The organism is Nakamurella leprariae (assembly GCF_016918035.1).
Lineage (GTDB): Bacteria > Actinomycetota > Actinomycetes > Mycobacteriales > Nakamurellaceae > Nakamurella > Nakamurella leprariae.
The window spans coordinates 1-57,671 of the sequence record NZ_JAERWK010000029.1; the positions used below are offsets into that span (position 1 = coordinate 1).

Genomic DNA, 57,671 nt, shown 5'->3' on the forward strand with positions numbered 1-57,671 from the left:
CAGCGGTCATCGCGTCGATCTCCTGGTGGGCTGTGAGAGGTCTCCACAAGATCACGCGATGGCCGCCCTTTCGTGGACGCCCCGCTGGTCACCAGGGTCGTCGCACACCACCCTGGTGGACGCCACTGGGTAAACGGATAGGGATCTTCGAAGCGAGTCCCACGCGCACGACAGCTACGGCCCTCACCCTGGACAGGGGTGAGGGCCGTTCTGCTGTACCTCGGGGCTACGCGTCACCGGTCCGAGGTCACCAGGGGCCGGTCGGTAGCACCCGCATCCGCGACCACCGAACTAGTGCCAAAGCCAGAGCCAGACTCGGCCGTCGCGACTTCGATCAGCAATGCTAGGTGCTGGTCGAAGTCGACGGGACGTTCCGACCGCCGCACAAGATCACCGGCCGCGCGGAGCGCCTCGCTGGCCAGTAGCCACGCCCGTGCCCGAGAGGTCAAGAACTCTTCGTTGTGCTGCTGTAGAAGCTGGTGTGCCCTTTGGAACGAGACGCCGAGGGTTTCGCCGATGTCCCGTACCGTTAGGCCGGCTTGCTTCAGGGACTGGGCTGCCGCAGCCCGCTCAGCAGCAGCAGCGGCGTTTGCCTGCTGCGTAAGTTCCAACAGGTGTTGGGCCGCCTCAAAGTGGTCAGCCGCAGCCGCCGGCATCTGGATTTCGACCCGGACGTCATCAATGACCGCGTCTGGGTCCATCACCACCACGAGGTCTCGAACCATTGGTTCCACTTCTCGCAAGGAACGAGCCTGGGTCACACGCTCAACCTCCGGCACCCAGACCGACCAGTACTTTCCATCTCGCTGAACCTGGGCGTGGTACACGCTCACTTCCGCCACCAATCCTTCCCGAGCTCGGGGGCGCACTCTTTGTAGATCTCACGCGTGGTGACCTCACCGACCTCGGTGTGCCGAGGCACTGGGATGGTCAGTTCGCCTAGCCTGTACACGGTGTGGTTGCTGCCCTCGCGGGCCACGACCCATGGGACGCCCGCCTCCTTCGCCGCGTCGGCGATCTTCTTCACGAGGTCCCGGCGCCTGGTCATCACTGTAGTCTAGGTCCCGCTTGACGGACAAGTCAAGTGCGGACTAGACGGATGCCGCATCCGCTACACGAGCAGGAACTCGACCCGTCGAGCACCGTCATGCCCGGGACCCTCGCCGTCGTCATAGCCTCGGGGAACGCCGTGCTCCGCCAGCCACCGGAACGCGCGCGTCCAGTCCCGCTTGTGCCGGCTGATCCAGCCGTGCCAGGCGTCCCAGACCTCAACCCCGTCGTCGTCGCCGGGTGCCGGCCACTCGATGTATCCAGTCCGTTCATCTGCACGGCCATCGGTCGAAATAGCCGCGAGGTATGAGCCGAACTGCCGATCCGCCGTCACGTTTTCCAAGCCGGCCACGGGGCATGCGGTAATTGCGGACATGCTGCGCCTCCTGAATAAAGGCAAGTACCTGGAAACGGTGAACGTCGGCCCTAGCACGTCAGATCAACCCTTTACAGCCCATTCCTGGGCCGAGCGTCCGACCTGTTGAACGGCTCTCCGCCTGACGCTGGCGACAAGTCTCGGCCTGCACACAGCGTGCACCACGGAGATCAGCCGCCGCAAAGTCACCTGACAGGGTGACTGTGGTTGACATGGATAGGTTATCGTGCGATGTGCCACTGAGAGACAGCGTCTCAGGGACGCTGACCAGGGCATCACCCCGGGGTTAGCCACTCGACAGAAGGCAGGGGTGGGGGTCACCCCATGACCGGATCATTGGGCACGACCGGCCGTAACAGCAGTTCAAATCCCTCCCGGGTTCAGAAGTCGATGAACTGACCCCACTGACGGCCTCTCCGACCGTCCTTGCACCCAATTTGTTGGCCCAACCGGGTGATATTTGTAGTCCAATCGGGTGGACTCTCGGCGTCAGTGCATTGAGATGGCCGATTTACCACCCCCAGTAGTTACTTCGATAGGGGTTCAACGTTCTGGCCATGCGCTAAAACTGGCCATTTGCGCCCCTGCTGGACGTGCTGAGAGCGACGATCACCCGTCCCGCGGCTGATCGTGCGTCCGGGCGCCGCCGATCGGTCTCGGGACCGTTGGTTGGGGGCACAGGGTCCCCCCGGGGGCACCCCGGTCTACAGCGACTTGGGTCTCGCATCGTGAGATACGACATCCTTGACCAGCGACTTGCGCCAGACGAACCCAAGCTCAACATCGACGTTGACACGACCGGAGTACACGCCAACGAAGAGCGTCCTTGGCTTGGTGTACGTCACCTCGGCCATCGGGCCGTCGGGCGATCGACGAACGTTGTTCAAGGTCGACTGATGTATCACTACGGGTGAGCCTGATTGCCCTTCCCGAGTCTTTGCGTCGATAAGGAAGCGGGGCAAGCGGCCGTGGTTCAGGTCAGGTTCGGTGGCGATCGTCCCTTGCGTCCAGACGGGAAGCTCGCCGGCCCCTGCGAGGCCGCAAGGGTAGCCGACGATGCTCAACCGGTCGGTGACCCGGAGGCCAACCTCAATGTCAGACTCAAGACCAAGCGCAAGGTTGGCGAGCGGAGCCAGCAACTCGACTGTCCCCAGGCGTAGAGCTGCCACATCCGCGGTCCGCCCCAGCGTCGGGTGCTCACGCCAGGTCGGCGTGGTGCCGTCTTCAGCAACCAGGGGCAGCCTGAAGGCCTTCACATTGAAGCCGGCCAAGTCCACCGGCATGTGCAGGGTCAGCGCGACCGGCGTCGCGCCGCTGTGATGGATGTGCTTCCCGTCGTAAACCGATCGACCAGCAAAGACGTGCCAATTCGAGACTAGATCGAGATGGCCGTCTATGACGAGTAGAAATCCTGTCGCCGTCCCCAGTTCCGCCCCGGTCACCGAGTGCATCGTGAGTCGCCGTGACGCCAGCGACGCATGCGCAACAGCAGGCGGCGTCGGTTCGTCGGGCGTCACCGTCACCCAAGACCCGCTTCAAATTTCCCCGCCCTGGCGTCCGCCTCGGAGATCCGCATCGACCCTCGGTGCGAGATCTCGACCGAGTAGAAGCCTGCCCCTCCGGGTACATCCTCGACCAGGAACAGGTACACGCACCCGTACTCGTCGTTCTCCACGCCCCGACCGAGCTCGCCCAGGGCGACAACCTTGCCGCCGCTGTCGCTGACAGTGATCTGCGTCCCCGCTCCGATGTCGTCGTAGCCACGTATTCCAACGCAGCCATCTCCGAGGTCCACGAAGCCTTCGAAGTCCTGCAGGGCAAACCTGCCACGCAGGTCGAAGGTTTCCGAGTCCGCATCGACGGCGACAGCCGCATCGATGCCCTGCTCGCGGTAGTTGGCCGGCAAGGGCGTCCCCGGAACGACCGAGCCGCATCCGGGGATGAGCGCAAGCACGGCGGCACCCATCAGTGACCTTCGTACACCGGTCATCCCTCGCATACCGAGAGTATGCGGCCGACTACAGGTAGCCGCCCATCGCTGTAACGCAACTGCGACCCTCTGCGGCAACGCGGGCACGATCAACGCCAGCTCCGCGCGGCTGACGGAGCAAAAAGGTCGAGACCTGGCAGTCCAGACTCTCCACTTTGAGACGGCCGACACGCCGTCTGAGGTGGGGCGAGAGGGGCTCGAACCCTCGACCTGACGGATTATGAGTCCGCTGCTCTGACCGACTGAGCTACCGCCCCGCCGGGCACCGTACCGGACCTGCGCCCGCCGTCAGGCCCCGACGGGACCGCCCTCAGCCGGCCGCCGTGGTCGACGCCGGGGTGGATGGCGCGGAGGCCGCCGGGTCGGCGATCGGGACGGTGATGGTGTCGGTGACCAGGCGCTGGTGGTGGCCGAGGTCGCCGTCGTTGCGGACCAGCAGCGTCCAACTGAAGGTGATGCGGTTGGCGTACACCCCGGCGGTGCGCAACGCCTCATCGGTGAGCGGCTGGTCCCCGGCCAGGTAGGTCCAACGGTCGACCAGCGGCTGGCTGTACCCGAGCACCGACACCGCCGCCGCATACGGGTAGTACTGCGAGAGCGCGAAGCCCTGCCCGGGTGCGGTCTCGGTCCAGGTGTCCACGACCAGGCCGTCCAGCCCCGGCATCGTTGCGGCCAGCGCCGTGGTCACCGTGACCGCCGCCATGGTCACCTGGGCCGGCTGGCCCTCGCCGGCGATCGGCACCAGGTTGAGCACCGAGTTGACCACCTTGGGCGGCAGGGTCTGCCACTGGGTCACGTCCGCGTCCGTCCAGGTGTCGGCCTTGACGGTGAACGGCTCGCCGGCCACCCCGATGTCGTGATGGGCGCTGCCGCCGCCGAGGTCGTCGGTCACCGGCGGCACCGCCGCGGCGGCGGACAGCGGCGTCGCCGACGTCGTCGGCGTCGTCGGCGCGTCACCCGCCGGTGGCCCGCTGCAGCCGGCCGCGGTGAGCGCGACCACCGCCACCACCGCCGACGTCACCAACGCGTGCCTGAGCAGCGATCGGCCCATCGTTCGTCCCCCCGGACTCGGTCGTTCCGAACGGCACGACCGGCCCGCCGAAAGCGCCGCCCACCCGTCCCATTCCGCCTGACCGGGACGATACGCTGCCGACCATGTCTTCCCGCAGGTGGACGAATGCGCGCCGTGACGGCGGTCGACCGCCCCGGACGCGTCGCCGGGTGACGGCCCTGGTGGCCGGCGCGGCGCTCGTGACCACGGCAGCCGTTGTGACACCAGCGTTCTCGGGAGGGACCTCGAGTTCGACCGCCGACGCCGCCACCCCGGACGGGTGGCTGCACACTGACGGTGCGCGCATTGTCACTCAGTCAGGTGATGATTTCCGGATCCGTGCCGTCAATTGGTTCGGGCTCGAGACCTCGAATTGCGCTCCGCACGGTCTGTGGCAGATCTCCCTGGATCAGGGACTCGAGCAGATCGCCTCGTTCGGCTTCAACACCATCCGGCTGCCGTTCTCCAACGAGTGCCTTCACTCGACCGCGCCGGCGTCCGGCATCGACGCCACCCGCAATCCCGAGCTCGTCGGCCGGACCGGCCAGCAGGTGATGGACGCCGTCGTCGCTGCCGCCCAGCAGTCCGGCCTGCGGATCATCCTGGACCGGCACCGTCCGGACTCCGGCTCGCAGTCCGAACTCTGGTACACCGACCGGTACCCGGAGTCGGTGTGGATCGAGGACTGGCAGCAGCTGGCGCAGCGGTACGCGGGCGACCCCACCGTCATCGGCGTCGACCTGCACAACGAGCCGCACGGCCCGGCCTGCTGGGGCTGCGGGGACCCGGCCGTCGACTGGGCCGCCGCGGCCACCCGGGCCGGGAACGCGGTGCTGGCCGTCAACTCCGAGCTGCTGATCCTCGTCGAAGGGGTGCAGCAGCAGGCTGCGGCCGGGAACACCTGGTGGGGCGGCGGTCTCGCTGATGCCGCCGACCACCCGATCATCCTCGACGTGGCCGACCGGGTCGTCTACGCCCCGCACGACTACCCGGCCAGCATCTCCGGCCAGCCCTGGTTCTCAGACCCGGCCTACCCGGCCAACCTGCCGGCCGTGTGGGACCGCAACTGGGGTCACCTGGCCCAGCAGGACATCGCCCCGGTGCTGCTCGGGGAATTCGGCACCCGGCTGCAGACCGACTCCGACCGGGCCTGGCTGACCACCCTGGTCGACTACCTGCAGCAGCGCGAGCTGAGCTTCGCCTACTGGTCGTTCAACCCGAACAGCGGCGACACCGGCGGTCTGGTCGGCGACGACTGGACCACCCCGGAGGCAGCCAAGCTGGCCGCGCTCGCCCCGCTGCTGGCACCCACGGGCGCCCCGGCCACGCCTGACCCGACCACGCCAGACCCGCCCACGCCGACCCCGTCCACGCCTGACCCGACCACGTCGACCAGCCCGACGACCCCTCCCACGATGCCGGCACCCGCGGCTCCGACCACTCCGACCACCCAGCCACCCACCGACACCAGCCCGGTGACGGTCGACTGGCAGCGCTCCTCCGCCTGGCCGGACGGCTACGTGGCCAACCTGGTGGTCCGGCCCACCGCGGGCGCGGTCAGCGGGTGGCAGGTCAGCTGGGCCGACCCTGCCGCTGTCTCGGTGGTGAACGCCTGGGGCATGCAGTGCCAGGTGGCCGGCGGACGGATGACCTGCACCGGATCGGACTGGGCGAGGGCGATCCCGGACGGCGGCGCCGTCCACGTCGGCCTCCAGGTGCAGGTCGACGGCGCCGCCCCGGACCGCCCGGTGCTGACCACCAGCTGACCGTCAGCGACTGGCCACCCGCTGCGCCACCGCCTCGCCGATCGCCGCGACGTCGGCGAGCGCCGCCGGCGGCCCCTCGGCCGCCAGCACACCCATCGGGTTCAGCACCACCTCGTCCACGCCGACGTCATCGGAGGCCAGCACGGTGATCCCGGATCCGATCCGGCTGCGCCATCGGCGTGGGCCGGGACGTCCGGGAGACCGGGGGCACTCGGTGGGGCGCCGCGCAGCACCCGTGCCGCCCTGGCCTGGATCAGCAGGGCGGCCCGCTGGGTGGCCAGGACCATCACCACGCCGGAGCGGGATCGCAGCAGCCGGGCCAGGCGTGCCCGGACCAGTTCGCGGACGCCGGCGGCGACGCGGTCCTGCCAACCGCCGATCCGGGGCGCGAGGGCCTCGGCCGGGACCGGCCGGTCGGGGGACAGTTCGGCCAGCACACCCAGCGCATCGGTCGAGAGGCTCGCCGTCGTCACCTGGGGTGCCGCACCGGTGGTGGCATCGGGCTGGACCGGCGCGGCGGCGACCCGGCCGGGATCGTCACCGCGCGGTCCGCATGCCATGCCGCTCACCACCCCCTCGGCGGGCCGGTCCGCCGGAGGAGATCGGCGGCCCGGATCGTCGGCCAGTCTCCCCGGTGCCGATCACCCACCGCAGCGGGGTGCCGCGGTCGGTGACCGGCCGGGTCCCGGTGGCACGGACCACCCGGCGGAGTGGGCTATCCTGGTCCAGCTCACCGAGCCGGCCGGATCACCAGGACGGACCGCGGCGAGCGAAGTGCAGTCCTCCGTAGCTCAATTGGCAGAGCATCCGACTGTTAATCGGACGGTTGTTGGTTCGAGTCCAACCGGGGGAGCCAGCGCGGCAGGTTCCTCGCCGCCCCACTCCCGCGTCGACCGGTGTCACCGGCCCGAGTTTCGAGGAGGCCGGCACCATGGTGCGCATCGTCATCGGCATCGCCATCGGGTACGTGCTCGGCTCTCGCGCCGGCCGAGAACGCTACGAGCAGATCAAGCGGTGGACGTCCGCGGCCATCGACCACCCCGCCGTGCAGGGGGCCGGTGGCTTCGTGCAGGCCAAGGTCTCCGAGCTGATCGGCCGCCCGACCAGCTGAGCACGGCTCACCCCTCGAACTTCCTGAGCTCCTTGGTCTTCGGCCGGCGCACCTCCACGCCACCCCAGAAGGCGAAGCCGTTGATCCGCACCACCGGAGCGCCGGGGCTTCCCTCGCACCGTGCCTTGTCGTCGAAGCCGCCCATGATGCCGACGCCGTTGACCAGCACCGTGGTGTCCGGGTTGACGATGATCTCGATGCCGCCCATCACGGCCACCGCGGTGATGGTGATCTCCCGCTCGGCGTAGCGGGCCCTGGTCAGGTCCAGTTCGATGCCACCCCAGAACGCCACTGCGGTGAACTGCCGGGGCACCACCCACGGTCCCTTGCGCTCCGCGCCCGACATGACCGCGATGGCCACCGAGGACGTCGGATAGCCACCGACCAGATGGGCCGGGGACGCCGGTCGGACCCCCGGGACGACGGTGGGCGCGACCGGCTTGACGAGGGTGACCGGCGCGGGCAGGTCCCGGGTGAGCGGCTCGAGCTCCCCCAACGTCTTGGACGAGTAGACCGCGTCCAGCCGTTCCTGCAGTTCGTCGACGGTCAGCCGTCCCTCGGCCATCGCGGTGTGCAGGGCCTGCGCCACCCGCTCGCGGTCGTCGTGGGACGCGCGCAGCCGGGTGGGGTCGGAGGTGGGGACCAAGTCGTCGGACACCCGGCCGATGCTATCGAGCGAGGCGCGACGGCGCGGTTCCCCCACCCGGCCGCGTGCCGCCCGGGTCCCGCCGGATCGAGGCGGCGTGCACGGCGAGGGCGGCGGCGCCACCGAGCATCGGCCACACCGGTCAGGGATGGACGGCACCAGCGCGCTTGACGCTGTCAAGCACAGGTGACGGTGCGGGCGCGGTACCCGGTACCGGAGTTCAGTCGGCGGCGCCCTTGGCGCGTTCCTCCAGCAGCCGCCGGTACTTCGACATCTCCAGCAGGTCGCGGATGATCCGGTCCCGGAGGTCGGTGTCGCCGCCCGCCTCGGCCCGCTGCAGCCGGGACCGCAGCTGCTGTTCCTGCTGGACCGCCCACCGCACGCCCATCCGGGCCACGATCGCCCCGGCGTAGCTGGCGTCCGACTCCTCGGCCACGTGACGCGGCGGTTCCACGGCCAGTTCGGCGACCAGGGCCCGGGGCCCGCCCTCGGGCAACCGGCCCTGGACGGCCTGGATCCAGTCCGCCGTCTCGGCGGCCGCGTCCGGCCCACCGCAGGCCTGCACCGCCCGGTAGAGCGCCAGGTAGGCCGGGTGCTGGAACGACGTGTCGTGGACCAGCGACCAGCCGCTGGCCACCAGTTCGGGACGCTGCAGGGCCAGCTTCAGCACCTCGCGGTCCGGCTCGGTCGACCGGTCCCGGGGATCGGGGCGACGCCACGCCGGGGCCGCTTCCCCCTCCAGGACCTGCTCGCCGTCGGGTGCCGGCGGGCCGGGATCCCCGGCGCCGGCGGGCCGCTCGGGACCGGCTCCGGGTCGGTCGCTGCTCGCTCCCGCGTCGCTCCGAGCGGGGTCGGGACGGTCCGGCCGGGGGCTGCCGTGTTGGTTGCCGGCCGTTCCGTCCCGGCCCGCCTGCGCGGCCCGGCGGACCAGGGCCAGGATGCGTTCCGGTTCGGTGCCGAGCTGGTTGGCGAGTCGGCGCACGTACTGGTCGCGCAGGGCGGTCCGGCGGATGCGGGCCACCAGGGGGACGGCCGCATCGGTGGCCGCCACCCGGCCCTCCGGGCTGTCCAGGTCGTAGCGCTCCAGGACGGTGCTGATGGCGAAGTCGTACAACCGCCGCTTGCCGGCCAGCAGCGTGCGCAACGCCTCGTCGCCCGCCTGCTGGCGGAGCTCGCACGGATCGAGCCCGTCGGGGGCGACGCACACCCAGGTGTCGGCGGCGAAGCGCTGGTCGGAGTCGAACGCCTTGAGCGCCGCCTTCCGCCCGGCCGCGTCACCGTCGAACGTGTAGATCACGTCGCCGGGGCCGGCGGCGTCGGCCTCGCTGTCGCCCAGGTACCGGCGCAGCATCTTGATGTGGTCGTCGCCGAAGGCCGTCCCGCAGGAGGCGACCGCGGTGGTGATCCCGGCCAGATGCATGGCCATGACGTCGGTGTAACCCTCGACCACCACCGCCTGCCGCTGCCGGTCGATCTGCTTCTTGGCCAGGTCCAGCCCGAACAGGAGGTGTGACTTGCGGTAGATCGGCGTTTCGGCGGTGTTCAGGTACTTGGCCTGGATCGGGTCGTCGTCGAAGATCCGGCGCGCCCCGAACCCGACGACATCACCGGTACTGTCCCTGATCTGCCACAACAGCCGGCGGTGGAACTGGTCGATCGGGCCGCGGCGACCGGGTTTGACCAGGCCTGCCCGGGTCAGCTCGTCGACCGAGAAGCCCTGTCGGGCCAGTGCTTTCAGCATCGCGTCCCAGCCGCCGGGGGCGTACCCACAGCCGAAGTGCCGGGCTGCGTCGAGGTCGAAGCCGCGTTCGGTCAGGTAGTCCCGGGCCGGCTGCGCCTCGGCGCTGGTCAGCTGCTCGGCGTAGAACTCGGCCGCCGCGCGGTTGGCAGCCAGCAGGCGGGACCGACTGCCGGCCGCCTCGCGGGTCGATGTGCCACCCTCGACCAGGGTCAGCGTGATGCCGGCCCGGTCGGCGAGTCTGCGGACGACGTCGATGAAGTCGAGGTGCTCGATCTTGGCCACGAAGGCGAAGACGTCGCCGCCCTCCTGGCAGCCGAAGCAGTAGAACGCCCCACGGGCCGGCCGGACGTTGAACGACGGCGTCTTCTCGTCGTGGAACGGGCAGAGGCCCTTGAGGTTGCCGCCGCCGGCGCGGCGCAGCGCCACGTACTCGCCGATGACTTGGTCGATGGGGTTGGCGTCGCGGACGCGTTCCTTGTCCGCCTCCGAGATCCGCCCCGCCACGAGCGGAGTCTACGGCGGACCGGCGACACTCCCCCGCGGCGCCGAGCGTGTGGATCAGTGGCCGCCGGGTCGGGCCCGGATCAGCGGCAGAACCGGCGGTGCCGGACGACCGCCTGCGCGTCGGTCAGCAACGACACCTGGTCGAGCACCACGCGCAGCCAGTCGGCGTCGGACCCGGCCGCCGCCGCCGCGGGCCGGAACGCCGGGTCGAGCGCCTCCGGACCCCGCCGCACCAGCTCGCCGACCAGCTCGGCGAGCAGCTCCTGTTCGTGCCGCTGGGCGGCCAGGCGCCGCGGATCGGCCATCACGTACCGCACCGCCATCGCCTTGAGCACGGCCACCTCGGCGCGCAGCCGCCGCGGCACCACCAGGTCCGCGTCGTACCGGGTGAGCGGGTCCGGCCCGGTGATCTCCCGAGTGGCCAGGATCGGGCCGGTGGCGAGCCGGCCGGTCAGTTCGCTGGTCATCTGCTTCACCGCGGCGGCGGCGACCGTCGCGTCCGGCGTCCCGCGGCCCGCGGCCATGCTCGCAGCGAGCGCGGCCCGGACCACCGGCAGGTCCAGCAGGTCGGCGAGCACCGTGGCCAGGTCGTCGGCGGACTCGGCGGAGAAGCCGGTGGCAGCCGCCTCGGCCAGCGCGGCCCGCTCCTGCGGATCCCGCAGCGCGGCCAGGTCGATCCGCCCGGCGGTGATGCCGTCCTCGACGTCGTGCACCGAGTACGCCACGTCGTCGGCCCAGTCCATGACCTGGGACTCCAGGGACCGGGCGGTCGGTGCCGGAACCCCTCGGCGCACCCAGGCGAACAGCTCCCGGTCCACCTCGTAGACGCCGAACTTGCCGCCGCCGGGCGGCCGGACCCACGGGTACTTGATCACCGAGTCCAGCCCGGCCCGGGTCAGGTTGAGGCCCCCGGGTCGCCCGGCGTCGTCGACCACCTTGGGTTCCAGCCGGGCCAGCAACCGCAGGTTCTGCGCGTTGGCCTCGAACCCGCCGGCGTCGCCGGCTACCGCGTCCAGGGCCGCCTCGCCGTTGTGGCCGAACGGCGGGTGCCCGATGTCATGGGCCAGACCGGCCAGATCGACCAGGTCGGGATCGCAGCCGAGCTGGGCGCCGATCTCGCGGGCCAGCTGGGCGACCTCGAGGGAATGGGTGAGCCGGGTCCGCGGCACCAGGTCGACGTCCTCGTCGGACAGGTCTCGGCCGCCGGCCTGGTCGGCCGGTCCGACCAGGCCGGTGCCGATGAGCTCGAGCCCACCGGGCGCCACCACCTGGGTCTTGCCGGCCAGCCGCCGGAACGACCCCGAGTGCAGTACCCGGGCCCGGTCGCGGGCGAAGGCGCTGCGCCCGCCGACGGCCGCGGCACCGGGCAGCAGTGCGCTCTTGGCCGGCTCCTCGATCCGCCGGGCCAGATCGGCAGGCGTGTACCCGGACGAGGTCACAGCACCGGGGTACCGGCGCCCGAGGAGGCGCCGGTCAGCAGGTAGTACAGCGACCCGAGGGTCTCCCGCACCAGGTACCGCACCTGCACGCCGTCCTGCACCGACGGGCCCTGGGACACCGACGAGACCGAGACGTCCCAGCCCAGGTCCTGCGCCATCCGCTCGGCTCGGGCCGCGTGGTACGGGTCGGTCACCAGCGTCACCGAGTCCCAGCCGCGTTCGGCGAGCACGGGAGCCGCCGCCCGCAGACTCAGCAGCGTGTCGCCGCCGGTGCCCACGGCGACCAGCGCCGCCGGGTCGATGCCCAGGTCGGCCAGGTACTCGCGGCCGGCCGCGCCCTCGGTGGTGGCGTCGCCGGCCTGACCACCGCCGACGGTGACGACGGCGGGGGCGACCCCCTCGTCGTACAGGGTCTTGGCGTGGTCCAGCCGGGCCTGGAACACCGGCGACGGGTCGCCGTTGTACTGCGCGGCGCCCAGCACCAGGATCGCGTCGGTGCGGCCGCGCTCGTCCTGACCGGCCACGATCTGCGTGTGCACGGCCACGCCCACGACCACCAGCACACCGACCAGGACCGTGCCGAGCACGAACCGCACGACCGTCCGGCCGAACCTGCCCACGCGTCCTCCGCTCGTCCCCGCCCGGGTCCCGCCGCCCGATGATGCCAGCCGTCGGCCCGGTCGGCGGTGGCCGACCACCCGAGCGGCCACCCGGCTAGCGTGGCGATCATGTCTGACGCCGGACGCCCGCGACGGGTTGCGCTCGCCGTGCTGACCGTGGCCACCGTGCTGGCCACGGCGGCCTGCTCGGGGTCGGTGCCCGGGGCCGGCCGGCCGGCCACCCACGGACCGACGTCGCCCGCCCCGGCGTCCACCTCCACCCCGACGATCACCACGCCGACCTCGGAGCCGGGACCGTCTCCCAGCGACTCGCCCGCTCCTCCCGGACCGGTGGACGGGGTGGCCGGCGCCAAGGGGTTCGGCGACCCGTACTACCCGGAGGCCGGCAACGGCGGCTACCAGGTCGATCACTACGACGTGGTGCTGTCCTGGGACCCGTCGACCGACCGGCTGGCGGCGACCACCACGCTGACCGGATCCGTCACCGCCACCGAGCGGCTCGGCCGGTTCAACCTGGACCTGGAGCCCAACCTCGAGGTCTCGTCGGTGCTGGTGGGCGACCGGAGCGCCGAGTTCGTCCAGGACGAGGCGGAGCTGGTCATCACCCCGGCCACCGCGCTCGAGCCCGGCAGTCCGCTGACCGTCGCCGTCGAGTACGCCGGCGAGCCGGGCGAGATCACCTCGCGCGACGGCGGTCTGGCCGACGGTGGCTGGTACCGGACGCCGACCGGCGGCGCCGTCGTGGTGGGTCAGCCGGCCTCGGCCACCGCCTGGTTCCCGGTCAACGACCATCCCGGGGATCCGGCCACCTTCGCGGTGACGGCGACCGTGCCCGAGGGCTGGAACGTCATCGGCAACGGGCTGCCGGTCACCGAGGGCCTGCCCACCCCGCCCACCGGCAGCGCGGTGTTCCGCTGGGAACTCGACCGCCCGGTGGCCAGCTACCTGACCACGCTGTACATCGACCGGTTCACCACCGACGAGACCACGCTGGCCGACGGGACGCCGGTCATCAACGCGTACGCGCCCGGGCTGCAGCGGCAGCTGCACCCGGTGACCGAGCTGACGCCGCAGATCCTGGAGGTCCTGAGCCGGCACTTCGGGCCCTACCCGTTCGACGCGGCCGGCGGCATCTTCCCGCAGCTCTCGCTCGGATTCGCGCTGGAGACGGCCAGCCGGCCGGTCTACACCGGCGCCGTCGACCCCGACCTGCTGGTGCACGAACTCGCGCACCAGTGGTACGGCGACGACGTGACCATCGCGCAGTGGCGGGACATCTGCCTCAACGAGTGCATCGCCTCGTACGCGCCGTGGCTGTGGGCGCAGGACACCGAGAACCTCGACCTGGATGAGCAGTGGCGCGCGCAGATGGCCCAGGTCGTCGACCAGCCGGCGTTCTGGCGGTCGCCGCTGGTGGACATGGGTGCCGGCAACGAGTTCACCCGGGTCTACGACCGCGGCCCGCTGGCCGTGCACGCGCTGCGGGCCGAGCTGGGCGAGGAGACCTTCGCCGCCCTGCTCACCGGGTGGGTGCAGCAGTACAGCGGCCGCAACGCCTCCTGGGAGGACTTCGAGGACTTCGTCTCGGAGCTGGCCGGACGGGACCTGCGGCCGTTCATCGACGCGTGGTTCCGCGGGACCGAGGTGCCGTCGGAGCAGTTCCGGTACCCGGGTGCGCTCGGTCGCTGACCCGGTCGGATCCGGTTCGAGCGCAATGAGAGGACACCCGTCCAGACTGGCGCGTCGGCCGCATCGACGTCATCAGCCGGGTGATCGTGGGCGCCGCGCACTGTGTTTCAACTGCAGCGCCGGCGGCATCCCGCACCTGCCGCACGTCCGGATCAGCCCGATGGGCGCCTGCGAGGCGCTGCACGGATCGCCGCCGACCTCTGCGCGTGCCACAACGTCGCGTGGTCCGTGACGTGTGAGCACGGGTTGTCGACGCCGACCGCCCGAGGTGTCGGTCAGGCGTGCCAGGTCGACGTACCCGGCAACAGGTGCTCGTCCGCCCACAACAACCGCAGCCAGCGGTCGTCGAACGCCGGCAGCACGTCGAGCACCGGGGTGATGTCGTCGAGCCGGACCTCCGGGATCCGCAGGCCCAGCACGGCACCGGCCATCGCCACGTCCACGTCGCCGCTGGTGGACCACCTCCCACCCCGGAGGGCCCGCGGCTGGACGAGCAGGTCGTCCCCCACCCACTCCAACCCGGCGCCGGCGTCCCGGATATTGGCGGTCACCGCAGTGACCACCGGATCGCTGCGGTCGAGTCCGGACACCGCCGAGGGCGTCTCGGCCATCGCGGCCAGCACCAGGGTCAGCGGCAGCAGCCGCGGCGCGTCGGTCAGGTCGAAGCGCCCACCGCGCAGGTCCCCAGAGGTCGACCGGCTGGTGGCGGTCAGCCCCTCGACCGACCGCACCACGTACACGCCCATGTCGGCCAGCACGAAGCGGATCCGGTCGTCGATGGACGGTCCGTCGGCGGTCGTCGGCGACGTCCGTGGCCAGTCGAGCACCACCACCGTCCCGGTGGAGACCGCTGCCGCGGCCAGGAACGCCGCAGCCACCACCGCGTCGAACGGCCGCCCGGCGTCGTCGGTGCGGCCGGAGTCCACCGGGCAGCCCGACGCGATCTCCACGACGACCCGGCCGCGGACCGGGATCTCGGCCAGTGGAGCCCGCCAGGGCTGGGCGGTGGTCGCCGGGACCGTCATGTCTGCTCACCTTCTCGTACGAGTGCACGGACCATCGCCGCGCCGACCACCGGCTCGTCGTCCGACCGCAGGGCGGACGCCTCGAGGTGACCACTGCCGGGCGGTGCCGGCCGGTACCGCTCCTTGACCACGTGCAGGTGCACCCAGCTCTCCAGCGACGCCACCTGCGGGAACTGCCGGACCGCGTCGACCAACTGCACGCCCTGCAGCGTGGTGCCGGCGTGCACGGTGGCCAGCATGTCGAACCGACCGGTGGTGGTGGCCAGGAACCGGGTGGTCGGCGTGGCGGCGAGCGCGTCGATCACCGGCCGCACCCGACCGGAGACCTGGATGCCGAGTCCGATGGCCAGGCTCGCCCCACCGAACTCCGAGGACGCCAGCGCACCGACCTTGATGATCTGCTCGTCCAGCAGGCGGCGCGTGCGCGACCGTACCGTGCCCGACGACAGCCCGGTGCGCCGGCTCATCTCCGACAGCGACATCCGCCCGTCGTCCAGCAGCAGTTCGAGCAACATGAGATCGATGGCGTCGACGTCCTTCTCGGAGCCGGGCGCCGGCCTGAGCACGTCTAACTCGAGACTCGAGTACGTCAAGGTCGTCACACCGGCGACGCCGTCGGTCGACCGGACGCGCTCCAGCGCCACGGCCAGTTCGGCCGGCCCCGGCGCGCGCACCTCGGCCACCAGGTCGGACGACCCGCTGATCAGCGACACGAACGGGGTGTCGTCGTGCCGGGCCAACGCGGCCGCCACCTCGGTCACCGGGCGGGACACCCGTACCGACAGGTGGGCGACGGCGTGCAGGCCCATCACCGATGGGTGCACCACCCCGACCACCTGCACGGCGCCCGAGTCGAGCAGCACCCGCAGCCGACCGGCCACCGCCGACCGCGAGATGCCCAACGCCGCGGCCAGTTCCTGCTGGCGGGCGCGTCCGTTGCGGCGCAACTGGGCCAGCAACGCGTGGTCGACGGCGTCCACGGCACTCCCTTCCTCCGCGTCGCCACAGCAGGACGAAACGCAATGTTCACAACGACCGGTCGGCTCGCTCGCGCTGACAGAACTGTGGCTGGCCAGCCGCTCGAGTGCGATTTCGCGAACTGTATGCGCCCGATCGCCGACAGAACGGTCAAGAAACATGCTCGTTACAGACAGACTGCATTGTGGTCGTGTCGGGGTGCGACCTAGCGTTCCGCCTCGAACCCGCCGCTCGCCGGCGGCGCCGAGATCACCTCGGCTCGACCGGATCCGCCCGGTCGTGACCGCTCCTGGAGGTCCTCCTCATGACCCGCTCCCGTTCGACCGCACTGTTCGCCGCGGTCACCACCGCCGCCCTGCTCGCGCTCACCGCCTGCGGGTCGAGCAACGACGCCGGCAGCTCGTCCTCGTCCTCGTCCTCGTCCTCGTCCTCGTCCTCGTCGGCCGGATCGTCGTCGGCCGGGTCCTCCGCCGCCGGTGCGGCACCCGCCGGACTGATCAACGACGGCGAGATGAGTCTGTGCATCGACCCGGAGTACCCGCCCATGGAGTACTACGAGAACGGGACCAGCGGTGACCCGATCGGCTTCGACGCCGACGCCGCCCGCGCGCTGGCCGAGCTGTGGGGTGTCGAGCTGACCTTCGAGGTCACCACCTTCGACGGCCTCATGCCGGCGCTGCAGGCCAAACGCTGCGACGTGCTGTGGTCCGCGCTGTACATGAGCGAGGCCCGGCTCGAGGTGGCCGATGCGACGGCGTTCTTCAACACCGGGCCGGGCCTCATCGTGCCGACCGGTTCGAGCATCGCCACCTCCGACGACCTGTCGGGGAAGACCGTGGCCGTGCAGGGGGGCGGCGCCAACGAGCAGACCCTGGTGACCCTCTCGGAGCAGTTCGAGGGCGAGAGCAAGCCGGGCATCACCATCCAGCCGTACCCGAAGACCGCCGAGACCGTCGCCGCGGTGACCAACGGCAAGGCGGACGCGCTCATCGAGACCGATGTGGCCGCCGCCGACATGGTGTCCAAGTCCGCCGGCAAGCTCGAGGTCGTGCCCGGCGTCTTCCCGGCCGACACCCAGTTCGGTGTCTTCACCGTCAAGGGCTCCGAACTGTCCCCGGCCGTGGCCGAGGGCGTCAGCACCCTGATCGAGAACGGCACCCTGGCCGAGCTGGCCACCAAGTACGGCCTGGACCCGGAGTCGCTGCCCGCCGCCTGATCCGTCATCGGGTCCGCGCCGGGACGACCACTGCCCGGTCCGGCGCCGACCCCGACGGTGACCGGATCACCACCCCGCAGCACCATCCGGCCGCCCGGCTCGCCCGCCGGCGACCGCGACACCGTGAGGAAGTTCCATGGAATTCGACGGCACCATCTTCTGGGACGCCCTGACGTCGCAGGAGTACCTGGACGGCGCCGTGCTGTCCATCGGCCTCGCCGCCGCCTCGCAGGTGCTGGCGGTGATCATCGGGTTCGTGGTCGCGCTCGGCCGCATCTCCAAGCACCGCGCCCCGCGGGCGGTCGCCGGCCTGTACGTCTGGTTCTTCCGGGCCATCCCCACCCTGCTGGTGCTGCTGCTCGTGTGGAACGCCGGGCCGCAGCTGTTCCCCGCCCTGCGGGAGGACTGGTTCTCGCCGTTCCTGGCCGGGCTGATCGGCCTGTCCATCGTCGAGGCCGCCTACATGGCCGAGATCATCCGGGCGGCCCTGCTGAGCATCGACGACGGCCAGGCGGTCGCCGCCCGCGCGCTCGGTCTGACGCCGCTGCAGGTGCTGCGCAAGGTGCTGGTGCCGCAGGCGATCAAGGTGGCGCTGCCGCCGACCGGCAACGAGTTCATCGCGATGATCAAGTACACCTCGCTGGCCTCGGTGATCTCGCTGCGCGAGCTGCTCACCACCGCGCAGGTCGGTGTGTCGGTGACCTTCCGCTACGCGGAGTACTACGTCGCCGCCCTCGTCTACTACCTGGTCATCGTCAGCCTGGTGATGCTGCTGCAGTCGTGGATCGAGCGCCGGTACCGGTGGACCTCCACCGTCCCGACCCGCCGGTTCCTGCCGCCCTCGTGGTCGCGCCGCTCCCCCGGAGCGCCCGGCTCCACCGGAACGCCCAACGCCGCACAGGAAGCCCTCAAGGTATGAGCACCGCGAACGCTGAGCAGCCCGCCGCCACCACCGGCCGGCACGCGCACCAGCTCCCCCTGCTGCGGGTCCAGGACCTGCACAAGCGGTACGGCGCCACCGAGGTGCTCAAGGGCGTCGACTTCACGGTCGACCGCGGCGAGGTCAAGGCCCTGCTGGGTCCGTCCGGCTCCGGGAAGTCGACCATCCTGCGGCTGATGGCGCTGCTGGAGGCGCCCGACGCCGGCGAGATCATCCTGGACGGCAAGCGTCTCGGAGTATCCGTGTCTGGAGGCCGGGTCAGTCATCTGCGGGAGCGCGACCTGGCCCGGCAGCGCACCGACATCGGCATGGTGTTCCAGCGGTTCAACCTGTTCAACCATCTGGACGCGCTGCACAACGTCATGCTGGGCCTGACCCAGGTGCGCAAGGTGTCGCGCTCCGAGGCGCGGGACCGGGCCCACGCCATGCTGACCCGGGTCGGCCTGGCCCAGCGGGCCGGGCACTTCCCGAGCGAGCTGTCGGGCGGCCAGCAGCAACGGGTGGCCATCGCGCGCGCCCTGGTCATGGACCCCAAGGTCATGCTGTTCGACGAGCCGACCTCCGCGCTGGACCCCGAGCTGGTCGGTGAAGTGTTGGCCGTGATGGAGCAGCTCGCGGGCGAGGGCATGACCATGGTCGTCGTCACCCACGAGGTGCGGTTCGCCCGCCGGGTGGCCGACGAGGTGGCACTCTTCGATTCCGGCCAGATCGTCGAGCAGGCCGCTCCCGACGAGTTCTTCGACCGGCCGCAGCACGAGCGCACCCGGCGGTTCCTGGAGCACGTGCACTGAGCCCGGCTCACGCGACCGCCGCACCCACCCTCGAGCCACAGAGCCGGAGTTCCTCCTCCATGGCGTCATCCGCCCCCCTCGCCGTGTACACCGACGTCGACGACCTGGATCCCACCCCCGGCGTCCAGGCTCTGCAGGACGCCGGGTTCCGGGTGCGGGTCCTCGAGACCCGCGACGAGCAGACCATCCTGGACGCCGCGGCGGACGCCACCGCCCTGCTGGTCGGCTACGCACCGATCCCGGCGTCGCTGCTGGCCCGGCTGCCGCAGCTGCGGATCATCGCGCTGCTCTCCCGCGGCCACGACAACGTCGACGCGGACGCGGCCACCGACCGGGGCGTCTGGGTCACCAATCTGGACGACCTGTCCTCCGACGAGGTCGCCGACCACACCTGGGCCCTGGCCGCAGCGCTGCTGCGCGACCTGCCCTTCCATGCCGCCGCCGCCCGGCGGGGCGACTGGCTGGCCCGCCGGACGCCGGCGCCGCGACGGCTGTCCACCGTGGCCGTCGGCGTGCTGGGGCTGGGCCGGATCGGCCGCAAGGTGGCCGCCCGGGCCGTCGGGCAGGTGGCCGAGGTCCTGGGCCACGACCCGTGGCTCCCCGAGGACGTCGAGATCCCGGGCGTGCGACGGGTGTCGCTGCCCGAGCTGCAGGCACGATCCGACCTGATCACCCTGCACCTCCCGCTGTCCGACGGTTCCCAGGCGCTGGTGGACGCGGGCTTCCTGGCCGCGATGCGCCCCGGGAGCCTGCTGGTGAACACCTCCCGCGGCGGGCTCGTCGACCCGGTGGCGCTCGCCGCCGCGCTGGACGACGGCCGGCTGGCCGGCGCGGCCCTCGACGTGCTCGACGTCGAACCGCCCCCGGCGGACCACCCGCTGCTGCACCGCGACGACGTGCTGATCACCCCGCACATCGCCTACCTGTCCGACGTCACCCGACGCAGCTACATCACCGAACAGGCGGCCAACGTGCTGACCTGGGCCCGCACCGGCCGCCCGAACTCCCCGGTCAACGCACCGGAACCCCCAGGAGCCGACCGATGACCAGCACCACCCTCCGCACCTTCGGCGAGGCCGCCCTCGACCTCGTGGCCGACACCCTCGGCACCGACACCGTCTTCGGCATCCCCGGCGTGCACACGATCGAGCTGTACCGCGGCGTGCACCGCCGCGGGCTGCGCTCCGTGGTGCCGCGCCACGAACAGGGCGCCGGCTTCATGGCCGACGGCTACACCCGCGTGACCGGCAACGCGGGCGTCTGCCTACTGGTCACCGGCCCCGGCCTGATCAACGCGCTCACCCCGGTCGCCCAGGCCTGGCACGACTCCCAGCCGATGCTGGTGATCGCCGCCACCACGGCCACCGCCGATCTGGGCCGGGGCCGCGGTCCGCTGCACGACGTGGGCGACCAGGCCGCCCTGGCCGCGCCGATCACCTCGATCAGCGAGACGGTCACCGACCCGGACCACTTCGCCGAACTGCTCGCCGATGCCGCGGCCGGCTGGCGCACCGGCCGGCCGCGTCCGGTGCACCTCGCGCTGCCCATCGACCTGCTGTCCCGGCGTACCGGCCCGATCAGCCCGGTCACCCGGCCGGCCGATCCCCTGCCGATCCCCGTGGAGGACATCACCGCGGCGGCCGCGCGCCTGGCCGGCGCCCGTGCCCCGGTGCTGCTGGTCGGGGGTGGCGCGCTCGGCGCCGCGGACGGGATCCGGACATTGGCAGAACGTGTCGACGCCCCGGTGATCACCACCGGGAACGCCAAGGGCGTGCTGCCCGAGGACCACCCGCTCGCCGTCGGCTTCCTGCTGCCGTTCCCCGGGCCGCTGCAGATGTTGGCCGACGCCGACGTGGTGCTGGCCGTGGGCACCGAGTTCAGCGAGGTCGACCGCATCTACACCGGGGCCGACCTCACGATCAACGGCACCCTGCTGCGCGTCGACATCGACCCCGACCAACTGCACACCCCGTTCCCGGCCACCGTCGGCCTGGCCGGCGACGCGACCGCCGTGCTCAGCCAGCTGCTGGCGGCAATCCCGGCCGGAACGCGAGACGTGCTCGCGGACGGCGCGTCCCGGGCCGCCGCCGCCCGCGACGTGCAGTTCACCGCGCAGACCGACGGCCACCGTCCGTGGGTCGACGCCCTGGGCGGTGCCCTGACGTCCGAGACGGTGGTGGCGCTGGACTCCACCCAGCTCGCCTACAGCGCCATCCACCTGCTGCCCGCCCGGCACCCACGCACCTGGTTGGCGCCGTACGGCCTGGGCACTCTGGGCCCGGCCCTGCCCATGGCCATCGGCGCCGGCATCGGCCGTCCCGACGCCCCGGTCGTCGCGGTGGCCGGGGACGGCGGGCTGCTGTTCACCATCGCCGAGCTGGCCACCGCCGTCGACGTCGGCCGTCCGCTGACCCTGGTGGTGTGGGACAACGCCGGGTACGGCGAGATCCGCGACTCGTTCGACCGGGCCGGCGCCCCCCGCGTCGGCACCGAGACCACCGCTCACGACCTGGTCACCATCGCCCGCGGGTTCGGCGCCGCCGCCACCCGGGTGAGCGACCCCGACGCCTTCGCCCGCGAGCTGGCCGACGCCGCCGACCGCCCGGGGGTGTCCGTCGTGGTGGCCACCGATCCCGCCGGACCGACCGGCCTGTCCCGTCCTGGAGCCTGACATGACCGACCCCCGCCCGTACGTGCCGCCGGCCGTGCCCCGGGTGCAGCACTCGCCCACCGAGCCGCTCGGCCCGGTGAACTCCGCGATCACCCCCCGCTACGCCGGGTTCGCCACCTTCGCCCGACTGCCCCGCATCGACGAGGTGCCGGCGGCCGACATCGCCGTGCTGGGCGTGCCGTTCGACACCGGCGTGTCCTACCGGCCCGGCGCCCGGTTCGGCCCGGCCGCGATCCGCGAGACCAGCCGGCTGCTGCGGCCGTACCACCCGGCCCTGGACACCTCGCCGTTCCGCGAAGCCCAGGTCGTCGACGCCGGTGACCTGGCCGTGAATCCGTTCGATATCGGCGCCGCACTGGAGACCGTGGACGAGAACCTGTCCGCCATGCTGGCGGCGGGCATCACCCCGCTGATGATCGGCGGCGACCACACCATCGCGCTCCCGGCGTTGCGGGCCATGCACCGGGCGCACGGCCCCGTCGCCGTGCTGCACTTCGACGCCCACCTGGACACCTGGGACACCTACTTCGGCGCCGACTACACCCACGGCACGCCGTTCCGTCGCGCCTCCGAGGAGGGGCTGCTCGACCTGGACGCGCTCAGCCACGTCGGCACCCGCGGGCCGCTGTACGGGGCCGAGGACCTCACCGAGGACCGCCGGCTCGGCTTCGGCATCGTCACCTCGGCCGAGGTCGGCAAGCGGGGCATCGACGAGGTGGTCGCCGCGCTGCGCGAACGGATCGGCGACCGGCCCCTGTACGTCTCGATCGACATCGACGTGCTGGACCCGGCCCACGCCCCGGGCACCGGCACACCCGAGGCTGGCGGGATGACCAGTCGGGAGCTGCTCGAGATGCTCCGCGGCCTGGACGGTCTCAACCTGGTCGGGGCCGATGTCGTCGAAGTGGCACCCGCGTACGACCACGCCGACATCACCTCGGTCGCCGCCTGCCACGTCGGGTACGACCTGCTCACCCTGATGGCCCGGCGGCACGCGCGGAGCCGGGCCGAGGCGGCTGTGACCCGGAACGGCGCGACCGCGCTCACCGGCGTGTGATCGGCCCGGAGCCCCGGCGGTGGCGCAGCGGTCGTTTGCGCGTCACCGCCGGACCGGATGCTCCCGGTGCCCCGGCTCAGGAAGCCGCGGCCACCGCCGGGTCGTCGACCCGCCGGACGCCGGGCTGCACGATGCGCTTGAGGCCGCCGGTCGCCCCCTCGCCGGTGAGCGCCTGCTCGGCCTGCTCGATGCCGTAGACGTGGGTGACCAGCGAGTCCAGTTCCACCGCCCCGGAGACCAGCAGCCCCCGGGCGATCGGCCAGGTGTTGGTGTACCGGAAGACGCCGGTGACCTTCAGTTCCCGCATCGCGACCTCCGGTACGGACAACGGGATCTCGTCGGCGCTGCCGACCAGGACGACGGTGCCACCGGACCGCGTCGAGCGGATGCCGTTGGTGATGGCCGTGGTGGCGCCGGACGCGTCGATGAAGACGTGGGCGCCGAGGTCCTCGGTCGACTCGGTGGCCGGATCGATCACCCGCGCCCCGTACTTCGCGGCCAGCGCCCGTCGCCCGGCGTCGATGTCGGCGACCACGACGTCGACCGCACCGAACGCCCGTGCCACCTGGGCCGCGATCACGCCGATCGGCCCGCCGCCGGCGATGAGCACCGTGTCGCCGACGCCGATGCCGCCCTTCTGCGCCGCCGCGATGCCGACCGACAGCGGTTCCATGAGGGCCGCAGCGTGGTCGCTGATCTGTTCCGGGATCTCGTAGGCGAAGTCGTCGGGGACGACGACGTACTCGCAGAAGGCCCCGTCGACCGGCGGAGTGGCCCAGAACTCGATCCGCGGACACAGGTTGTAGGCCCCGGAGCGGCAGAACTCGCACACCCGACACGGCCGCTGCGGCTCGACCGCCACCCGCTGCCCGATCCGGGCCGGGTCGACGTCCGACCCGACCGCCACCACGGTGCCGCCGGCCTCGTGGCCCAGCACGAGTGGCGCCCGCACCACGTACGGGCCGATCCGGCCGTGCTCGTAGTAGTGCACGTCGGAGCCGCACACCCCGACGCTGGCCACCCGGACCAGGACCTCGTCCGGCGCCGGGACCGGCACCGGACGTTCCTCCAGGACGACGTCGTGCACCGCGCGCAGCACGCTGGCGGTCATCGTGCTGGGGATCGACGTGCTGGCCTCTGTCGTGCTGGGGATCGTCACCGACTCGCTCATCGCTGCTCCTGACCTGGACGGGACCCGGCGCGATCCTCCCGCACTCAGGCCAGGTCGTCCTGGTAGCGCTCCTTGACCAACCGGAGGTGCGTCCAGGTCGTCGACGGGCCCGCCCCGGGCAGCGACCGCACCCGGTCCAGCTGGTCGGCCAGACCGCCGAGCGACTCCGCCCGCACCGTGGCGATGAGCGGCCAGCGGCCCAGCGCCGTGGCCAGGTAGGTGACCGAGTCCACCCGTCGCAACTGCTCGATCAACGGCTCGACCGGACCGTGGGCGGCCATGGCCACCCCGGCCTGGACCAGCCCGGCGGCGACCGGCCGCGGCCGCACCCCGATGTGCAGCACGCCGGTGTCCAGCAGCCGCAGCACCCGGGTCCGCGTCGCGCCCACCGACAGGCCGACGCCTTCGGCCAGGCTCGAGTAGGACAGCCGGCCGTCCCGCTGCAGCTCGGCCAGCAGCCGGCGATCGAGCGCATCGACCGGCTCGGTCGGCGCCCCGGACGCCACCGTGTCGTCCCCGGTCGGCGTGGCCGCCACGCTGGCGTCCTTGAGGATCTCCAGGTACGGGCTGGACTCGGCGCTGAGCACCCCCGGCGCCGCGGCGATCCGGGCGACCGTTCCGGCCAGCGCGGCGCGGGTCCGCGTCCGCACTTCCGCGACCAGCGCCGTCTCGCCCGCCGTCACGGACACGAACGGCACCGCGTCCAGGGCGGCCACCGCCGCGGCCACCGGACCGACCGGGCCGGTGGCGGCCACCCGGACCAGGGCGTACTCGGTCAGCCCGAACACCGCCGGATGCACGATGCCCAGCACGTCGACCACCTCGGCCAACAGCCGCTGCGTGCGGGTCCGCACCGTCCCGCGCGGCAACCCCGTCGTCCGGGCCAGCGCCTCGACGCCCGCTCGACCGTCCTGGGCCAGCGCGCCCAGCAACGCCTCGTCCGCGGCGTCCAGCGGCGGTCCGGTCACGGCCCCTCCCATATTTCCGGCAGATCACATCTGTCGTCCGTGCGGTCGTTGGCGATCGTATCGTTCGGTCCGGCGGTAGTCTTCGGATGAAACGTCTGCCGAAGACCCAGTCGGCTGCAAGATCCGTCTGACGGCCGCATGGCCCGCCGCGCCGCGCCCGTCCTGATCATCGCCCGGGAGTTCCATGTCCGCCCCCTCCCCCGACGGCTCGCCGCTGCGGCTGCTCACCTACCAGTCGCTGTGGGCCATGGAGGACCTGCCCTTCCGCGGCGAGCGCCAGTGGACGCTGGCCGAGCGGGTGGAGCGCATCGCCGGCGCCGGGTTCGACGGGCTGGCCGTCGATCTGGGCGCCAAGCAGAAGCCGGCGAGCACCGAACTGGCCGCCCTGCTGCCCGGGACCGGGTTGCGCACCGCCGTCTTCGCCTTCCTGGACGGCGACGCCGCCCTGGGAGATGCCATCGACTACGCCGAGGCGATCGGTGCGCGTGACATGGTCGTCTGTGGGCAGGTCTTCGACTTCGACCTGGACCGGCTGGCGGCGGTCGTGCACCGCTGGTCCGAGCGGTGCAGCGCGGCGGGCATCCGCATGCAGCTCGAGACCCACCGCAACACCATGACCAACGACCTGCGGACCACCGTGCGCCTGCTCGAGCGGCTGGACCCGGCGGTGCCACTGGCCATCGATCTGTCCCACCACGTCTGCGGGTGCGAGCTGCCCGACGGCCACCACCCGGAGACCGAGGCGCTGGTCGACCGGCTGCTGCACCGGGCCGGCTCCCTGCAGGGCCGGGTCGCCACCCGCTGCCAGGTCCAGGTGCCGATCGACTTCCCCGCGCACGCCGACGCCGTCGCGCGGTTCCGCGACTGGTGGACGCGCGGGTTCGCTGCCATCCGGCAGCGCCGGGCCGCCCGGGCCGACGTCCCCGACGAGGTCATCTTCTGCTGCGAGCTCGGCACCCGGCCCTACGCGATCGTCGGCGCCGACGGCCAGGAGCTGTCCGACCGCTGGGCCGAGGCGCTCACCCTCCGCCAGTGGGCCCGGCAGGCGTTCACCGAGTCCGAGCGACTGCACGCCGCCGGAGCCAGCGAGACGACCGCCGACCCATCGTCCTCCCTTCCCATCTCGTCGCCCGCTCCCGTGGAGATCCCGTCATGACCCTCACCCCCACCGCGCCCGCCACGCCCGAGGCTCCGTTCCAGGCGCCGGCCACCACCACCAACGGCTCCGGCAACACCGTCACCTCTGGGCCGCTGGACGGCCGGCCGGTCGGCCGCGCGATGATCCCGGCCCGCGCCTACACCGGCCAGGCCGAGTTCGACGCGGAACAGCAGTCGATCTTCTCCTCCGGCTGGGTCTGGGCCGGGTTCGCGCACTGGGTGGCCAACCCCGGCGACGTGAAGCCGCTGACGGTGGGCGGCTCCCCGCTGCTGATGATCCGAGGCGAGGACGGGGAGCTGCGCGTCTTCCACAACTCCTGCCGGCACCGCGGCATGGCCCTCACCGAGGAGCCCATCCAGGTCACCCAACGGATCCAGTGCGCTTACCACTGCTGGTCGTACCACCTGGACGGCTCGCTGGCCGTCGCGCCGTACTTCAAGCGCGAGCGACGCACCAACCCGGACAAGGACATCCAGGCGCAACTGAGCCTGCTGCCGGTGGTCAGCGAGGTGTGGGCCGGCATGGTGTTCGTCAACCTGGCCGCCGATCCGTCCGACCCCGACCGCCGATCGCTGGCCGACCTGGTCGCCCCGCTGCAGCAGCGCTGGAGCCACATCGACTTCGACCGCATCCACCTGGCCCAGGAGCGCGACTTCGACATCGACGCCAACTGGAAACTGGTCGTGGAGAACTTCCTCGACTGGTACCACCTGCCGTTCATCCACCCGCAGGTCGGCAGCGTCGCGGCGTCCCTCGACATCGACGACGTCGTCATGGAGCGGGACATCGTCGGCGGGTGCTACCCGCGCGGCGCGGCCGGCAAGGCCAAGAAGACCGAACAGCAGCTGCCGTGGCTGGGTGACGTCCCCGAGGCGATGCTGGAGCGGCAGGACATCTTCTGCGTCTTCCCCAACGCCCTGCTGTTCCTGGAGGCCGACTGGTTCCAGGTCATCGGCTTCGACCCGATCGCGCCGGACCACACCGTCGAGCACATGGCCATCTTCGTCGACCGGGCGGCCGCGAACGAGGACTTCGGGCCGGCCATCAAGCGGCTCTGCGAGGTGCTGTACGAGGTCAACGAGCAGGACATGCCGATCCTGCACAAGCTGCAGACCGGTCGCCGCTCGCCCGGGTCGGACCGCACCTACCTGGTGCCGCAGTGGGACCAGGTGACCGCGTTCTTCCAGCAGCGGGTGGCCGAGAAGGCCGGCTACTGATGACCGTCACCGACGTCACCCACGAGGCCGCGGCCGGACGCCGACGCGGCGGGCCGGTGCCGACCCAGCGGCTGCGGATCGCCCAGGTGCGCTGGGAGGCCGAGGAAGTCGTCTCGGTGACGGTCGCCGCACCGGACGGCGAGCCGCTGCCGGCCTGGTCCCCCGGCGCGCACATCGACCTGCACCTCCCGGTCGACGACTCCACCGAGCCGCTCATCCGCTCCTACTCGCTGTGCGGCGACCCGGCCGCCGGTGAGTGGACCGTCGCGGTCCGGCTGGACGCCGCGAGCCGCGGCGGGTCCCGGCACGTACACGAACGTCTCCGGGTCGGCGACATGCTCACCGTGGTCGGGCCGCGCCAGCTGTTCGAGCTGGAGCCCGCCGCCGAGTACGTGTTCGTGGCCGGTGGCATCGGCATCACCCCGTTGCTGCCGATGATCGAGCAGGCCGACGCCGAGGGCCGTCCGTGGCGGCTGGTCTACGCCGGCAGCCGGCGCGATTCCATGCCGTTCCGGCGGCGGTTGCACCGGCACGGGGACCGGATCGAGCTGTACCCGTCCGCCGAGCGCCGGGTCGACCTGGCCGCGCTGCTGACCGATCTCGCTCCGGGCACGCTGGTCTACTGCTGCGGTCCGGAGCGGATGCTCGCCGCGGTCAGCGATGCCGTGGCCGGGACGATCGCCGCCGAGTCGCTGCGCACCGAGCGGTTCCGGCCCCGCGAGATCGTCACGGTGACCACGGACGCCGACGGCGCCACGACCGACACCGACCACGGGGCCGACACCGGCGCCGCGGTCGGCGGGTTCGAGGTGGAACTGGGCACCGGCGGGCAGGTGCTGCCCGTGCCGGCCGACACGTCGCTGCTGGACGTCCTGCTCGGCGCCGGGTGCGACATCATGTGGTCCTGTCGCGAAGGCACCTGCGGCAGCTGCGAGACCGGCGTGCTGGCGGGCGTTCCCGAGCACCGGGACAGCGTGCTGACCCCGGACGAGCAGGAGGCGAACGACGTGATGTTCCCGTGCATCTCCCGCTCGCGGACGTCGCGGCTGACGCTGGACCTGTGAGCCGCACCGAAGGACCCCGGAGCCGCACCGGCTCCGGGGTCCTTCGCGGTCGGCGCGGTGCCCCGGACCGATCAGCCGACGGACGCGGTGGCCCGGGCGATCCGCGCCCCGGCCCCCGGTGCGGCGTCGGCGAACACGGACTCGAGCACGTCCATGGCGTCGTGCACGAGCGCGTCACTGATGGTCAGGGGCGGCAGGAACCGCAGCACGTTGCCCCAGGTCCCGCAGGTCAGCACGATGACGCCCTGCCGGTGGGCGGCCGCGGCGACCTCCCGGGCCAGCGCCGGGTCCGGCTCGAGCGTCCCGAGCCGGACCAGTTCCACGGCGATCATGGCGCCCCGGCCCCGCACCTGTCCGATCCGTGGGTCCACCGAGGCCAGCGCCGTGAGCCGGTCGACCAGCAGCGCGCCGATCTCCTGCGCGCGCTCGACGAGCCCGTCCGTCTCGATGGTGTCGATGGCGGCCAGCGCGGCGGCACAGGCCAGCGGATTGCCGCCATAGGTGCCGCCGAGGCCGCCGACGTGCACGGCGTCCATCAGCTCGGCGCGACCGGTCACCGCCGACAACGGCAGTCCAGCGGCGATGCCCTTGGCCGTCACGATCAGATCGGGAACCACACCCTCGTGCTCACACGCGAACATGGCCCCGGTGCGGGCGAAACCGGTCTGCACCTCGTCGGCGATGAACACCACGCCGTGGTCCCGGCACCATTGCGCGAGCGCGGCCAGGAAGCCGGGCGCCGGGACGATGAAACCGCCCTCGCCCTGGATCGGCTCGATCACCAGGGCCGCGAGATTGTCGGAACCGACCCGCTTGTCGATGAGGTCGATGGCGCGAGCCGCGGCAGCTGCGCCGTCGGGAGTGCCGTCGATCCCGCCGTCGCGCAGCGGGTAGGACATGGGCGCCCGGTACACCTCGGACGCGAACGGCCCGAAGCCGTGCTTGTACGGCAGGTTCTTCGCAGTGAGCGCCATGGTCAGGTTGGTGCGGCCGTGGTAGGCGTGGTCGAACGCGACGACAGCGGTCCGCCCGGTGGCCGACCGAGCGATCTTGATCGCGTTCTCCACCGCCTCGGCGCCCGAGTTGAACAGCACGGTGCGCTTGTCGTGGTCGCCCGGGGTGAGGCGGTTCAGTGCCTCGGCGACCGCCAGGTACGGCTCGTACGGGGTGACCATGAAGCAGGTGTGCGTGAACGACTCGAGTTGCTCGCGGACGGCGGCGACCACCCGCGGCGCACTCGCCCCGACCGTGGTGACCGCGATGCCCGACCCGAGGTCGATGAGCCGGTTGCCGTCCACGTCCACGACGATGCCGCCGCCGGCCTCGACCGCCCACACCGGCATGGTGCTGCCGACACCGGCCGGCACCGCGGCCCGGCGGCGCTCGGTGAGCGCCACCGAACGGGGACCCGGGACCGCGGTCCGCAGCAGCCGGGACTGGTCGATCGACATGCGTGCTCCTGCAGGGACTCAGCGGTGGGGCGTCCGGCGCGACGGGTGGTCGGGCCGACGCCGGGGACATCCGGGACGGGACCGGGTGCGACCGCTGCCCTTCCGGTGGCCGGCGCCTCCGGCGCGACGGCGACCGGATCGCGCTGTCGGCACGCCCGGGACGTGCTGAGTATCGATTCGAGCAGCCTTCGGCGTCCAAGACCGATCCGGCATCGCCCCCATGCCGAGGTGGGGTGAGCCATGGTCGACCTGCGGGCCCTGCGGACCTTCGTCACGGTGGCCGACCTCGGCACGGTGAGCGCGGCGGCCGACGAGCTGCGCATCGCGCAACCGGCGCTGTCCCGTCAGATCGTCGCGTTGGAGCGTGATCTCGGTACCTCGCTCTTCGAGCGATCCCCGGGACGGGTCCGGCTGTCGGCCGCGGGCCGGTCGCTGCTGCCCGCCGCGCGTGACCTGCTGGTGCGGGCCGGGCAGTTCCGCGACCGGGCCGCGTCGGAGGCGGCCGGACGCCTGACCCGGCTGACGCTGGCCGCACCGGCGACGACGCTGGCCGACGTGGTGGCACCGTTCGTGGCCACCTTCGCCCCGGAGGACCCGGTGCCCACCGTGCTCGAGTCGTCCGCGGTCCCGTCGCCCGACGGGCTCACCGCGCTGGACCGGGGCGCCGACCTCGTCATCGGCCCGGTCCCGCCACGTCCGCCCGCGCAGGGCCGGGCGGTGGCCGTGCTCCCGGTGTGGGCCGATGTCCCGTCCACCCACCCGGTACTCGCCGGATCGGTCACCGGACCGGGACGGGTGCTCGGGCTGGCGGTGACGCGCCTGCTGGCCCATCCGCTGATCACGGTCCCGCCCGGGTTCACCGCTCGGACCGTCCTGGACGTCGAGATCCAGCGTTCGCAGCACGATCTCGACAACACGGAGGCTGCCGTCGAGAGGCCGACGGTGCTGGAGGCGTCGAGCGGGACGGTGGCGCAGGCCCTGGCCGCCGCCGGCCGGGGGGTCGCCGTGGTCACCGACGACCCGCGCTACGGCCTGACCCGCCGGGCCGTCCTCGACCGCGACGGCCGACCGTTGCGGTTCCGGCTGTTCGCATCCTGGCCGCACGACCACCCGGCCCGCGCCGACCTGGCCGCGATGGTCGACCGGCTGGCCGCCTTCCTCGTGCAGCGGTACGGGCCGGACACCGACCCAGCCGCTGCCCGCTGAGCCGGGCTCAGCCCGTGAAGCCGTGCTTGTGCATGACGTGCTTGATCCGGGTGTAGTCCTCGAACCCGTACATCGACAGGTCCTTGCCGTAGCCGGAGTGCTTGAAGCCGCCGTGCGGCATCTCCGCCACCAACGGGATGTGGGTGTTGATCCAGACGCAGCCGGCGTCGATCCGCGCGGCCATCCGGCCGGCCACATCCACGTTGCCCGTCCAGACCGACGACGCCAGCCCGTAGTCGGTGCCGTTGGCCAGCCGGACCGCGTCCTCCTCGTCGGCCGCCCGCTGCACGGTGATCACCGGGCCGAAGACCTCGCGCTGCACGATCTCGTCGTCCTGGGAGACCCCGGCCACGACGGTCGGGGCGAAGAAGTACCCCGGCCGGTCCAGCGGCGCCCCGCCCGTGGTGATCTCGGCCCGCTGCCCCGCCCGGGCGACCAGGTCGGTGATCCGGGTCAGCTGCGCCTCGTTGTTGATGGCGCCGTAGAGGACGTCGGCGTCGTCCGGGTCGCCGGTCCGGGTGGCTGCGGCCCGCGCGGTCAGCGCGGCGACGAACTCGTCGTGGATGCCCGGCAGGGCGATGACCCGGCAGGCCGCGGTGCAGTCCTGGCCGGCGTTGAAGAACCCGCCGGCGGCGATGCCCTCGACGGCCGCCTCCAGATCGGCGTCGTCGAAGACCACGACCGGTGCCTTGCCGCCCAGCTCCAGGTGCGGTCGGGTCAGGTTGCCGGCCGCGGCGGTGGCCACCGCGATGCCGGCGCCGACCGACCCGGTGATGGACACCAGCGCCGGCGTGCGGTGCGCGACCAGGGCGGCACCGGTGTCCCGGTCACCGCACACCACGTTGACCACGCCCGGCGGGAAGAACTCCTGGGCCGCCCTGGCCATCCACACGGTGCTGGCCGGAGTCGTGTCGGACGGTTTCAGCACCACGCTGCACCCGGCGGCCAGCGCGGGCGCCAGCTTCCAGATCGCCATCATCATCGGGTAGTTCCATGGTGCGACCTGGCCGACGACGCCGACCGGCTCCCGGCGGATGGAGCTGGTGTGCCCACGCAGGTACTCCCCCGACGCCCGGCCCTCGAGCACCCGGGCCGCCCCGGCGAAGAACCGGAGCTGGTCGACCATCGGCCCGATCTCCTCGGACAGGGTCAGCGCGGTCGGCTTGCCGGTGTCCCGCACCTCGACCGCGGTCAGCTCCTCGCCGTGCCGCTCGATGTGGTCGGCGAACCGGAGCAGGGCCAACTGCCGCTCGCCCGGCGTCGACCAGCGCCAGGACCCGAACGCCTCCGCGGCCGCCGCGTAGGCCCGGTCGACGTCCTCGCTCCCGGACAGTGGCGCCGTCCCGTACACGGCACCGGTGGCCGGGTCGACGATGTCGCTGGTGGCGCCCGAGGCGCTGTTCACCTCCACCCCACCGATGACGTTGCGCAACGCCACCGGCCCGGACTGCGGGCGGGACTCGGCAGTCCTGGCGACGGCGGTGCTGGAGGCGGAGCGGTCGGTCGGGCTGGCGGTCACGGGGGCTCCTCGGCGGTCGCTGGTGGTGGCAGCGGGCAGTTCGGCGGCCGACCGGATCCGGGCCCGTTCGCGGACCCGGTCGACCCGGGGGCTCAGCTGCCGGCCAGCCGCGCGGCCAGGAAGCCGTGCACCTGGTCGAGCGCCACCCGCTGCTGCGACATGGTGTCGCGGTCGCGGATGGTCACGGCCTGGTCGGTGGCGGTGTCGAAGTCGACGGTGAGGCAGAACGGAGTGCCGATCTCGTCCTGACGACGGTAGCGGCGACCGATCTGGCCGGCATCGTCGAACTCGACGTTCCAGCTGCGACGCAGCTCGGCGGCCAGATCGCGGGCCACCGGCGACAGATCGGCGTTCCGGCTGAGCGGCAGTACGGCCGCCTTCACCGGGGCCAGTCGCGGATCCAGTCGCAGCACGGTGCGCTTGTCGACCCCGCCCTTGGTGTTGGGCGCCTCGTCCTCGGCGTACGCCTCCAGCAGGAACGCCATCATCGGCCGGCCGACACCCGCCGCGGGCTCGATCACGTACGGCGTCCAGCGCTCACCGGTCTCCTGGTCGAAGTACGACAGGTCGACGCCCGAGTGCTCGGAGTGGGTCTTCAGGTCGAAGTCGGTCCGGTTGGCGATGCCCTCGAGCTCGCCCCACTCGCTGCCCTGGAAGTGGAAGCGGTACTCGATGTCGACGGTCCGCTTCGAGTAGTGGGACAGCTTCTCCTTGGGGTGGTCGTACTGGCGCAGGTTGTCCCGCGCGATCCCGAGGTCGACGTACCACTGCGTGCGCAGGTCGATCCAGTACTGGTGCCACTCCTCGTCGGTGCCCGGCTTGACGAAGAACTCCATCTCCATCTGCTCGAACTCGCGGGTCCGGAAGATGAAGTTGCCCGGGGTGATCTCGTTGCGGAACGACTTGCCGATCTGGCCGATGCCGAACGGCGGCTTCTTGCGGGCCGAGGCGGCGACGTTGTTGTAGTTCACGAAGATGCCCTGGGCCGTCTCGGGCCGGAGGTAGTGCAGCCCGGACTCGTCCTCGACCGGGCCGAGGAAGGTCTTGAGCAGCCCGTTGAACTCCTTGGGCTCGGTCCAGGCCCCCTTGGTGCCACAGTTCGGGCACGGGATCTCGGCCAGCCCCTGCTCGGCCACCCGACCCTTGCGCTCGGCGAACTCCTCCTCGAGATGGTCGGCCCGGAAGCGCTTGTGGCACGACGTGCACTCCACCAGCGGGTCGGTGAACGCGTTGACGTGGCCGGAGGCGACCCAGACCTGCCGGGGCAGGATCACCGAGGAGTCCAGGCCGACGATGTCCTCGCGGGAGCGGATCATGGTGTTCCACCACTGCCGCTTGATGTTGTCCTTGAGCTCGACCCCGAGCGGGCCGTAGTCCCAGGCCGAACGGGTGCCGCCGTAGATCTCGCCGGACGGGAAGACGAACCCGCGCCGCTTGGCCAGCGACACCACCGACTCGATGCGCTGCACACCGGCCTTGGCCGCCTGGGCCTGCTGCTTGGCGGAGGACTGGGACGGCTGATCGCTGACCACTGCGGGCAACTCCTGGCGTCGGGCCGCGGCATCCGCGGCCGCGGCCGGCGTGGCCCCCGGGAAGGGGGCGCGGCACCGGCCGTGTCGTCGTCCGCGGTGGATCCCGCGGCCGCTGCGAGCCTAGCCACCGCCGGGACCGCCGCCGACCGTCCCCGCTCGTCCCGCCGGCCGATCCGGCCTCGACCGGGCGGGGCGCCGGTCGAGGACCCTTCGATCGGGTGACGGCTGGCACGGTCCGCACGGTCAGAGCGCTGCCGCGTGCACCTGCACGCTGGATCCGGCCGGGCCGCGGACCACCCGGATCTGATCGGGGATCCGCTGCCGCAACTCGTCGACGTGCGACACGAGCCCCACCACCCGGCCGCCGGCCCGCAGCTCGTCGAGGGTGTCCATGACCTGGTCGAGCGTGCCCGCGTCGAGCGACCCGAAACCCTCGTCGATGAACAGCGTGTCGAGCAGACGGCCTCCCGACTCCGCGGCCACCACGTCGGCCAGCCCGAGCGCCAGCGCCAGCGAGGCCACGAAGGTCTCACCGCCGGACAGCGTCTTGGCCGAGCGCAACTGACCGGACCAGCTGTCCCGCACGGCCACCGTCAGGCCCGTCCGGCGGGAGCGACTGTCCCGCTCGGTGGTCGACTCGAAGCTGTAGCGCCCACCGGTCATGTCGCTGAACCGGGCGCTGGCGGACACCACGACGTGCCGCAGTTTGGCCGCCACCGCATAGGTCCGCAGCGAGATGCCGCGGTGGTTCTGGCCGCGCCCGAGCACCACGTCGGTGAGTGCGCTCAGCTCGGCGTCCGCCTCGAGCACCGGCAGCCGCTCCTGCCACACGGCCTGCAACGCGCGCGCCGCCTCGTCGAGTCGGTGCCGCCTCTCGCGGGCCAGCCGGGCCGATCCCGACGCCGCCTCCAGAGCCCGGTCGGCTCGTTCGGCGGACGACTGGGCCTCGCGGGCCACGGTCGCCGGATCGGGCCGATCGGGACCGTCCTCGGCGGCGGCCGCGACGGCCGCCAGCTCTGGATCGGCCAACTGCTCACGGACCACCGCGGTGTCCTGCTCCACCTGGCTGATGCGCCCGCGGAGGACGTCGACGTCCACGGCGGCGGCCCGGCGAGCGGCGTCCACATCGGCCAGCCCGCTGTGCCGCAGCGCCTCTTCGACGGCCCGCTCGGCCTCAATCCACCCGGCCCGGGCCGTGCGCGCGGTGGCGCTGGCGCCCGCGGCGGCCTCACCCGCACCGGCCCGGGCCAGCAGCGCGGCCCGACGCGCGGGCACGTCCGGGAAGCCGGCGCGGCCCGCCTCGAGCCGTTCGGTCCGACCGGCGATCCGGACGCGGAGCTCGGCCATGCGGGCGTCCTCCGCGCTGAGCCGCGCGGTGAGCGCGCGGTGCCGGTCCCGGACGGTGCCGGCCCGCTGCTGGGCGAGCTCGAGGGCGTCCCGCTCGGCCGCCGCGGACCCGGCCAGCTGCCGGAGCTCCGCGACCTCGGCCAGCACGTCGGCGAGTGCGGCCGCCGCCGCGGCTGCCTCCGCGCCGTCGGCGGACCGCCTGGCCTCCTCCAGCGCCAGTCGGGCCTGCGCGGCCGCCGCCGACGCCGCCTCCCGCCGCCCCGCCGCCTGGCGTTCGCGTTCGGCGGCCGCGGTGATGACAGCGGGCGTGACCGCGTCGGAGGCGGCCGGAGCCGGCGCCGGGTGGTCGCAGCCACCGCACACCGGACAGGCCTCGCCGGCCGTCAGCCCGCGGGCCAGTTCGGACGCCATGCCGGCGATGCGCCGTTCCTGCAGGTCGTGCCGGGCGTCGACGGCGCGGTGGTGCGCGTCGACCGCCGCCACGGCCGCGGCCTCGGCTGACGCGCAGTGCTCGAGCAGTTCCGGCACGGCGGTGGCGGCCGCCGCCGCACGACGGCGGCCGGCCGCGCGTTCGGTGGCGTCCGGCAGCCGGGCCGCTGCCTGATCGGCCGCCGCGACCCGAGCGGCGGCCGCGGTGATCGACGCCGGCAGCGCCGCCGCGGCGGCGTCCACCTGGTCCAGCTCCGCGGCCAGCGTCACCCGTCGACTGTCGGCGTCGGTGAGCGCGGCGAGGTCCCGCTGCTGCTGCTCGGCCTCGGCGGCCAGCGCGGCCAGCGCGCCGGCCTGTTCCCGATCACCGGCCGCTGCCGCGCGCAGCGCAGTCGGGTCCGGGTCGTCGAGGTCGAGCCGCGTCGGATTCCACTCGACCAACGCCTCCTCCGGCTCGGCCGGACCGGAGGGATCGGGGAAGAGCAGCTGCCCGGAGGCGTCGGCCTCGTCCCACCCGTCCGGCCAGCCGTCCGCCCCGGACCGGGTGCCCGCCGGCACCAGCGCGGCCACCGATCGCAGCGGCGCCCCGACCTCGTCCACCCGGGTCAGCCACTGCCGGACGGCCGCGTCCCGGGCCGCCACGGCGGAGGCCGCCGCCGCGCCGGCCGCCGCCGCGGCGTCCAGAGCGCGCACCACCGGCGCCGCCTTGCCCGCCGCGTCCACCTCGGCCCGCCACCCGTCGAGCCGGTCACCGGCCTCGGCCAGGACGGCCGCCCGGCGCTGCAACTCGGCACGGCGAGCGACCAGCTCGGCGATCCGTCGCGCCTCGGCCGACCGCCGGCCGGCCATCCGCTGCCGCGCCCGGGCCGACCTGAACGCGTCGGCCGTGGACTCGGCGACGTCGGCGGCCCGGTCCCGCAGTGCGGCCAGCCACTGCTCGTCCGGCTGGTCCGGCACCGGGCCGGCAGCCGCTTCCGCGACCCGGGCCACTGTCTGCGCCACGGCGTCGTCGAGGTCGCGCAACCGGGCGCCGGACTCCCGTCGAGCGGTCGCGAACCAGTCCTCGACGCTGCCGAACCGGCCGGTGTCGAACAGTCGCTCCAGCAATGCCGCGCGCTCGTCGGTGTCGGACCGCAGGAACCGGGCGAACTGGCCCTGCGGCAGCAGGACGACCTGGAAGAACTGCTCGGCCGTCATGCCCACCAGATCGGCGATGGCCGCACCGACCTCGTCGGCCCGGGTCAACCCGTCCGTCGGGCCGCCGGCTGGTCCGCCGTCCAGCCAGCGCAGCACGACCTTGTGCTTCTCGGTCGTGGTGCCGGTGCCGCGGCTCTTGGGCCGCTCGTACTCCGGGGTGCGGACCAGCACGATGCGCTGATCGGCCACTGTGAGCTCCAACCGGACCTCGGTGCGCAGGCCCGGGTCGGCCTGGTCGCAGCGGAACCGCCGGGCCTCCTGCCGACTGCCCGGGACCCGACCGAAGAGGGCGAACGCGACGGCGTCCAGCACCGTGGTCTTCCCGGCGCCGGTGTCACCACAGAGCAGGAACAGTCCGTCCGCCCCGACCGCATCGAGATCGACCTCGATCCGGCCGGGGAACGGCCCGAACGCCTGGAGTTCGAGGCGGTGCAGTCTCACTGGGCCACCCCGCTCATCCCGCCGCCTCGGCCTGCCGGTGCCCGGCCAGTGCACCGTCGATCAGGAACCGCTCGTGGCGGCTGGCCCGGCTGCCCCGGCACTCGGACAGGAAGTCGTCGATGAGCTCGTCGTCCGCGCTCATCGCGCCGGACGCCGGCGCGCGGTCCCGCAGCGACCGGGGGTCGTCCTGCTCGGGCTGCCAGCTCAACTTGACGGCGTACGGGAACCGACGTTGCAGCTGCCGCATCGGGTCCACCGGCCGCACCGGATCGGTCAGCTCCACCTCGAGGTAGTGGTCGGCGAGATCGGCATGCGCGACCAGGATGTCGTCGAGCCGCCCCCGGACGCTGGCCAGCGGGCGCGCGACGGGGAGGTCGATCGCCTCGGCGCGCATCGCGCCGTCGGCGTCGAGATCGACCAGCCAGGCCGACTTGCGATGGCTCCGCTCCGAGAACGAGTACGGCAACGGCGAACCCGAGTACCGGATGCGCTCGCGCACAGTCTGACGGCCGTGCAGGTGACCCAGGGCGACGTAGTCGAAGCCCTCGAACACGTCCGCCGACACGGACTCCACCCCGCCGACGGCGATGCTGCGCTCCGAGCCCGCGGCGCTCCCACCGGTGACGAACGCATGTGCCATCACCACCGACCGGGTCCCCGCCGGCCGCGCGGCGAGATCGGCCCGGATGTCGTCCGTGGCCCGGGCCAGCACCGCCTGGTGGGACGCCGGACCATCCAGACCCCAGGCCGAGCGGGCGATCTCGGGCTCGAGATAGGGCACCGGATAACAGGCGACCGGACCGTCGGCGTCGTGCAGCAGGACCGGCTCGGCCACCCGGGTCGGGCTGGTCCGCAGGTGGAGGCCACCAGCGGCCAGGAACCCCCCGAACGCGCCCAGCCGAGTCGCCGAGTCGTGGTTGCCCGAGGTGGCCACGATGACCGCTCCGGCGGCGCGGATGTCCTCCAGCGCCCGGGTGACCGTCTGCACAGCCTCGGGCGACGGGATGGCCCGGTCGTACAGGTCTCCCGAGATGAGGACCGCGTCCACCCCGTGGGTGCGGACCGTGTCGGCCAGGCCGCCCAGCACCGATGCCTGGTCGGCGAGCAGCGGACGACCGTGGAACGTCCGGCCGACGTGCCAGTCCGAGGTGTGCAGCAACCGCATGCCCGACACGCTAGGAGTGGGGTCCGACAACCGGCCTCCGCCACGCCCTGGGCACTCGCGGCGACCGCGGCGCTCACGAGGCCACCAGGGCCGAGATCCGCGGCCCGGACGGGGTGTCGACCACGGTGAGCGTGCGGCTCTGTGCGTCGCGCGCGACCAGGTCCTGCACCACCTGCCCCCGGCCGTCCACCACTCGGGCCGCGGACATCGCATCGGTGACCCGGAGCCGGACCGCCGGGTTGTCCGTTCCGTCCGCCTCGACACCGTCCTGGACGACCTCGACCGCGAGCACGGTGTGCTCGCCGCCCTGGACCTGAAGGCCCGACTCGACGAGCCGGGTGATCGTGGCCGCGTCCTCGAGACGGGCCGGGCTCTCGGAGCTGTAGACCTGCGACAGCAGGGTGAGATCCCGCTCACGCAGCGCCTGGTCGCGCTGCTGGGTCCAGGTCGCGACGACCGTCCCCCAGTCGGCCGGGCCGGGGATGGCCGCCGTCGAGGGATCCGACGGCTCGGGCGGCACTGGCGGCACGGGCGGCACGGACGGCAGCGCCTGGATCGGCGCCTCCGTCGGCGCCGGTGGCGCGGACGCATCGACCGAGGGACCCGACCGCCCGAGGCCGGGCAGCACCCCGAGGACACCGAACACCACCGCCGCGGCGACCAGGAGGCTGACCAGGGCCACCCCCACGACCCGGCGTCGCGACGGGGGTGCCGGGACGCCGGGATCTCGCACGTCGGACCGGCGGTCGCGAGGACGTCCGCCACGGGCCTCCGGGTCGCCGCGACGGGGTGCGTCGCGGGTCCGTCCGGCCGCCCGGATCGCGGCGACCACAGGATCGACGGGCTCGGCGCCGCTCGGCGGACGTCGCCCCGCGACCATCGCGGCCAACCGGGCCGCCGGTGCCGGCGACCCGTCGTCCTGGCGCTCACCCCGCAATCCAGCGGGTCGGTCCGGCGGTTCCCGGCGTTCCGGCCGGTCGCCGGAGGCGGCCGGCTCGGGATCGAGCGGCACGGGCATCCTCAGCAGCATCGGCAGCGGCTCCGGGGCCGCGGCATCGTGCAGCAGCATCACCACCGACGCGGCCGACGGCCGCATCTCGGGCTCGACCGAGAGCAGCGAGCGCACCACCCGGACGAACGCGGGCGGACCGCAGTCGTCCGGCACCTCGGGCCACTCGACGTCCGGATCGCCGAACGGCGAGCGACGGCCGGGCGGCCCCGTCACACCCCAGGCGGTGGCGGACTCGTCGCGCTCCGCCGGTCGGGGCTGCGGCACCCCGGTGAGGCAGGCCAGCGCCAGCAGGCCCAGGTCGAGCAGGTCGGCCGCCGGGCGGCCACCCGGCGCGTCGTCAGCCCGCTCATCGAGGCCGTGTTCGAGGCCGTCGGGTCCGTCGTCCCGCACCGCCCCCAGGTCGGCCAGCAGCGGCCGGCCGTCCGCCTCGAGCAGGACGGACGCGGCACCGATCGAGCCGTGCACGATGCCGTGGCGATGGGCGGCGGCCACCGCGTCGGCCACGGGCAGCACCACGGTGACCACCTGTCCGGCGGACAGCGGACCGACCCGCCGCAGCAGGGCCGCCACGGTGCCGCCCTCCGCCCAGGACGAGACGAGCACCGCGCGGTCGTCGTCGACCCGGGTGTCCAGCAGCCTCGGCAGGTGTTCGTGACCGACCCGCCGTAGCACCGCAGCCTCCCGGTCCAGGACCGTCCGGTCGACCGCCGCGACCTCCTTGATCGCCACCGGCGTCCCCGTGCGCAGGTCCTCGCCACGCCAGAGTCCGGCCGGGCCGGTCCGCGCGAGGGGGTGCACCGCCCGCCAGGGGCCCACGGTGAACCCGGCCGGGCAGGTCGCCGGCGCGTCGCGTGAGCTCCGATGGCGTCCGGACGAGGTGTCTCCGCTCATGCCGCAGCACCGTAGGGACGGTCGGGTGCCGACGATCACTTGTCCACAATCGGCAGCTCAGCGCCGTGATCGCCGATCAGTGGCGGGCTCGGGAGGCGGTGTCGGGCCGGCGGCGTACCGTGCTCCCATGGCTCAGCTGCTCGCCGGGGACGCCCCGCTGACCTTCGTCGACGCCGGTCTGGTCGACTACCGCCGCGCGTGGGACTGGCAGAAGGAACTGGCCGATCGGCGTGCCGATCGGGTCGGGGACGACACCGTGCTGTTGTTGCAGCACCCGGACGTCTACACCGCGGGCAGCCGGACCCAGCCGGAGGACCGCCCGGTCGACGGCACCCCGGTGATCGATGTCGACCGGGGCGGCCGGATCACCTGGCACGGCCCCGGCCAGCTGGTCGGCTACCCCGTGGTCGCGCTGGCCGAGCCCGTCGACGTGATCCGGTACGTCCGCCTCCTCGAGTCGGTGCTCATCCGGGTCTGCACCGACCTCGGCCTGGCCACCGAACGCGTGGCCGGGCGCAGCGGCGTCTGGCTCCCGGCCTCGGCCGGCCGGCCGGACCGCAAGATCGCGGCGATCGGGGTCAGGGTGGCGCGAGGCGTGGCGCAGCACGGATTCGCGCTGAACTGCGATCCCGACCTGGCTGCCTTCGGCCGGATCGTGCCGTGCGGGATCACCGACGCCGGCGTGACCTCGCTGAGCGCAGAGCTCGGCCGCGACGTGACGGTGGACGAGGTGGTGCCCGTGGCGCGCCGCCGTCTCGAGGAAGGTCTGCGCGGAGTGCTGGAGGCCGATCCTCCACCGACGCCGGTGCCGGATCCGGTGGTGACACCGGCCGCCGGGGTCCGCTGGGTGCTGGACGACGCGTTGGTGCGGCGATGACCGGCCCGGCCGACCGTCCCACGGTCACCGCGACGACGACCGGAACGCCCATCCTCGTGACGGACGGAGGCGATACGGTGAACCTCAGCTCGCCGGACGGTGCCGTCCAGGACGGTTGGTACGTCCCCGGCGAAGTCCGATCACCCAGCAGCGAGGAGCAGCCGATGAGTGCCCCGTCCCGGTCCCGAAGCGCCGCCCAGGATCTGGCCAACAAGGCCTCCGACGTCGCCGAGAAGGTCGGGGACGCGGTCGCCGGCGTCTCCACCGAGGTGGGGACGCGGGCAGCCGCCTTCGCGTCCGACGCCGCCGAGCGCGCGGAGAAGCTGGCCGCCGACGCGGCCCACGCCGCCGCCCCGATCGTGCAGAAGGCCGGTGAGTCGCTCCAGGGCTCCGCCGAGCGCCTGTCCCGCAAAGCCCGCAAGGCCGCCGAGCGCGCCCAGCGGGAAGCCGCGGCTCAGGCCAAGGTCCTGGCCAAGCAGGCGAAGAAGGCCAAGCAGCAGGCCAAGGCCGGCGCCGGCGATGCGCAGCACAAGGCCGGCGCCACGCTCGCCCACCTGAGCACGCTGGCGCAGCACAAGGCGGCCGACACCGCCGCGACGCTCGCCGCGTCCGCCGCGGCCGGCAGTCGCACGGTCGGCAAGAAGCTGGACACCACCGCCGTGAAGACCGGCAAGAAGCTCGACCAGGCCGCGACCCGGACCAGCAAGAAGCTCGACAAGGCCGCCGCGAAGGCCAGCAAGAAGAGTGGCAAGTCCGGCCACCCGGTGCGCAACCTGGTGATCGTGGCCGCGATCGTCGCCGCGGTGGCGGCTGCGGTGAAGCTGCTGCGCCAGCCGCAGACCAGCCCGCCGGACACCCGTCCCGCCCCCACCACCAAGCCGACCAGCGTGGGCGAGAAGATCTCCGCCGCCGCCGATCAGGCGAAGGACACCGCCACCACGGCTGCGGCCAACCTCTCGGAGAAGGCCTCGGAGGTGGCAGACAAGGCGACCGCCGTCGCGTCGAAGGCGGCCGCCACCGTGTCGACCGCCGTGTCGGACGCCACCGAGAAGGTCGGTGCGGTCGCCGACGACGCGGTCGCCGCGGCCAAGGGCAAGGCGGAGGATGTGGCGGCCGCCGCCAAGGACGCCACGGACAAGGCGGCCGGCGCGGTCAAGGAGACCACCGACAAGGCGGCCACCGCGGTCAAGGACTCGACGGACAAGGCCGCTGCCGCCGCGAAGGCGTCCGCGGACCAGGGTGCCGCGAAGGCGGGCGCCAAGGCTGATCAGGCCGCCGGCGCGGTCAAGGACGCGGCCGACAAGGGCGCCACCCGGACCGGCGCGGCAGCCGACAAGGCCTCCGGCGCGGTCAAGGACGCGGCCGACAAGGGCGCCACCCGGACCGGCGCGGCAGCCGACAAGGCGTCCGGCACGGTCAAGGACGCGGCCGACAAGGCCAAGGGCGGCACCGGAGACGGTTCGGGACAGGCATGACCATCGCACCGGAGGGTCGTCGGCTGTTGCGCCTGGAAGTGCGCAACACCCAGACGCCCATCGAGTCGAAGCCGCCGTGGATCAAGACCCGGATGCGGACCGGGCCGGAGTTCCAGGCCCTGAGTGGACTGGTCAAGCGGGAGAACCTGCACACCGTCTGCCAGGAGGCGGGTTGCCCCAACATCTACGAGTGCTGGGAGGACCGCGAGGCCACCTTCCTCATCGGAGGCGACCAGTGCACGCGGCGGTGCGACTTCTGCCTGATCGACACGGGCAAGCCGGGTGCGCTCGACCGCGATGAACCGAGGCGGGTGGCCGAGTCGATCGCGACGATGGACCTCCGGTACGCGACGATCACCGGCGTCACGCGGGACGACCTGGAGGACGAGGGCGCCTGGCTGTACGCCGAGACGATCCGGGCCGTGCACGCGGCCGCGCCGAACACCGGTGTCGAGATCCTGACGCCGGACTTCTCGGGTCGGCCCGAACTCCTCGACCAGGTCTTCGAGGCCCGGCCGGAGGTGTTCGCGCACAACGTGGAGACCGTGCCGCGGATCTTCCGTCGCATCCGGCCGGCGTTCACCTACGAGCGCTCGCTGGACGTGCTGACCCAGGGCCGGACCGCGGGGATGGTCACCAAGTCCAACCTGATCCTGGGCATGGGCGAGACCCGCGAGGAGATCAGCACCGCGCTGCACGATCTTCACGGGGCCGGCTGCGACCTCATCACCATCACGCAGTACCTGCGGCCGACGCCCCGCCACCATCCGGTGGAGCGGTGGGTCAAGCCGCAGGAGTTCGTCGAACTGCGCGAGGAGGCCGAGGGGATCGGCTTCGCCGGTGTGATGTCCGGGCCGTTGGTGCGGTCCTCCTACAAGGCCGGCACGCTCTACCGGCAGGGTGCCGCAGCCCGGGACGCCCGGATGGGCATCACCGTCTGATCCGGACGCCCGGCCGCCCGGTGACCTTCGGGTCACCGGGCGGCCGAGCATCATCGTCCCCGAGCGCACGCGGTCCACAGCTGACCGCTCACCGCGGCAGACGGTCGGATCGGGCGCCGCCCGACGATATCCTGCTGGACATGGCCAAGAGTTCGACCACCGCCGGAAAGCCTGACAAGGCCGAGGCCAAGGCTGCCGAGAAGGCGGCCAAGGCGGCTCGGAAGGCGTCGAGCAAGGAACGTCGCGGCCAGATCTGGCAGGCGTTCAAGATGCAGCGCAAGGAGGACAACAAGCTCCTCCCGCTGATGATCGGCGCACTGCTGCTGTGCGCCGTCGTGATCACCGGGCTGGGCTGGTTGGTCGGCCTGCCGTGGTGGGCGGCGCTGCCCTTCGGCATCATCATCGGCGCACTGGTCGCGATGATCATCTTCTCGCGCCGCGTGCAGGCCAACGTGTACAAGAAGGCCGAGGGTCAGCCCGGCGCCGCGGGCTGGATGCTCCAGAACAACCTCCGCGGCCGCTGGCGGATCACCCCCGGCGTCGCCGGAACCACCCAGCTGGACGTCGTGCACCGCGTGATCGGCCGGCCCGGCGTGATCCTGGTCGGCGAAGGTGCTCCGCACCGGGTCAAGCCGCTGATCGCCCAGGAGAAGAAGCGCATCGCCCGGGTCGTCGGCGAAACGCCCATCTACGACTTCGTGGTCGGCAACGACGAGGGCCAGATCCCGCTCAGCAAGCTGAACGCCCGGCTGATCAAGCTGCCCCGCAACATCGCCGCCAACAGCGTCACCGAGCTCGACAACCGGCTCACGGCACTGACCGCTCGTGCGCCCCAGGCCGGCCTGCCCAAGGGTCCGCTGCCCGCCGGCGCCAAGATGCGCAACATGCAGCGGGCGGCGCGACGCCGCTGACCGGCACCGGCAGGACAGACGGCCCCGGCATCACCCCAGCGCTCAGCGGGGCCGTCCTGCGTCCAAGCCCAGCCGGGGGATCCGCGACGCTCGTGGTCAGCGCATCCGGATGACGACCGTCCGGCAGGCCCGGTCGTGCAGGCCCCGTCCGTCCCGGTCGTTGATCAGCGGCGGCACGATGAGGAAGATCAGCGCCGTCCGGGGCACCGCCCACAGCCCGGGCGTCCGGGCGCCGGTCACCGGGGCCACCCGGATCCCCAGCGCGGCCTGACCTGGCGTGAAACCGAAGACGGCGACCGGCATGACCGTGAGCAGTGCCCAGACCAGCAGGCTCCAGTTCTGCGGCAGGTCGGGACGGGTGAACAGGTACGCGATCACCCCGGCGGCGACCGCATCGAGCAGGAACGCCAGCACCCGGACACCCATGGTCGCGACCGACCCGACGCCGTCCTCCGGCAATCCGAGAGCCGCCCCGGCGTGGTACTCCGAGGCCGGTCCGGATCGGCCGGCGTCACGCGCTCCTGTCATGCGGCCAGCGTAGAGACTTCCACCGCGGATCCGGTCCGATCCCGGCGCCTGCCCGCCGGCGGCTCGGCGGATGTCACCGGCATCACCCTGGGTGGCCGGACCCGACCGGGCACGCGTCGACTGTCACCCGATCAGCCCTGTGCGGGCATGCGCGATCCTGCGCGTTAACGTTGCGGAAACATGACGGCGATCGCGGGGCAACAGGTCGTCCATAGCGTGACCAGCGCACCGGGCAGCCGCGACCAGTGGTCAGCCGTGCCGGAGCCCCGCACGACACCGGTCGGTGTCGAGCTGTCAGGATGCAGCTGCACCCACGGGCCCGGCGCGACGCTGCGGTCGTCCGCGGCGCGACCGCACACCGACGGCCCCCGGGACCGTCTCGAACGACGACAAGGAGCGCGTGCGTGTTCTCCACCCCCGAAGAACTGGTCGAGTACATCGGCCAGAACGATGTCGAGGTCTTCGACATCCGGTTCTGCGACCTGCTGGGCAGCATGAACCACCTCACCGTGCCGGCCAAGACGGTCTCCGTCGAGATGCTGGCGGGCGGGATGGCGTTCGACGGATCGTCGATCCGCGGCTTCCAGTCGATCCACGAGTCGGACATGACGCTGCTGCCCGACGTGACGACCGCCCGCGTCGACCCGTTCCGGGCCCGCAAGACCATGACGGTCAACTTCTTCGTGCACGACCCGCTGACCCTGCAGCCGTACTCGCGCGACCCGCGCAACGTCGCCCGCAAGGCCGAGGAGTACCTGGCCAGCACCGGCATTGCGGACACCGCCTTCTTCGGGCCCGAGGCCGAGTTCTACCTCTTCGACAACGTGCAGTTCGAGACGAAGATGAACGGCTCGTTCTACAGCGTCGACTCCGACGAGGGCTGGTGGAACACCGGCCGCGACGAGTCGCCGAACCTCGGCTACAAGGTGCGGGTCAAGGGCGGCTACTTCCCGGTGCCGCCGTACGACCACCAGGCCGATCTGCGCGAGGACATCACCGCGAACCTGATCGCGATGGGCTTCGACGTCGAGCGTGGCCACCACGAGGTGGGCACCGCCGGTCAGGCCGAGATCAACTACAAGTTCAACACCCTGCTGGCCGCGGCCGACGAGGTGCAGCTATTCAAGTACATCGTCAAGAACACCGCCTGGGCCGCCGGCAAGACCGCGACCTTCATGCCCAAGCCGATCTTCGGTGACAACGGCTCGGGCATGCACGCCCACCAGTCGCTGTGGGCCGGCGGCAAGCCGCTGTTCTACGACGAGGCCGGCTACGGCGGGCTGTCCGACATCGCGCGCTACTACATCGGCGGCATCCTGCACCACGCCCCGTCGCTGCTGGCCTTCACCAACCCGACGGTGAACTCCTTCCACCGTCTGGTGCCGGGCTTCGAGGCGCCGGTCAACCTGGTCTACTCGGCGCGCAACCGTTCCGCGTGCATCCGGATCCCGCTCACCGGTACCAACGCCAAGGCCAAGCGCATCGAGTTCCGCTGCCCGGACCCGTCGGCCAACCCGTACCTGGCCTTCGCGGCGATGTTGATGGCCGGCCTGGACGGCATCAAGAACAAGATCGAGCCGCCGGCACCGGTCGACAAGGACCTCTACGAACTGCCGCCGGACGAGGCCGCTGACATCGCGCAGGTGCCCGCGTCGCTGGGCGCAGTCATCGACCGTCTCGAGGCGGATCACGACTACCTGCTCGAGGGTGGCGTGTTCACGCCGGACCTGATCGAGATGTGGATCAAGCTCAAGCGCGAGGAGATCGACGCGATCCGGCTGCGCCCGCACCCGTACGAGTTCGATCTGTACTACGACATCTGATCCGTTGCCACCGGCTGCCCAGCGCAGCTCCGACGGACCCGTGGGGCTCCCGGCACCAGCCGGGGGCCCCACGTGCCGTCCCGGGTGGGGATCATCGCCGCACCCGTCCCCCGCCCGACCGTCCGTCCGAAGCCCCACACAGGAGCACTGCATGCCCACCTACGCCGTCCAGTACGCCTACCGCGACGTCCCCGAGCAGCTCGACGAGCATCGGCCGGTGCACCGTGACTGGCTGCGCGGCCTGGCCGCCGACGGCGCCGTGGTGACGTGCGGCCCGTGGGTCGGTGAGCCGGCCGGCGCGCTGCTGATCTTCCGCGGGGAGTCCGCCGCAGCGGTCGAGACGCTGCTCGACCAGGATCCGTTCTGGACCGTCGGCGTCATCGCCGAACGGTCGGTGCGGGAGTGGAACCCGGTGATCGGTCAGCTCGCGGACTGACCATCCGGTCGCCCGGGCGATGACGGCACCTTCGTGGAACCGGGCGCCGCCATGTCGCCGACGGTGTCGCCGATCTCGGGTCCGGTGTGCGCTCCCGTCCGGTGCACCAGGACGGGCAGGCTGGGCGCTCCGGCGACGAAGTCACGGACCCGGTTCCAGCGGGCTTCGTAGGCAGGGCCGAAGCGCCGTTCGGCCCGACGGCGGGCCTTGAGCCGTCGCCGGTACCAGCGATGGGCCCACCACGACGACGGCTTGGCCAGGCGCACTGCGCCCACGATCGCGATGGGGAACAGGGCGATCCCGACCAGGCCGGTGCTGATCTTGCCCTTGAGCAGGCAGACGATGGCCAGCAGCAGCACCACCGTGATGCCGATCGGCAGTCCCCAGTGGGGCCCGACCTCGGGGAACACGTCGACGCCGCCGATCAGGACGCCGGTCACGGCCAGCACGATGAAGATCGCGTCCACCGACTTGCGGCCCTCGGGCGTCCAGTAGACGTCCTCCAGGTGCAACCACAGGGCGAACTCGTCGAAGGCCAGGCTGACCCCGACCCCGAAGATCACCGCCACCGCGTTGAGCCACCCGCCGGTCGGGGTCGCCGCGATCAGCATCACCCCGGCGAAGAGCATGAGCAGGATGCCGAACACCTGGTGGTGCACGTGCACTCCGCCGAAGCTGATGTTGCGCAGCAGGCCCTTCCCGCCGTCCGCAGCCGGTGGCGGCGCCGCTCCGGTGCCGGGACCGCGATCGGCGGCGGCCTCATCGACCGGCATCGGCCGGTTGCTGCGGGCCCGGATCCGCCGGGTCACCAGCCGGGTCGCCACGAACGTCACCAGCAGGCCGATGAACAGCCAGAGCACCGGGTCCAAGATGTCGATGACGATGGGGTCGTCCGCGGTGGGGTCGGAGCCGTCCGGCGCGGCGAGCAGCGCCGACGGACCCGACCAGTCGACGCTCCTCCACAGTTCGGCTCGCACGCCCTGACCCCCCAGTCGTCCCGGTCCGACCGTCGGGGCCCACCCTCGTCGGGGTGCCTCGTCGCACACGGATGCCGACGATCCTGCCAGGATCGTCGGCGTCCGGATGGATCATCCGGCGGTCGGGCGCGCCGCCACATCCGGGTGATCAGTTCGAGGTGCGGTGAGCTCACCGCACTCGGGGACGGACTGGAACACCGACGGTCCGGCAGTGGACCGGGTCGGGCACCACGAGGTCGGAGCACGATCGGCGGCGTTGCGTCCATCGATCTCGGAGCGAGTTGCCGGAGCCCCGTCGGCACCGGGATCGGGCAGGATCGGCAGGTGTCCACCGATCAGCAGTCACCCGCACCCCGCCAGGATCCGTCCGACCGGGCCACCGCACCGGACCAGGTCATCGCCCCCGAGGACGAGCTCGGCCCCGAGCGCCCCGGCCCGCAGGAACACGGCGGCCAGGGCGGGATGGCCACCCGCGAGCAGGAGCTGGCACCCCCGATGATCCCGCCTGAGCCGGGCTCGTAGCCTCGTCAGACCGGGGTCGTGGCGGCGTCGCCCGACCGGATCCGCTGGCTGATCACCGTGGTGATGCCGTCGCCGCGCATGGAGACGCCGTAGAGGGCGTCGGCCACCTCCATGGTGAACTTCTGGTGCGTGATGATGATCAGCTGGGACGACTCGCGCAGCTGCGTGAGCAGACCGACCAGGCGGGTCAGGTTGACCTCGTCGAGTGCGGCCTCCACCTCGTCCATGATGTAGAACGGACTGGGCCGGGCCCGGAAGATGGCCACCAGCATGGCCACCGCGGTCAACGATCGCTCACCGCCGGAGAGCAGCGACAGCCGCTTCACCTTCTTGCCCGGCGGGCGCGCGTGCACCTCGATGCCGGTGGTGAGCATGTCCGAGGGATCGGTCAGCACCAGCTCGCCGTCCCCGCCGGGGAACAGCGTGCTGAACACCGTGCCGAACTCCCGGGCCACGTCGTGGTACGCAGCCGTGAAGACCTCGAGGATCTTCTCGTCGACCTCTTTGATCACGCCGAGCAGGTCCTTGCGGGTGGCCTTGAGGTCCTCCAACTGCGTGGACAGGAACGCGTGGCGCTCCTCCAGCGCAGCGAACTCCTCCAGCGCGAGCGGGTTGACCTTGCCGAGCGTGGCCAGGTCACGCTCCGCTCGCCGCGCCCGCCGCTCCTGGGTGGCCCGGTCGTAGGGCATGGCGGGCGGCTCGGAGACCGACTCACCGCGGTCGCGTGCCGCGTGGTACTCCGCCAACTCCGCTGCGGTCGGCGGGACCGGCACCTGCGGACCGAATGATCCGATGAGATCCTCGGCGCTCATCGCGAACTCGGCCAGCGCGCGCTCCGCCAGCTGTTCAGCGCGCAACGCCTGCTGAGCCCGCAGCACCTCGTCCCGGTGCACGGTGTCGGTCAACCGATCCAGCTCGCCCTGCAGCCGGGTCAGCTCGGCCCGGATCCGTTCGACGTGCTGCTGGGCCTGCTCCCGCCGTTCCGCGGTGACCTGCCGCGCCTCGTCGGCCTCCGCGGCCGACCGCAGCAGCCGCTCGGTCACCTGCTCGGCCGATGCCGCGACCTGCTGGGCGACCCGCGCCGCCGCTCCCCGCCGCCGGGCCACCGCCTCCGCCCTGGCCCGCGCGGCCAGCTCGGCGCGGGCCGACCGGCGCAGGTTCTCGGCGGTGCCGGACGACGCGCGGACCCGCTCCTCGTCCGTGCGCACGGCCAGCCGGGCGTCCATCTCCCGTTGCCGGGCCACCGCCAGCACCGCGGCGGCCTCGTCCCGCTCGGTGGCGTCGACGTCCTCGGGCACCTCGTCGGCCTCGACGACGAACATCCGCTCCTGCAGCTCGGCGAACTCGAACTCGCGGGCCTCCTGCTGCTCGGCCAGCGCCTGCTGCTGGTGCTCGAACCGCTGCGCCTCGGCGGCCGCGGACCGCGCGGCGGCGCCCAGCCGGCCGAGCTGCTCCCCCACCGCGGACAGCTGGGCGTCCGAGGCGTGCAGCGCGGCCAGCGTCTCGGACGCGATCCGCTCCCGCTCGGTCAGCTCCTCGCGCGCACCCTGCTCGGCGGCCTGCAGGTCGGCGAATTCGGCCGTCGCCGCGGCCAGGGCGGTCTCGGCCTCGTCGAGCGCGGCCTGGATCTCCAGCGTGGACTGCTTGCCGGCCGCGCCGCCGCTGGCCCAGTGCGGGCCGACCAGGTCGCCACCCCGGGTCACCGCCCGCAGCCCGGTGCCCGCAGCCACCGCGACGGCCCGCTCCAGGTCGTCCGCCACGACCACCTCGGCGAGCAGCGCCCGGACGGCCGGTCGCAGCGCCGCCGGCGCGGTGACCAGCTCGACCGCCCACCGGGTCCCCTCCGGCGCGGGCCCGTGACCGCCGGGATCCGACGCGGCGCCGTCCGCCGCCTGTCCGATCACCAGCGCGGCCCGGCCCGCGTCCTGTTCCTGCAGCCAGGTCAGCGCCTGGTGGGCATCGGGCAGCGAAGCCGACGCCACCGCGTCGGCCGTGGCGCCGAGGGCCGCGGCGATCGCGCGTTCGGCGCCGGGCACCACGTCGAGCAGGGTGGACAGCGAGCCGAGCAGCCCGGGCAGGTCGTCACTGGCGGCGAGGAGGGCGCCGGCACCGTCCTTGCGGTCGAGCCCGAGGGACAACGCGTCGACGCGGGCCCGCAGCCCGGTCTGCCGGGTCCGGGTCTCACGCTGCTGCTCGGTGACCTGCTGCACCCGCTGCCGGCCCGCCTCGACCGCCGCCACGGCGGTCTCGTGGGCCTCGTCGAGATCGAGTTCGCTGGAGTCGAGGTCGCCGACGGACTCCTGCAGCCGGTCGAACTCCTGCTGGGCGGCGGTGGCGCGCGCCTCGGCGTCGGTCCGCGCTGCAGCCAGCCGGGTCAGCTCGTCGGCACCGGCGGCCAGTCTGGATCGGGCGGCGTTGACCTGACCGGCCAACCGGGCCAGACCCTCCCGGCGGTCCGCCACGGCACGACCGGCGGCCAGGAACGCACTCTCGGCCCGGGCCAACGTGGCTTCGGCGTCGGTGCGGGCGGCAACGGCGTCCGCCAGCGCGGACCGGGTGGCCTCCAACGCCGCCTCGCGGATCTCCTGCTCGGCCTCGGCCCGGTCCGCCGCGGCCTCCAGCTCAGCCGGATCACGCCCGGGAGCCGCAGGCGCCTCGGCCAGCGTGGCCAGACTGCGAGCCCGCTCCCGGGCCAGGGAGCTGGTGCCGCGGAACCGCTCGAGCAGGGCGGACAGCTCGAACCAGGTCTCCTGCGCCCGCTGTTGCGCCGGCACGGCGGCTTGCAGGGCGGACGCAGCGGCCCGGTCCTGCGCCTGGGCGTCCGTCACCCGGGCCTGCAGGTCGGCCCGCAGCTCGAGCGCCTGCTGCTCGGCCCGCGCCTCCTGCTCGAGTTGTTCGGACAGCGTGGCGATCTCGTCGGCCAGCAGCCGGGCCTTGGAGTCCCGGAGGTCGGCCTGCACGCCGGCGGCCCGCCGCGCGACCTCGGCCTGCCGGCCCAGCGGCTTGAGCTGGCGGCGCAGCTCGGCCGTCAGGTCGGTGAGCCGATCCAGGTTGGCCTGCATGGCCCCGAGCTTGCGGTCGGCCCGCTCCCGGCGCTTGCGGTGCTTGAGCACCCCGGCGGCCTCCTCGATGAAGGCGCGACGATCCTCGGGGCGGGCGGACAGGACGGCGTCCAGTTGGCCCTGGCCCACGATGACGTGCATCTCGCGGCCGATGCCCGAGTCGGACAGCAGTTCCTGGATGTCCAGCAGCCGGCAGGACCTGCCGTTGATCTCGTACTCGCCGGCGCCGTCGCGGAACATCCGGCGGGTGATCGAGACCTCGGAGTACTCGATCGGCAGGGCGCCGTCGGCGTTGTCGATGGTCAGGGTGACCTCGGCCCGGCCCAGCGGCGCGCGGTCGGCGGTCCCGGCGAAGATGACGTCGTCCATCTTGCCGCCGCGCAGCGCCTTGGCGCCCTGCTCACCCAGCACCCAGGCGATCGCGTCGACCACGTTCGACTTGCCGGAGCCGTTCGGCCCGACCACCGCGGTGATGCCGGGCTCGAAGACCAGGGTCGTCGCCGACGCGAAGGACTTGAAGCCTCGCAGGGTCAGCGACTTCAGGTGCACGCGGGAAGGATCCTTCGATGTCGGGCGGACGTGGTCGGCGGGACCGGAACTGGCGCGGAATCTACCCGCGCGGACGGGTGCGCAGGGTCGGGCACGCCGGGACGCCTCACCAGCGTCGGGGACATCAGCGCAGGTGGTGGCGCTGTCAGCGCTCCCTGAACCCGTCGGGGACGCCACGCGGTACGTCCCAGCGGTGCACCACGGTGTCGACCGTGCCGGGCGTCCCCCGGCCGTTCAGCGCGTCGAGCAGCCGCTGGCACGACGCACGCGGGCCCTCGGCGACCACCTCCACCCGGCCGTCGGCCAGATTGCCGGCCGAGCCGGCCAGTCCCAGCTCGAGCGCGCGCGCCCGGGTCCACCAGCGGAAGCCCACGCCCTGCACCCGGCCGTGCACCCAGGCGGTCAGCCGGGCGGGCTCGTCCGGCCGGTCGCGCTGCGGCTCGGTCATCGGCTGCTCCCGCGGGGCGCCCGTTGACAGGTCGGGCAGAAGAACGACGAACGGTTCATGAACGCGTCCCGGCGGATCGGGGTGCCACACCGCCGGCACGGGCGACCCTCCTGACCGTAGGCATCCAGCGACCGGTCGAAGTACCCGGACTCGCCGTTCACGTTCACGTACAGCGCGTCGAAGCTGGTACCGCCCTGGTCGAGGGCAGCACGCATGACTGCGGCCGCCTCGTCGAGCACGGTGAGCACCTCGGTCCGCCGCAGCCGGTCGGTGGGTCGGGCGTAGTGCAGCCGCGCCCGCCACAGCGACTCGTCGGCGTAGATGTTGCCGATGCCCGACACGACCTGCTGGTCGAGCAACGCCCGTTTGAGTTCGGTGTGCTTGCCGCGCACCACCCGGGCGACGGCGTCCGGGTCGAACGCCGCTTCGAGGGGGTCAGCGGCGATGTGCGCGATCGCGGCGGGCAGCTCGGCCCCGCCGGGCGCGAAGGCCAGCCCGCCGAAGGTGCGCTGGTCCAGGAAGTCGACCACGGGTCCGTCGTCGTCGAACTCGAACCGGATGCGCAGGTGCGGGTGCAGCACGGGCGCGTCGCCGCCGGTGGCCGACACCGGCTCTCCGGTGCCGATCCGGAACTGGCCGCTCATGCCGAGGTGGCACAGGATCGCGTCGCCATCGTCCAGGGCCCACCACAGGTACTTGCCGCGGCGCCGGACCCCGGTGACGGTGTGGCCGCGGGTCACCGCGGTGAACTCGGCCGGGCCGCCGGCATGCCGGCGGACGGCGCGGTCGTGCAGCACTCGGACGGACCGGATCCGCCGGCCGGTCACGTGGTCGGTCAGGCCGCGCCGCACCACCTCGACCTCGGGCAGCTCCGGCACGGGTCAGGCCGGCGGAACTGGTCGAGCGGCAGCGGTCGACGGCTCGTCGACCGCGTCGACGGCCGCATCGGCGACGGCGGCCACCTGTTCGGCGGTCAGCGTCTGGTAGCCCGCCGCGGCGGCCTGCTGCTCGGCTTCCTTCTTGGTCCGCCCGGTGCCGGAACCGGCGACGTCCCCGGCCAGCAGCACCTGGGCAGTGAACTCCTTGGCGTGGTCGGGACCCGTCTCGGTCACCCGGTACTCGGGCGGCCCGAGGGTGCGGGCGGCGGCCAGCTCCTGCAGGGAGGTCTTCCAGTCCAGGCCGGCGCCGAGCCGGGGCGCCGCCGCGAGCAGCGGGCCGAACAGCCGGAGCACGACGGCACGCGCGATCTCCAGACCGTGTTGCAGGTACACCGCACCGAGGACGGCCTCCACCGCGTCGGCCACGATGGACGCCTTGTCGCGGCCGCCGGTGAGCTCCTCGCCCCGTCCCAGCCGCAGGTGCGTGCCGAGGCCGATCCCGCGACCGACGCCAGCCAGCGCGTGCATGTTCACCACCGACGCCCGCAGCTTCGCCAGTTGTCCCTCGGGCAGATCCGGATGCGCGTGGTAGAGCGCGTCCGTCACCACGATGCCGAGCACGGCGTCGCCCAGGAACTCCAACCGTTCGTTGGTGGGCAGGCCGCCGTGCTCGTAGGCGTAGGACCGGTGCGTGGTCGCCAGGACGACCAGGTCGTCCTCCAGGTCGACCCCGAGGTGACGGGTCAGTTCCGCCGGCTCGGGGCGCTCGGCGGCTGCCGCTGCACCCATGAGGTCGGTCAGACCCCGACGACCTGCCGGCCGCGGTACTGACCGCACTCCTGGCAGACCTCGTGCGGAGCCTTCATCGCGCCGCAGGCTCCGTTGGGGCAGGCGACCAGCGTCGGGACGCTGGCCTTCCACTGGGAGCGACGCGCACGGGTGTTGCTGCGCGACATCTTCCGCTTCGGAACGGCCACGGTGGTATCTCCTTCATCGAACGTGCTGCAGCCCGGTGCGGGCTCGTCATCGGGTGGGGCCGGACCGTGTCGGCCGGACGGGCGCGGATGCGCAGTCAGGCCGGGTCGGCGCGGTGTCCCGGATCGGCACCGGGGTCACCTTCGGGATCAGGTCCGTCCGCCGCACCGAAGCGCGACCGCAACGCATCCCAGCGCGGATCCAGTATCTCATGAGAATGGTTCGCATCGAGATCGGCCAGCGGCTCGCCGCACTCGCTGCACAGGCCCGGGCAGTCCGGGCGGCACAGCGGCGCCAGCGGCAGGGCCAGGACCATCTCGTCCCGGACGGTCTGCTCGAGGTCGACGAGGTCGTCGACGACCCGGCCGATCTCGTCCTCGTCGGTGGTCTCGGCCGTCGTCGAACCCGGGTAGGCGAACAGCTCCCGGATGGTCGCGGTGACCGGGACGGTCAGCTCGCCGAGACATCGGGCGCACTCACCCACCGCCTCGGCGCGGGCGATCCCCGAGACCAGCACACCCTCGGCCACGGACTCCAGGCGGAGGTCCAGCTCGACGTCCGCCCCCGGCGGCACGGCCAGCACGTCCAGGCCGATCGGCTCCAGCACCGGCACCTGCACCTGGACCGGGCGCATCGATCCGGGTCGCCGGCCGAGGGTGCGCGTGTCCAGCACCCAGGGCGAGGCGTGATCGGGGCGTGTCGTCATGATCCTGTTCCATGCGGTTCGGTGCTGCGGTTCGGTGCCGGCGCGGCCGCAGCGCGGCGAGCCAGGGCAACCGTTCCAGAGTACGCGATCAGGACGTGCGGAGCCAAGCGACGACGTCGGACCGACCGCGGCTCCGGGTCAGTTGCGGTGGTCGAGCACCGGGCCGCCGGACCGCAACGAGGTGCGGCCCCGACCGACCTCCCGCAGCGAGCGGGTGAGGGTGTCCTCGAGAGCCCCGAGCGTCTCGTCGACGTACCGCTCGGACTCGGTCCGGATCCGGTCGGCCTCGGCGTGGGCCCCGTCGATCACCCGGGCGGACTCGCGGTGCGCGGCCTGCATGACCTCGGTCTGGGACACCAGCCGGGCCTGCTCGGCCTCGCCGTCCGCGACGGCCGACTCGTAATTGCTGCGCCCGGCCGCGGCCAACCGATCGGCCTCCGACCGGGCCCGGCTGAGCAGGCCGTCGTGCTGATCCTGGGCGGACTGCACCGTCCGCTCGGCGTCGGCACGAGCCCGGGTGACCGTCGACTCGGCGTCCCGGGTGGCGTCCTCGACCGTCCGCTGCGCCTCGCTCCGTGCGGCGGCCACCATCGCCTCGGCCTCCGACCGGGCTGCGGCCAGCATCGCGTCGGCCTCGGCGCGGGCACTGCCGACCAGCCGCTCAGCCTCGGCCTGCGCCGCGGACACGGTGCTCTGCGCGGTGGCCCGGGCGTCGCCGATCATCTGGTCGCGGTGGTCGAGCACGTCCTGCGCGTCGTCGACCTCGCCCGGCAGCGCCTCGCGGACGTCGTCCAGCAGCTCCAGCACATCACCGCGGGGCACGACGCACGACCCGGTCATCGGGAGCCCGCGGGCCTCCTCGACGATGGTCACCAGTTCGTCCAGTGCCTCGAACACCCGATACACCGACCGACCTCCTCGAGTGGACGCGCCGGCGCGTGGGAGCGCACCGCCTGCGGTGCAAGTCTGCCGACACCGACGGGTCGTCCCGGCGTCGACACGCCCGGTACCGGCCGCGAAGAACCGGCCGACCGGCCGGGATCAGGCTCCGGAACGGTCGGCCAGCTTGGCGGTCAGCGCCTCGGACACCGGCTGAGCCAGCAGCTTCGCGACGTCTCCGCCGTACGTGGCGATCTGCTTCACCAGCGACGAGGAGATGAATGAGAACTCCGGGCTGGTCGGCAGGAACAGGGTGTCCACCCCGGTCATCCCGTGGTTCATCTGCGCCATCTGCAGCTCGTAGTCGAAGTCCGACACCGCGCGCAGGCCCTTGACGATCGCGCCGATCTCCCGCTCACGGCAGTAATCCACCAGGAGTCCGCGGAAGGAGTCGACCTCGACGTTCGGCCACTGCTGCGTGGTCGTGCGGAGCAGCTCCAGCCGCTCCGGGATGGCGAACAGGCCGGCCTTGTCCGGGTTGACCAGCACCGCCACGGTGACCCGGTCGAACAGGCCTGCGGCCCGGCCGATGACGTCCAGGTGGCCGAGCGTCGGCGGATCGAACGAGCCCGGGCAGACCGCGTGCGTCATGGGGCGCGACCGTAACAGAGCTCGGTGTCGCCGTAGCGACGGGTCCGGACCGCGGTGAACCCGTCCGGCCAGAGGCTCGCGCCGCTCCCGACACCCGGCGCCGGCCTGCCCGCCCGGACCGGGAGGACCCGGCGTTCCAGCACCACGTCGGCCTCCGGTGCCAGATGACCGTGCTCCGCCGCGGCGGCCAGCACCGCCCGCAGCTCGGCATCCGGCAGGTCGTACGGCGGATCGGCGACCAGCAGGTCGGCCGGGGCGGCCGGCGCCGTCCGGACCCAGGTGGCGACGTCGGCGGCGACGACGTCCACCGCGGACCCGACGCGCAGCGCCGCCACGTTGCGCCGGGCCACCTGCACGGCGGTCCGGTCCTGCTCCACCGCCACCAGGGTCGCGGCTCCACGGGACAGCAACTCCAGGCCCAGTGCGGCCGAGCCGGCGTACAGGTCGAGCACCCGGGCGCCGTGCAGCACCCCGGCTGCGTCGAGCGCGTTGGCCAGGGCCGCCCGCACCTTCTCCGAGGTCGGGCGGGTCCGGTCACCCGGTGGCGCCGTCAACCGGGCGCCGCCGAACCGGCCTCCGACGATCCGGGTCACCGGCCGCCCC

The 57,671-nt window shown here is 72.7% G+C and carries 52 protein-coding genes and 2 tRNA genes; 21 read left to right on the forward strand and 33 right to left on the reverse strand.

Going from position 1 to position 57,671, the window contains the following annotated elements; all coding sequences use genetic code 11:
- Window positions 1-233: 233 nt before the first annotated feature.
- From JL106_RS19635 to JL106_RS19665, 7 genes are all read right to left on the reverse strand, one after another.
- Complete coding sequence (locus tag JL106_RS19635; protein WP_205262470.1) at window positions 234-833, reverse strand: hypothetical protein; 600 nt, start codon at window positions 831-833, stop codon at window positions 234-236.
- Window positions 830-1,048 carry a hypothetical protein gene (locus JL106_RS19640; RefSeq protein WP_205262471.1) on the reverse strand — a complete coding sequence of 73 codons (219 nt, stop codon included), beginning with the start codon at window positions 1,046-1,048 and terminating at the stop codon, window positions 830-832. Before JL106_RS19640 ends, JL106_RS19635 begins: the two co-directional genes overlap by 4 nt.
- A gap of 63 nt (window positions 1,049-1,111) precedes the next feature.
- A complete protein-coding gene (locus JL106_RS19645) occupies window positions 1,112-1,426 on the reverse strand; it encodes a hypothetical protein (protein WP_205262472.1) in 315 nt (104 codons plus the stop codon).
- A gap of 704 nt (window positions 1,427-2,130) precedes the next feature.
- On the reverse strand, window positions 2,131-2,868 hold the full coding sequence (locus tag JL106_RS19650; RefSeq protein ID WP_205262473.1) for a trypsin-like peptidase domain-containing protein: 738 nt from the start codon (window positions 2,866-2,868) through the stop codon (window positions 2,131-2,133).
- Between the two features lie 77 nt (window positions 2,869-2,945).
- A complete protein-coding gene (locus tag JL106_RS19655; protein WP_205262474.1) occupies window positions 2,946-3,392 on the reverse strand; it encodes a hypothetical protein in 447 nt (148 codons plus the stop codon).
- A 206-nt stretch (window positions 3,393-3,598) separates the two neighbouring features.
- Window positions 3,599-3,673, reverse strand: a tRNA-Ile gene (locus JL106_RS19660).
- 53 nt (window positions 3,674-3,726) lie between these two features.
- Entirely contained in the window at window positions 3,727-4,467 is a 741-nt protein-coding gene (locus JL106_RS19665) for a hypothetical protein (RefSeq protein ID WP_205262475.1), read from the reverse strand.
- A gap of 104 nt (window positions 4,468-4,571) precedes the next feature.
- Between JL106_RS19665 and JL106_RS19670 the strand changes: the two genes are divergently transcribed.
- A complete protein-coding gene (locus JL106_RS19670; RefSeq protein ID WP_205262476.1) occupies window positions 4,572-6,233 on the forward strand; it encodes a cellulase family glycosylhydrolase in 1,662 nt (553 codons plus the stop codon).
- Window positions 6,234-6,334: 101 nt separating this feature from the next.
- Here JL106_RS19670 and JL106_RS19675 read toward each other — a convergent pair whose 3' ends face one another.
- Window positions 6,335-6,793 carry a hypothetical protein gene (locus JL106_RS19675; protein ID WP_205262477.1) on the reverse strand — a complete coding sequence of 153 codons (459 nt, stop codon included), beginning with the start codon at window positions 6,791-6,793 and terminating at the stop codon, window positions 6,335-6,337.
- Between the two features lie 220 nt (window positions 6,794-7,013).
- Here JL106_RS19675 and JL106_RS19680 point away from each other — a divergent pair.
- Window positions 7,014-7,089, forward strand: a tRNA-Asn gene (locus JL106_RS19680).
- Window positions 7,090-7,164: 75 nt separating this feature from the next.
- Window positions 7,165-7,344, forward strand: a complete 180-nt coding sequence (locus JL106_RS19685) for a hypothetical protein (RefSeq protein WP_205262478.1) — start codon at window positions 7,165-7,167, stop codon at window positions 7,342-7,344.
- Window positions 7,345-7,351: 7 nt separating this feature from the next.
- Here JL106_RS19685 and JL106_RS19690 read toward each other — a convergent pair whose 3' ends face one another.
- The 4 genes from JL106_RS19690 to JL106_RS19705 form a co-directional block, all read right to left on the reverse strand.
- Complete coding sequence (locus JL106_RS19690) at window positions 7,352-8,002, reverse strand: DUF1707 SHOCT-like domain-containing protein (protein ID WP_205262479.1); 651 nt, start codon at window positions 8,000-8,002, stop codon at window positions 7,352-7,354.
- A gap of 208 nt (window positions 8,003-8,210) precedes the next feature.
- Window positions 8,211-10,235, reverse strand: a complete 2,025-nt coding sequence (gene dnaG / locus JL106_RS22280) for a DNA primase (RefSeq protein ID WP_205262480.1) — start codon at window positions 10,233-10,235, stop codon at window positions 8,211-8,213.
- 80 nt (window positions 10,236-10,315) lie between these two features.
- Entirely contained in the window at window positions 10,316-11,674 is a 1,359-nt protein-coding gene (locus tag JL106_RS19700; RefSeq protein ID WP_205262481.1) for a deoxyguanosinetriphosphate triphosphohydrolase, read from the reverse strand.
- On the reverse strand, window positions 11,671-12,294 hold the full coding sequence (locus JL106_RS19705) for a YdcF family protein (RefSeq protein WP_205262482.1): 624 nt from the start codon (window positions 12,292-12,294) through the stop codon (window positions 11,671-11,673). Before JL106_RS19705 ends, JL106_RS19700 begins: the two co-directional genes overlap by 4 nt.
- Before the next feature lie 108 nt (window positions 12,295-12,402).
- On the opposite strand from JL106_RS19705, the gene JL106_RS19710 reads away from it, so the two are divergent.
- Window positions 12,403-13,983 carry a M1 family metallopeptidase gene (locus JL106_RS19710; protein ID WP_205262483.1) on the forward strand — a complete coding sequence of 527 codons (1,581 nt, stop codon included), beginning with the start codon at window positions 12,403-12,405 and terminating at the stop codon, window positions 13,981-13,983.
- A gap of 275 nt (window positions 13,984-14,258) precedes the next feature.
- Here JL106_RS19710 and JL106_RS19715 read toward each other — a convergent pair whose 3' ends face one another.
- On the reverse strand, window positions 14,259-15,008 hold the full coding sequence (locus JL106_RS19715; RefSeq protein WP_205262484.1) for a 3-phosphoshikimate 1-carboxyvinyltransferase: 750 nt from the start codon (window positions 15,006-15,008) through the stop codon (window positions 14,259-14,261).
- Window positions 15,005-15,988: an Lrp/AsnC family transcriptional regulator gene (locus JL106_RS19720; RefSeq protein WP_205262485.1), complete on the reverse strand. Its 984-nt coding sequence runs from the start codon at window positions 15,986-15,988 to the stop codon at window positions 15,005-15,007. The genes JL106_RS19715 and JL106_RS19720 overlap by 4 nt, the downstream gene beginning before the upstream one ends.
- 302 nt (window positions 15,989-16,290) lie before the next feature.
- Between JL106_RS19720 and JL106_RS19725 the strand changes: the two genes are divergently transcribed.
- The 6 genes from JL106_RS19725 to speB all read left to right on the forward strand — a co-directional run bounded on the left by JL106_RS19725 (window position 16,291) and on the right by speB (window position 22,661).
- A complete protein-coding gene (locus JL106_RS19725; RefSeq protein ID WP_205262486.1) occupies window positions 16,291-17,202 on the forward strand; it encodes a transporter substrate-binding domain-containing protein in 912 nt (303 codons plus the stop codon).
- A 136-nt stretch (window positions 17,203-17,338) separates the two neighbouring features.
- Window positions 17,339-18,121, forward strand: coding sequence for an amino acid ABC transporter permease (locus JL106_RS19730; RefSeq protein ID WP_205262487.1), 783 nt, complete (start codon window positions 17,339-17,341; stop codon window positions 18,119-18,121).
- A complete protein-coding gene (locus JL106_RS19735; protein ID WP_328842602.1) occupies window positions 18,118-18,933 on the forward strand; it encodes an amino acid ABC transporter ATP-binding protein in 816 nt (271 codons plus the stop codon). The genes JL106_RS19730 and JL106_RS19735 overlap by 4 nt, the downstream gene beginning before the upstream one ends.
- Before the next feature lie 59 nt (window positions 18,934-18,992).
- A complete protein-coding gene (locus tag JL106_RS19740) occupies window positions 18,993-19,979 on the forward strand; it encodes a C-terminal binding protein (protein ID WP_205262488.1) in 987 nt (328 codons plus the stop codon).
- A complete protein-coding gene (locus JL106_RS19745) occupies window positions 19,976-21,604 on the forward strand; it encodes a 5-guanidino-2-oxopentanoate decarboxylase (protein ID WP_205262489.1) in 1,629 nt (542 codons plus the stop codon). Before JL106_RS19740 ends, JL106_RS19745 begins: the two co-directional genes overlap by 4 nt.
- 1 nt (window position 21,605) lies before the next feature.
- Complete coding sequence (gene speB, locus JL106_RS19750; protein WP_205262490.1) at window positions 21,606-22,661, forward strand: agmatinase; 1,056 nt, start codon at window positions 21,606-21,608, stop codon at window positions 22,659-22,661.
- Window positions 22,662-22,737: 76 nt separating this feature from the next.
- Here speB and JL106_RS19755 read toward each other — a convergent pair whose 3' ends face one another.
- The gene (locus JL106_RS19755) at window positions 22,738-23,832 is read right to left on the reverse strand and encodes an NAD(P)-dependent alcohol dehydrogenase (protein ID WP_205262491.1); all 1,095 of its coding nucleotides are present in this window, start codon (window positions 23,830-23,832) and stop codon (window positions 22,738-22,740) included.
- A gap of 44 nt (window positions 23,833-23,876) precedes the next feature.
- Window positions 23,877-24,800 (reverse strand): Lrp/AsnC family transcriptional regulator, encoded by a 924-nt coding sequence (locus JL106_RS19760; RefSeq protein WP_205262492.1) that lies wholly within the window; start codon window positions 24,798-24,800, stop codon window positions 23,877-23,879.
- A gap of 184 nt (window positions 24,801-24,984) precedes the next feature.
- Here JL106_RS19760 and JL106_RS19765 point away from each other — a divergent pair, with 184 nt between their 5' ends.
- Genes JL106_RS19765 through JL106_RS19775 form a run of 3 tightly spaced genes read left to right on the forward strand, consistent with a single transcriptional unit; the run spans window position 24,985 to window position 28,240 of the window.
- Complete coding sequence (locus JL106_RS19765) at window positions 24,985-25,956, forward strand: sugar phosphate isomerase/epimerase family protein (RefSeq protein ID WP_205262493.1); 972 nt, start codon at window positions 24,985-24,987, stop codon at window positions 25,954-25,956.
- A complete protein-coding gene (locus JL106_RS19770) occupies window positions 25,953-27,176 on the forward strand; it encodes an aromatic ring-hydroxylating oxygenase subunit alpha (protein WP_205262494.1) in 1,224 nt (407 codons plus the stop codon). The genes JL106_RS19765 and JL106_RS19770 overlap by 4 nt, the downstream gene beginning before the upstream one ends.
- A complete protein-coding gene (locus JL106_RS19775) occupies window positions 27,176-28,240 on the forward strand; it encodes a PDR/VanB family oxidoreductase (protein ID WP_205262495.1) in 1,065 nt (354 codons plus the stop codon). The genes JL106_RS19770 and JL106_RS19775 overlap by 1 nt, the downstream gene beginning before the upstream one ends.
- A gap of 71 nt (window positions 28,241-28,311) precedes the next feature.
- Here the strand turns inward: JL106_RS19775 and gabT are convergent, their stop codons facing one another.
- Window positions 28,312-29,691, reverse strand: a complete 1,380-nt coding sequence (gene gabT / locus JL106_RS19780) for a 4-aminobutyrate--2-oxoglutarate transaminase (RefSeq protein ID WP_205262496.1) — start codon at window positions 29,689-29,691, stop codon at window positions 28,312-28,314.
- Window positions 29,692-29,931: 240 nt separating this feature from the next.
- Here gabT and JL106_RS19785 point away from each other — a divergent pair, with 240 nt between their 5' ends.
- Entirely contained in the window at window positions 29,932-30,897 is a 966-nt protein-coding gene (locus JL106_RS19785) for a LysR family transcriptional regulator (RefSeq protein WP_205262497.1), read from the forward strand.
- Between the two features lie 7 nt (window positions 30,898-30,904).
- Here the strand turns inward: JL106_RS19785 and JL106_RS19790 are convergent, their stop codons facing one another.
- From JL106_RS19790 to JL106_RS19810, 5 genes are all read right to left on the reverse strand, one after another.
- Entirely contained in the window at window positions 30,905-32,335 is a 1,431-nt protein-coding gene (locus JL106_RS19790) for an aminobutyraldehyde dehydrogenase (protein ID WP_205262524.1), read from the reverse strand.
- A gap of 173 nt (window positions 32,336-32,508) precedes the next feature.
- Entirely contained in the window at window positions 32,509-33,885 is a 1,377-nt protein-coding gene (locus JL106_RS19795; RefSeq protein WP_205262525.1) for a glycine--tRNA ligase, read from the reverse strand.
- A gap of 306 nt (window positions 33,886-34,191) precedes the next feature.
- A complete protein-coding gene (locus JL106_RS19800; RefSeq protein WP_205262498.1) occupies window positions 34,192-37,362 on the reverse strand; it encodes an AAA family ATPase in 3,171 nt (1,056 codons plus the stop codon).
- A gap of 13 nt (window positions 37,363-37,375) precedes the next feature.
- Window positions 37,376-38,527 (reverse strand): exonuclease SbcCD subunit D, encoded by a 1,152-nt coding sequence (locus JL106_RS19805; RefSeq protein ID WP_205262499.1) that lies wholly within the window; start codon window positions 38,525-38,527, stop codon window positions 37,376-37,378.
- A gap of 73 nt (window positions 38,528-38,600) precedes the next feature.
- Window positions 38,601-40,430: a protein kinase domain-containing protein gene (locus JL106_RS19810; RefSeq protein ID WP_205262500.1), complete on the reverse strand. Its 1,830-nt coding sequence runs from the start codon at window positions 40,428-40,430 to the stop codon at window positions 38,601-38,603.
- A gap of 127 nt (window positions 40,431-40,557) precedes the next feature.
- Here JL106_RS19810 and lipB point away from each other — a divergent pair, with 127 nt between their 5' ends.
- The 4 genes from lipB (at window position 40,558) to JL106_RS19830 (ending at window position 44,634) form a co-directional block, all read left to right on the forward strand.
- Entirely contained in the window at window positions 40,558-41,307 is a 750-nt protein-coding gene (lipB, locus tag JL106_RS19815) for a lipoyl(octanoyl) transferase LipB (RefSeq protein WP_205262501.1), read from the forward strand.
- A gap of 164 nt (window positions 41,308-41,471) precedes the next feature.
- The gene (locus JL106_RS19820) at window positions 41,472-42,782 is read left to right on the forward strand and encodes a hypothetical protein (RefSeq protein WP_205262502.1); all 1,311 of its coding nucleotides are present in this window, start codon (window positions 41,472-41,474) and stop codon (window positions 42,780-42,782) included.
- Window positions 42,779-43,723, forward strand: a complete 945-nt coding sequence (gene lipA / locus JL106_RS19825) for a lipoyl synthase (protein ID WP_205262503.1) — start codon at window positions 42,779-42,781, stop codon at window positions 43,721-43,723. Before JL106_RS19820 ends, lipA begins: the two co-directional genes overlap by 4 nt.
- A gap of 140 nt (window positions 43,724-43,863) precedes the next feature.
- Window positions 43,864-44,634, forward strand: a complete 771-nt coding sequence (locus JL106_RS19830; RefSeq protein WP_205262504.1) for a DUF4191 domain-containing protein — start codon at window positions 43,864-43,866, stop codon at window positions 44,632-44,634.
- A gap of 96 nt (window positions 44,635-44,730) precedes the next feature.
- On the opposite strand, the gene JL106_RS19835 is transcribed toward JL106_RS19830, so the two are convergent.
- On the reverse strand, window positions 44,731-45,162 hold the full coding sequence (locus JL106_RS19835; protein WP_205262505.1) for an RDD family protein: 432 nt from the start codon (window positions 45,160-45,162) through the stop codon (window positions 44,731-44,733).
- A 404-nt stretch (window positions 45,163-45,566) separates the two neighbouring features.
- Between JL106_RS19835 and glnA the strand changes: the two genes are divergently transcribed.
- Complete coding sequence (glnA, locus tag JL106_RS19840; protein WP_328842604.1) at window positions 45,567-46,985, forward strand: type I glutamate--ammonia ligase; 1,419 nt, start codon at window positions 45,567-45,569, stop codon at window positions 46,983-46,985.
- A 151-nt stretch (window positions 46,986-47,136) separates the two neighbouring features.
- On the forward strand, window positions 47,137-47,421 hold the full coding sequence (locus JL106_RS19845) for a YciI family protein (RefSeq protein ID WP_205262507.1): 285 nt from the start codon (window positions 47,137-47,139) through the stop codon (window positions 47,419-47,421).
- Here the strand turns inward: JL106_RS19845 and JL106_RS19850 are convergent.
- Window positions 47,406-48,398, reverse strand: coding sequence for a hypothetical protein (locus tag JL106_RS19850; protein ID WP_205262508.1), 993 nt, complete (start codon window positions 48,396-48,398; stop codon window positions 47,406-47,408). The two genes, JL106_RS19845 and JL106_RS19850, sit on opposite strands and share 16 nt — an antisense overlap.
- Before the next feature lie 324 nt (window positions 48,399-48,722).
- On the opposite strand from JL106_RS19850, the gene JL106_RS19855 reads away from it, so the two are divergent.
- Entirely contained in the window at window positions 48,723-48,920 is a 198-nt protein-coding gene (locus tag JL106_RS19855; protein ID WP_205262509.1) for a hypothetical protein, read from the forward strand.
- Window positions 48,921-48,925: 5 nt separating this feature from the next.
- Here JL106_RS19855 and smc read toward each other — a convergent pair whose 3' ends face one another.
- From smc to JL106_RS19900, 9 genes are all read right to left on the reverse strand, one after another.
- Entirely contained in the window at window positions 48,926-52,531 is a 3,606-nt protein-coding gene (gene smc, locus JL106_RS19860; RefSeq protein WP_205262510.1) for a chromosome segregation protein SMC, read from the reverse strand.
- Window positions 52,532-52,676: 145 nt separating this feature from the next.
- The gene (locus tag JL106_RS19865) at window positions 52,677-52,979 is read right to left on the reverse strand and encodes an acylphosphatase (protein WP_205262511.1); all 303 of its coding nucleotides are present in this window, start codon (window positions 52,977-52,979) and stop codon (window positions 52,677-52,679) included.
- On the reverse strand, window positions 52,976-53,857 hold the full coding sequence (mutM, locus tag JL106_RS19870; protein ID WP_205262512.1) for a bifunctional DNA-formamidopyrimidine glycosylase/DNA-(apurinic or apyrimidinic site) lyase: 882 nt from the start codon (window positions 53,855-53,857) through the stop codon (window positions 52,976-52,978). Before mutM ends, JL106_RS19865 begins: the two co-directional genes overlap by 4 nt.
- Window positions 53,858-53,860: 3 nt before the next feature.
- Window positions 53,861-54,646, reverse strand: a complete 786-nt coding sequence (gene rnc / locus JL106_RS19875; protein WP_205262513.1) for a ribonuclease III — start codon at window positions 54,644-54,646, stop codon at window positions 53,861-53,863.
- Between the two features lie 8 nt (window positions 54,647-54,654).
- Window positions 54,655-54,834, reverse strand: a complete 180-nt coding sequence (rpmF, locus tag JL106_RS22285; protein ID WP_205262514.1) for a 50S ribosomal protein L32 — start codon at window positions 54,832-54,834, stop codon at window positions 54,655-54,657.
- 95 nt (window positions 54,835-54,929) lie between these two features.
- Window positions 54,930-55,538 carry a YceD family protein gene (locus JL106_RS19885; protein ID WP_205262515.1) on the reverse strand — a complete coding sequence of 203 codons (609 nt, stop codon included), beginning with the start codon at window positions 55,536-55,538 and terminating at the stop codon, window positions 54,930-54,932.
- Between the two features lie 138 nt (window positions 55,539-55,676).
- Complete coding sequence (locus JL106_RS19890) at window positions 55,677-56,444, reverse strand: DivIVA domain-containing protein (RefSeq protein WP_205262516.1); 768 nt, start codon at window positions 56,442-56,444, stop codon at window positions 55,677-55,679.
- 135 nt (window positions 56,445-56,579) lie between these two features.
- The gene (coaD, locus tag JL106_RS19895) at window positions 56,580-57,068 is read right to left on the reverse strand and encodes a pantetheine-phosphate adenylyltransferase (protein ID WP_205262517.1); all 489 of its coding nucleotides are present in this window, start codon (window positions 57,066-57,068) and stop codon (window positions 56,580-56,582) included.
- Window positions 57,065-57,661, reverse strand: a complete 597-nt coding sequence (locus tag JL106_RS19900; RefSeq protein ID WP_205262518.1) for an RsmD family RNA methyltransferase — start codon at window positions 57,659-57,661, stop codon at window positions 57,065-57,067. The genes coaD and JL106_RS19900 overlap by 4 nt, the downstream gene beginning before the upstream one ends.
- Window positions 57,662-57,671: the final 10 nt, after the last annotated feature.

Coding starts and splice junctions, on each gene's coding strand:
- JL106_RS19640 (WP_205262471.1), bottom strand. CDS start 1,048: ATGACCAGGCGCCGGGACCTCGTGAAGAAGATCGCCGACGCGGCGAAG.
- JL106_RS19645 (WP_205262472.1), bottom strand. CDS start 1,426: ATGTCCGCAATTACCGCATGCCCCGTGGCCGGCTTGGAAAACGTGACG.
- JL106_RS19655 (WP_205262474.1), bottom strand. CDS start 3,392: ATGGGTGCCGCCGTGCTTGCGCTCATCCCCGGATGCGGCTCGGTCGTT.
- JL106_RS19665 (WP_205262475.1), bottom strand. CDS start 4,467: ATGGGCCGATCGCTGCTCAGGCACGCGTTGGTGACGTCGGCGGTGGTG.
- JL106_RS19670 (WP_205262476.1), top strand. CDS start 4,572: ATGTCTTCCCGCAGGTGGACGAATGCGCGCCGTGACGGCGGTCGACCG.
- JL106_RS19675 (WP_205262477.1), bottom strand. CDS start 6,793: ATGGCATGCGGACCGCGCGGTGACGATCCCGGCCGGGTCGCCGCCGCG.
- JL106_RS19685 (WP_205262478.1), top strand. CDS start 7,165: ATGGTGCGCATCGTCATCGGCATCGCCATCGGGTACGTGCTCGGCTCT.
- JL106_RS19710 (WP_205262483.1), top strand. CDS start 12,403: ATGTCTGACGCCGGACGCCCGCGACGGGTTGCGCTCGCCGTGCTGACC.
- JL106_RS19715 (WP_205262484.1), bottom strand. CDS start 15,008: ATGACGGTCCCGGCGACCACCGCCCAGCCCTGGCGGGCTCCACTGGCC.
- JL106_RS19725 (WP_205262486.1), top strand. CDS start 16,291: ATGACCCGCTCCCGTTCGACCGCACTGTTCGCCGCGGTCACCACCGCC.
- JL106_RS19730 (WP_205262487.1), top strand. CDS start 17,339: ATGGAATTCGACGGCACCATCTTCTGGGACGCCCTGACGTCGCAGGAG.
- JL106_RS19735 (WP_328842602.1), top strand. CDS start 18,118: ATGAGCACCGCGAACGCTGAGCAGCCCGCCGCCACCACCGGCCGGCAC.
- JL106_RS19740 (WP_205262488.1), top strand. CDS start 18,993: ATGGCGTCATCCGCCCCCCTCGCCGTGTACACCGACGTCGACGACCTG.
- JL106_RS19745 (WP_205262489.1), top strand. CDS start 19,976: ATGACCAGCACCACCCTCCGCACCTTCGGCGAGGCCGCCCTCGACCTC.
- speB (WP_205262490.1), top strand. CDS start 21,606: ATGACCGACCCCCGCCCGTACGTGCCGCCGGCCGTGCCCCGGGTGCAG.
- JL106_RS19755 (WP_205262491.1), bottom strand. CDS start 23,832: ATGAGCGAGTCGGTGACGATCCCCAGCACGACAGAGGCCAGCACGTCG.
- JL106_RS19765 (WP_205262493.1), top strand. CDS start 24,985: ATGTCCGCCCCCTCCCCCGACGGCTCGCCGCTGCGGCTGCTCACCTAC.
- JL106_RS19770 (WP_205262494.1), top strand. CDS start 25,953: ATGACCCTCACCCCCACCGCGCCCGCCACGCCCGAGGCTCCGTTCCAG.
- JL106_RS19775 (WP_205262495.1), top strand. CDS start 27,176: ATGACCGTCACCGACGTCACCCACGAGGCCGCGGCCGGACGCCGACGC.
- gabT (WP_205262496.1), bottom strand. CDS start 29,691: ATGTCGATCGACCAGTCCCGGCTGCTGCGGACCGCGGTCCCGGGTCCC.
- JL106_RS19785 (WP_205262497.1), top strand. CDS start 29,932: ATGGTCGACCTGCGGGCCCTGCGGACCTTCGTCACGGTGGCCGACCTC.
- JL106_RS19805 (WP_205262499.1), bottom strand. CDS start 38,527: ATGCGGTTGCTGCACACCTCGGACTGGCACGTCGGCCGGACGTTCCAC.
- JL106_RS19810 (WP_205262500.1), bottom strand. CDS start 40,430: ATGAGCGGAGACACCTCGTCCGGACGCCATCGGAGCTCACGCGACGCG.
- lipB (WP_205262501.1), top strand. CDS start 40,558: ATGGCTCAGCTGCTCGCCGGGGACGCCCCGCTGACCTTCGTCGACGCC.
- JL106_RS19820 (WP_205262502.1), top strand. CDS start 41,472: ATGAGTGCCCCGTCCCGGTCCCGAAGCGCCGCCCAGGATCTGGCCAAC.
- lipA (WP_205262503.1), top strand. CDS start 42,779: ATGACCATCGCACCGGAGGGTCGTCGGCTGTTGCGCCTGGAAGTGCGC.
- JL106_RS19830 (WP_205262504.1), top strand. CDS start 43,864: ATGGCCAAGAGTTCGACCACCGCCGGAAAGCCTGACAAGGCCGAGGCC.
- JL106_RS19835 (WP_205262505.1), bottom strand. CDS start 45,162: ATGACAGGAGCGCGTGACGCCGGCCGATCCGGACCGGCCTCGGAGTAC.
- JL106_RS19845 (WP_205262507.1), top strand. CDS start 47,137: ATGCCCACCTACGCCGTCCAGTACGCCTACCGCGACGTCCCCGAGCAG.
- JL106_RS19865 (WP_205262511.1), bottom strand. CDS start 52,979: ATGACCGAGCCGCAGCGCGACCGGCCGGACGAGCCCGCCCGGCTGACC.
- rnc (WP_205262513.1), bottom strand. CDS start 54,646: ATGGGTGCAGCGGCAGCCGCCGAGCGCCCCGAGCCGGCGGAACTGACC.
- JL106_RS19885 (WP_205262515.1), bottom strand. CDS start 55,538: ATGACGACACGCCCCGATCACGCCTCGCCCTGGGTGCTGGACACGCGC.
- coaD (WP_205262517.1), bottom strand. CDS start 57,068: ATGACGCACGCGGTCTGCCCGGGCTCGTTCGATCCGCCGACGCTCGGC.